The sequence below is a fragment of the Nitrospirillum goiasense genome (assembly GCF_034427435.1).
GTDB lineage: Bacteria > Pseudomonadota > Alphaproteobacteria > Azospirillales > Azospirillaceae > Nitrospirillum.
Genome location: NZ_JAXQNP010000004.1, coordinates 392,844 through 450,514, shown reverse-complemented (window position 1 = coordinate 450,514; position 57,671 = coordinate 392,844). Strand labels below are relative to the sequence as shown.

Genomic DNA, 57,671 nt, shown 5'->3' with positions numbered 1-57,671 from the left:
GCGCGGTTCGGGCGATGACTTCGACAAGCTGGCGGCCATCGTCAACGCCATGCTGGCCAAGATCGAGGGGCTGATCGGCGACATGAAGGTGGCGGGCGACAACATCGCCCATGACCTGCGCACCCCCCTCACCCGGCTGCGCACCCGGCTGGAGGGTGCGTTGCGCCGCGGCGGCGATATTGAGGCCCACCGCGCGGCCATGGAGGACGCCATCGGCGACGCCGACCAGATCCTGGCGACCTTCCGGGCCTTGCTGCGCATCGCGGAGGTGGAGGACGGTCGCCGCCGCGCCGCCTTCGCCACCATCGATCCGGGCCCCCTGGTCCTGGCCGCCGCCGACCTGTATGAGCCGCTGGCGACCGCCAAGGGCCTGGCCTTCACCACCGACATCCGCCCCGCCGCCCCCATCACCGGCGATGCCGACCTGCTGTTCGAGGCGCTGGGCAACCTGCTGGACAACGCGATCAAGTTCACGCCCAGCGGCGGCGCCCTCACCCTGGCCTTGCGGCAAGAGGCGGGGCTGGCGCCGGAGATCACCGTCCGCGACACCGGCCCCGGCATCACCCCGGATCAGCGGGACATGATGTTCCGCCGCTTCACCCGCGGCGACCACGCCCGCCATACGCCGGGCAACGGCCTGGGTCTCAGCCTGGTGGCGGCGGTGGCGCAGCTACACGGCTTCCGCCTGGCGGTGGAAGACGGGCAGCCGGGCTGCGTCATGCGCATCACCTTGGGCGAGGGCCAATTGGGCCAGGGCTAATCGGAGGCCAGCAATTGCCGGGTCAGGCCGTCGCAGTCGACATCGTCGGCCCCGCCGAAGTCGGGCAGTGGAATGGGGATGAGCCGGCCGATGAAGATGCGGGGCGAGCGGATCTTGCCCTTGACCACCACGGGCGCGCGCAGGTCCAGCAGGTCGAACTTCTTGGTGTCGGCCGTGACCTCGGTATCCACCTCCTGCGTTTTCAGCCGCACCTCGCCGTTGACATGGACCACCGACTTGCGGGTGTCCATCAGCGTGCGATCGAAGACCACCTGGCCGTGGTTGAAGGTGAGCCGCCCCAGGGCGCAGCGGATGGGAATCTGGTCATCGCCGGTGATGTACAGCACCAGGGCGTCGGCGATCTGCAAGCCCGCCAGGCTGACCATCAGGGAACTGATGGTGCCGCCGGACATGGTGACCACCACGTCGCCCGTCGCCGTGCCCATGACCTGCGCCAGGGAATGCCCGTTGCCCACCAGGCGCACGCGGCCCCGCAGCTTGCCCTTGGTCGTGTCGAAATAGTCGGACCCGCGGAAGAACGCCTTCAGGTCCACGTCCTGATACGTCAGAGCGGCGCGGGCCTGGGGATCGTCCCCCCGGACGTCCAGCGCCATCTCACCGGCCAGCGTGCCGCCGGCCACCCCCATGCGCAGCGGGTTGACCGTGGCCTGGCCGTCGCGCACCCGGACGCGGAAGGACAGGGTCTGCACCGGCAGATAGTCGGGCGCCACCACCTTCTTGGCGTCCAGGCTGACGTCCATGTTCATGGCTCGCAGCTTTTCCATCTGCAGCGGCACGTCGGGGAACAGCTCCCCCTTGGCCTCCAGCGCGGCCTGGGTCTTTTTTTGGTCGGCGGAGACGTTGCCCTTCGATCCCGGGGTGGCCCCCACCAAGGGGGCCAGGTCGGCGAAGGCCAGGTGGTCGGAGGTGAGATGCGCCGTGAGGAATGACGGTTTGGCATGGTGGTCGATGGCGATGTCGCCCGCCAGGTCGCTGTCACCCGCATGCCAGGCCAAATCCACCACCCTCCACACGCCGGGTTCATGCGTCAGCTTGCCGGCAAGGCGATAGGGTGGCGTGGGCGGTCCGGGAATGCCCAGCAAGGGGAAGATGTCCGCCAGGTCCGGGCCGGACAGCGCCACCCGCACGTTGGAGCCGGTGAACTGGAAGGGGTCCTGCAACGTACCCTGGGCCGTCAGCGTGGTGGCCCCGTAATTGACCGTGAGGTCAACGGGATAGGGCTTATCCGTGTCACGCAGCATCAACACCGACCCACCCACGAAATGCACGGTCAGGGGCTGCTTCCCGATGCTGCCCTTGAGATCCAGGTCCGCCGTCGGTTCCGCCGGCGCCTGGCCGGTCGCGGTCTGCACCGTCCCCTCCAGGGCCAGCTTGCGCTTGGCGTCGCGGTAGCTGACGCGGCCCTCATCGATCTCCAGCCGGCCGACCACCGGCACCTCGCCCCGACTCTCGGGCTTCAACTGGTTCAGGGCACCGGCGGCTATGGGGCTTTCGTCAGAACTCCAATTCCAGTGCTCCTGGTCGTTCTTTTCCAGCGCGACCACGGGCTGGCGCAAGACCAGCGTGGGAAACACCAGGTCGCCCCGCAGCAGCAGAAGGCGCAACGCGATGTCCAGCTCGATCTGTTTGGCCGTGAACAGGTGGGGCGCCTGCCCCCAGTCGGCGTTGGCCACCTGGATATCGTCCAGCAGCACATGGGTCACCCAGCCCCAGCGGACCGACACCTTGCCGATCCGGGTTTCCCGTCCGGAGAAGGCGGTGGCCCGGTTTTCCAACTGGGCCCGCACGTAATCGGAGGTGACGAAGAGATAAACGCCCGTGGCGGCCAGCACCATCAGCACCGCCAGAGCACCCAGGGTCCAACCCGCTATTTTGACCGCCCGTCGCATGGCCACGATCCGTCAAGCGAACACCAGCGGGGCGATGGCGCCCCTCCTCCCATCCCCAGCCAACCGTCCAAATGCCGTCGCGGTTCCACACCACGCTTTTGGGGTGCCTTTGGCGCCGCGCGCTCCTATGGTGGCGGCCAAACAGCCTGCCTGAGGAACGAGTCCATGCTGCTGCACCTGTCCACCTGGTCCGAGGTCGAACGCTTCCTGCAACGCTCCAAGACCATCATCATCCCCATCGGCTCGAATGAGCAGCACGGGCCGACGGGCCTGTTGGGGACGGACTGGCTCTGTCCGGAAATCATCGCCCATGAGGCCCACAAGGGCGGCGCCGACATCCTGGTGGCCCCCACCTTCAACATCGGCATGGCCCAGCATCACCTGGGCTTTCCCGGCACCATCAGCCTGCGCCCCTCCACCTTCATGGCGGCGATTGGCGACTGGGTGCGTTCCCTGGCCGTGCACGGCTTTGAGAAGATCTATTTCCTGAACGGCCACGGCGGCAACGTCGCCACCATAGAGGCCGCGTTCTCCGAACTCTATGCCGAGGCCAGCTTCGCCGAGCGTCGCGCCGGCTTCGCCTGCAAGCTGCGCAACTGGTGGGACCTGCCCGGCGTGAACGCCCTGGCCCAGAAGCAGTTCCCCACGGGCCATGGCAGCCACGCCACCCCGTCGGAGATCGCGGTGACGCAGTGGGCTTATCCCGACGCCATCAAGACCGCCGATTACGCGCCCAAGGTCGCCGGCTCCGGCCCCATCCGCGAGGCGCTGGACTTCCGGGCGCGGCATCCCGATGGCCGCATGGGCTCCGACCCCGCCCTGGCCACCCCGGAAAAGGGTGGGGAGCTGGTGGCGCTGGCCGTGACCGGCCTGGTGGCCGAAGTCGCGGCCTTCGGTAATGAGCCCGCTGTTTAAGAAATAATGGGGGACCCGCGCGGTGATGCGCGGGTCCCCGCCTCACGGCGCCGTATCGTCCAGCCACAGCGCCACCCAGGCCAGGGGCGCGTTCCAGTTGATGGTGACCTCGTTCATGGTGTAGGCGCGATAGTCGTCGGCCCAGCAGGTCTGGGGCGCGCAATTGCCCTTCATGGTCTTGGCCACCGGGTCGTCCATGGCCGACGAATCCGGTCCCCCCGAGAGGACGCCTGACGGCGGCGCCGGATAGCGCGCGTCCGCCTGATGCGCCCAGAAGCGGTGATGGGGGTTTTGCATGGGCCGGGCGCCGAAACCCGTGACGTAGGACCGGTCCAGGGGATTGCGGCCCAGCACATAGTCGGCGGCATCCACCACCGCCGTCCGATAGGCGGCCTTGCCCGTCAGGTCATACGCGACGCCCAACACCATGGCGCGGCTGAGAATGGCGCCGTTGGAACCCCAGGGGTAGGCTGCCGACGCGAAGGGCAGCCGGTAGCCCGTCTTGCCCTCGTCCGTCACATAGCCATCGGCCAGGGCGGTCACCTGCGCCCGCACCCGTTGCCGATCCGCCTCATCCAGGCGGCCCGGCGCCAGGGCCAGGGTCAAGCTGCCCGCCGTGGCCACGGACCCCCAACTGAGATCGCCCGTCCCCTCCGCACCCGTGAAGTACGGCGACGCGCGCAGTACCGCCAGATAGGCGGGCTCCCCCGTCGTGGCGTACAGTTCCGCCGCCGCCCAGTAGACCTCATCCGTGAGATGGGGGTCGCCATAGCCGCCGCTGCCGTCGAAATCCACCTGGGCCAGGATGTCGGGATGGCGTTGCGCCGCGGCGAAGGCGCGGCGGGCGGCGTCCAGGCAGCGCTGGGCGAACGCGGCGTCGATATCCTTCCACACCCGTGCCGCCTGCGCCGCGACGGCGGCCAGGTTCAGGGTGGCCGCGGTGGTGGGATAATAGAGATAGCGGGTGACATGGTCATCCGCCGGCGCGGTGGGCAGGCCCGTCCAATGCGCGTCCGCGATCTTCTGGTGCGCCAGGCCGCCGGCATCGATGCGGGTCAGGAGGTAATGCCCGGCGTTGCCCTTCTGGTTCCCCAGCGGCACCTCCAGGCTCTTGCCCTCCGGCACCTGCATGGCCAGCAGGAATTCCAGCTCGAACCGGGCTTCGTCCAGAAGATCGGGCACGCCGTTGCCCCGCTCCGGCACCGCCAGGGTGCCGTCCGCCACCTCCGCCAAGGCGCGGGCGCGCTTCAGCACCTGGGCGCGCTCATAGGCGTTCACCAGGGTCCAGACGGAGATGCCGCCGTTCACCACGTACTTGCCTTGGTCGCCAGCGTCGTACCAGCCGCCACTGGCGTCCAGGGTATAGTCACAGCCGGGCCAGACCTGGCCCTTGGGGTCGGCCAGGTTGAAGCAGGTGGCCTTGTCCGGCCGATGCCCTGCGGGCCGCGCCAGATCCGGCCGCTCCACCAGCGCCGCCTCGATGGGCACGCCGCTGCGCTGCTGGTAAAAGAAGGACAGGCTGGCCCGCAGCAACCGGCCGTCGGGCGTCTCCGTCAAGGCGAAGGGCCGGCTGGCCTTGTCGCCCACCATCAGCCGGTATCCCTGCCCAGCCTGGCGGACGTCGGAAAAGTCGATCCGATGCACATGCTGGCCGGACGCGGCGTCATCGCCGAATGGCTGGGTCTTGCCCGTCGCCACGACGTGGCCCTGGGCATCGGTCAGGCGCCAATCCAAAGGGGCGGTCGCCGGGTCGGCCAGGATGGCCAGTTTGGGACCGGCGCTGGCCAGCCCTGTCTGGTTCAGGACGATGGGGCTGGGCGCTTCCTGCGCCATGGCCCCGCCGGCCATCATCACCGCTGCACATGCCCCCAAAAGCAGACTTGGGAAAAGCAGACCTGGCCGCATCACCGTCACCCATCCTCGCGGTCGCGTTACCAGGGCCTTGTACGGGGCCGTGCGGGGGAAAGGCAATGGCGGGCTTTGTCGCTAGGCGATTTCCGGCAGCCGATCCAGCAGCTTGTCCAGGGTGATGGGATAGTCGCGCACCCGCACGCCGGTGGCGTTGTAAATGGCGTTGGCGATCGCGGCCCCCACCCCGCAAATGCCCAGTTCGCCCACACCCTTGGCCTTCATGGGGGAGGAGATCGGGTCCACCTCATCCAGGAAGATGACCTCCTGGTGTGGGATGTCGGCATGGGCCGGCACCTCATATCCCGCCAGGTCGTGGTTGACGAAGAAGCCCCGCCGCTTGTCCACCGCCAGCTCCTCCATCAGGGCGGCCCCCGCCCCCATGGTCATGGCGCCGATGACCTGGCTGCGCGCCGACTTGGGATTGAGGATGCGGCCCGCGGCGCACACCGCCAGCATGCGGCGCAGGCGAACCTCTCCCGTCGCGGCGTCCACCCCCACTTCCACGAAATGGCCGGCGAAGGTGGATTGCTGGTAGCGCTTGTGCAGGTCGGCGTACTCGATGCCATCCTCCGCCACCATCTCGCCGCCCTTGGCCGCCTGGGCCAGCGGCACCGCATGTCCGCCCGACGACACATGGCCGTCGGCGAAATGGGGCTCCGCCGCGTTGAAGCCCAGCTTCTGCGCCACGGCCTGGCGCAGCTTCATGCAGGCGGCATAGACGCCCGCCGTCGCGTTGTTGGCGCCCCACTGGCCGCCGGAGCCGCAGGACACCGGGAAACTGCTGTCGCCCAGGCGCACCACCACCCGGTCCAGCGGCACGCCCATGATTTCCGCCGCCGTCTGGGCGATGATGGTATAGGTGCCGGTGCCGATGTCGGTCATGTCGGTTTCCACCGTCACCACGCCTTGGCCATCCAGGCGCACGCGGGCGGCCGACTTGGTGACCAGGTTGTTGCGGAAGCCGGCGGCCACGCCCATGCCCACCAGCCAGCGGCCGTCGCGCACGCTGGCCGGCTTGGCCGGCCGGCGGGACCAGCCGAAACGCTCCGCCCCCTGCTGCAGGCAGGCGATCAACTGGCGTTGCGAGAACGGACGCTCCGGCTTTTCCGGGTCCACCTGCGTGTCGTTCAGGATGCGGAATTGGATGGGGTCCATCCCCAGCTTTTCCGCCATCTCGTCCATGGCGATCTCCAGCGCCATCAGGCCCGGCGCCTCCCCCGGGGCCCGCATGGCGTTGCCCTCCGGCAGGTCCAGCACGGCCAGGCGCATGGCGGTCAGGCGGTTGGCGCCGGCATACAGCAGGCGCGTCTGTTGCACCGCCGTTTCCGGCTTGCCGTCAGGCAAGTCGCCGGACCAGCTTTCGTGGCCGATGGCGATGATCTTGCCATCCTTCCCGGTGCCGATGCGGATGCGCTGGATGGTGGCGGGGCGGTGGGTGGTGTTGTTGGCGATCAAGGGGCGGTGCAAGGCCACCTTCACCGGGCGACCCGCCGCCTTGGCGCCCAGGGCGGCCAGCAGCGCGTCGCTGCGCACGAACAGCTTCCCGCCGAAGCCGCCACCGATGTAAGGCGAGATCAGGCGGATGTTTTCCTCTGGCATGTTAAGGGTTTGCGCAACGTCCTTGACGCCCCACCTTATCATCTGGTTGGAGGTCCACAGCGTCAGCTTGTCCCCGTCCCAGGCGGCGATGCTGGCGTGCGGCTCCATCATCGCGTGGCTTTGACCGGGCGTGGTGTAGGTCGCGTCCAGTTGCACCGGGGCAGCGGCGAAGGCGCCGTGGAAGTCGCCGGCGCCGGTGTCCGGCTCCCCCTTCGCCTCGGTGGCGCCCGCCCGGGCGGCGGCCAGATCATAGGCGCCCGGCTCCGCCTGGTAGTCGACCTGGATCAGGCTGGCGGCGTGGCGCGCCTGCTCGAACGTTTCGGCCACGACCAGGGCCACGGCCTGGTGGTAATGCTGGATGTCGGGACCGCCCAGCAGCTTGGCGGTGTTCCATTTGCCCTTGCCCAGCGGGCCGGCGGTTTCCGCCGTCACGATGGTGATGACGCCGGGGGCGGCCCGGGCGGCGGCCACGTCCATGCGGGTGATGCGGCCCTTGGCGATGGCGGCGCCCAGGACGTGGCCATAGGCTTGGCCGGCCACCACGTCGTGGCGCTCATAGGCATAAGGCGCGGTGCCCGTGGTCTTCAGCGGGCCATCGATGCGGTCGGTGGGCTTGCCCACCACGGTCAGCCGGTCGATGGGATTGGTGCCGGCGGGGGTGTCGAACTTCATGGCTCAGGCCCTCGCCTCTCTCAGCACGGCGGCCAGCGTGCGCTCCGCCAGCTTGATCTTGAAAGCGTTGTCCGGTGTCGGTCGCGCGTCGGCCAGCAGGACAGCGGTCGTCGCCTTGGCACCTTGCTTCAGGTGCGCCTCCGCCGCCTCCACCCGCCAGGGCTTGGGTGCGACGCCGCCCAAGGCCACCCGTCCCCACGCGATCCCGTTATTGGCGCCATCTGGCTGCACGATCGCGGCCACGGACACCAGGGCGAAGGCGTAAGAGGCCCGGTCCCGCACCTTGTGGTAGAGCTGCGTCCCGCCCACCGGCCGGGGCAGCGCCACGGCGGTGATCAGTTCCCCGCGCTCCAGCACGGTTTCCACATGCGGGGTGTCGCCGGGCAGGCGGTGGAGGTCGGCGATGGGGATGGCGCGGCCGGTGCCATCCGGGCGCACCGTTTCCACCGTCGCGTCCAGCACCCGCATGGCCACCGCCATGTCGCTGGGATGGGTGGCGATGCAGGCGTCGCTGGTGCCGATGACGCCCAGCTGCCGCGTGACACCGCCGATGGCGGAACAGCCGCTGCCGGGCTGGCGCTTGTTGCACGGCTGGTTGGGGTCATAGAAATAAGGGCAGCGCGTCCGCTGCAACAGGTTGCCGGCCGTGGTGGCGACATTGCGCAACTGCCCCGACGCACCGGCCACCAGGGCGCGGCTCAGCACCCCGTAGTCGCGCCGCACCCGCCCATCGGCCGCCAGGTCGGTGTTGCGCACCAGGGCGCCGATGCGCAGGCCGCCGTCGGCCGTCTCCTCGATTTTGTCCAGGCCCAGACCGTTCACGTCGATCAGGTGGGCCGGTGTCTCGATCTGCAGCTTCATCAGGTCCAGCAGGTTGGTGCCGCCCGCAATGAAGCGGGCGCCGGGGACGCTGGCCGCCTTGGCCGCGGCATCGGCCGCGGATGCGGCGCGCTCATAGGTGAAGGGCCTCATGCCGGGCCTCCCGCGCTCTGCAGGCCCGCCACCTCGGCCATGGCGTCCAGGATGTTGGAATAGGCGCCGCAGCGGCAGAGGTTGCCGCTCATCCGCTCCCGCATCTCGGTGGCGGTCAGCGGCGGCGCCTTGGTCAGGTCACCGGTGACATGGCTGGGGATGCCGGCCTTGATCTCCTCCAGCACCGCGACGGCGGAACAGATCTGCCCGGGGGTGCAGTAACCGCACTGATACCCGTCGTGTTTCACGAAGGCAGCCTGCATGGGGTGCAGCCGCGCCGGCGTGCCCAACCCTTCCACCGTCGTGACGCTGCCGCCTTCGTGCATGACCGCCAGGGTAAGGCAGGAATTGATGCGCCGCCCATCGACGATGACGGTGCAGGCGCCGCACTGGCCATGGTCGCATCCCTTCTTGGTGCCGGTCAGGCGCAGATGCTCGCGCAAGGCGTCCAGAAGGGTGGTGCGGGTGTCGACCTCCAGCGTCTCGGCCTTGCCGTTCACGGTGAAGGAGACTTTGGCTTTCACAGGATTCATCACAGGCACCGGACCGCTGCTGGTGGCGGCAGCGCCATCGCCGCCGGTGGGTGTAGCCTGGCCGCCACGCGCGGACGTCGTCAAGGCAACGGATGCCACCGCGCCGAGCAACACACCGCGCCGGCTGACATCGGTATGATATCGCGTCCCCATGCCCCCTCCGGCCAAGCTGCCAAACGTCGATGAACCCGCCAGCGCGGGCTTTGGTTCCATCGATACCGGCCTCAGGCGATACCGGCCTCAGGGACCGCCATGCCCACCCGTGGCGCCGAAAACCTGGCCGGTGGAAAAGCTGTCCTCGTTGCTCGCCAGCAGCACATAGAGGCTGGCCAGCTCCGCCGGCTGGCCCGGCCGGCCCAGGGGCGTGTCCGATCCAAAGGACACCAGCTTTTCCGGGGGCTGCCCGCCGCTGGGCTGCAAGGGCGTCCATACCGGGCTGGGCGCCACCGCGTTCACACGGATGCCTTTCTTGGCCAATTGCTTGGCCAGGCCCTTGGTGAAGATCATGATGGCGCCCTTGGTCGCGGCATAGTCCAGGATGTTGGGCGACGGGTCATAGGCGTTGACGGACGCCGTGTTGATGATGGCCGCGCCCCTGTCCAGGTGCGGCAAGGCCGCCTTGGTGATCCAGAACAGGGCGTAGACATTAGTCTTGAACGTGTCGTCGAATTGCTGGGTGCTGATGTCGGTGAGGCTGTCCACCGAATGCTGCCGGGCGGCGTTGTTCACCAGGATGTCCAACCCGCCCAATTCGCGCACGGCATCGGCCACCAGCGTGCGGCAAAAGGCTTCGTCGCGGATATCGCCTGGCAAGGGCACGGCCTTGCGGCCCGCCGCCTGGATCAACTGCACCACCTCCCGCGCGTCCGGCTCTTCCACCGGCAGGTAGCCGAAGGCGACGTCGGCGCCCTCGCGGGCGAAGGCGATGGCGGCGGCGCGGCCAATGCCGCTGTCGCCCCCGGTGATCAGGGCCTTGCGCCCCGCCAGGCGGCCGCTGCCCTTGTAGCTGGCCTCGCCGTGGTCGGGCCTGGGGTTCATGCGGCTGGCCAGGCCCGGCGGTTCCTGCTGTTCCTGCCTGGGGAACGGTGGGGTGGGATAATCCGGTGGCCGGGTGGCGGCGCCGGCCGAGGGAGCTGCGGCAGCCTCGGCCGGGCTGGTGCCTAAGCCCGCCGCCGCACCAGCGGCCAGGCCGCCGATGACGGCACGGCGGGAGGTGCCGTTATCGTCCATTTTCATGATGTCGCCTCCGTGGGGGGATACGCACTGGATGCATGGACCACAACGGACCCGCGGGGGACGGGTTCCCCCTGATCGACGGTTTGGGAACGAGCGGAGATTTGGGCGCTTGTCTCGGGGTTCCAAACTGGAGGCCCGACCCCATGACCAAGCCCCTGCTGACCCCCGGCGACCCTATCGGCATTCCCGTTCCCCTACGTGCCTACATCCGCAAGCCCTCACCGGCGACGATGCAGAACGCGCCCGGCCGCAAGGCGTCCTGGCTGTTGACCTATGAGGCCAAGCCCACCCATGAGATCGACAGCGTCACCGGCTGGGCGGGCGGCGGCGACCCGCAGCAGGACGTCCTGCTGGCCTTCGACACGCTGGAGGAAGCGGTGGCCTACGCCGAGCGCCACAAGCTGCCCTATGACATCAGCGAGCCGGAACCCAGGTCCCGCCCCCTGCCCCGCCCGCAGACCCACCAGATGCGCCAGGTGCTGAGCGGCCCCACCATGGCGCCCGCCCGACAGGAGGACCCGCGCATCCGTGGCCACCAGACGGTGGTGACAACCCCCGGCCCGGTGGTGCCACCCGCCATGGCGGCGGGGCAAGCGGCGCTGATCGACAAGGCCAACGCGCCGCCGCCTTACCAGCCGGACCGGGATGTGGTGGAGGACGCCAGCGCGGACTCCTTCCCCGCCAGCGATCCCCCCTCCTGGACGCCGGTGACCGGGGCGGTGAAGAAGACGACCTGACCGGCTTTATCGGCCTTCCTGCGGCCCCGTCCTTCGGGGATCGCTAAAAAAATCGGCTCCCGTCGTCTTTTTTCCCGACACCTGGGGAATATCCCGCAGCCCCCACCCGTCTGAGGGGACAGGGACTGAGGGGAGCCGATCTATGACGCCGATACGAAACCTGTTTGCCGCCGTGCTGATGCTGGCGGGATTACCCGCGGCCGCGCACGCCGCGGGCGATCCCACGGCCGGGGCCGCCGTGTTCAAGAAATGCGCGGCCTGCCATTCGGCGGAGCAAGGCGTGAACAAGGTGGGGCCCAGCCTGTTTGGCGTGGTCGGCCGCCCGGCCGGCAGCATCGCCGGCTACAGCTACTCCCCCGCCGTGAAGCAGGCGGCGGCCAAGGGGCTGGTGTGGACGGAAGACGCCATCGTCGCCTACCTGGTCAACCCGCACAAATACCTGGGCGACTTCGTCGGCGATCCGTCGGTTTCCAACAAGATGCCCTTCAGCCTGGCCGATGAACCGCAGCGCCAGGACGTGGTCGCCTACCTCAAATCCCTGGCGCCGCAATGATGCGCGCCCTTTTCCTCAGCCTGCTGGTGGCCGTCGCCGTGGCCGGGCCGGGCGCCATGCCCGCCCGCGCGGAAACGCCGGCCCTGGCGCCGGACCAGGCCGCCCTCCGGGCGGAGATGGCCCGCATTCACGCCGGCCATGTCGACGCCGATGCGCTGCAGCGGATCGACAGCGACATCGCCAACCTGCACACCGGCGTCGCGTCCATGGATGCGACCTCGACCAGCGGCATGACCGGCGGCGACCTGCCGCAAGGCCATTACCCCAGCCTGAAGGCGGCGCAATTCACCGCCCCCGCCCCATCTGGCACCCCAGCGGGGGCTGTCGCGGAAACGTCCGCGGCCGGCGCCACCAAATGGACCCGCCTGGCCAGCTACGCGGCGGAAACGCCCAAGCCTGAGGCGGCGAAGCCCGAGCCCGCCGCTGCCCCCGTCGCCGCCAAGGCCGCCGACAAGCCCCAGCGCACCTATGTCGGGCGCGAGACCTGCGAAAGCTGCCACCAGCAGGAGGCGACCAACTGGGCGCACACCATCCACGCCAAGGTCTTCCAGCAGAACCCGCGCACGGAGCTACAGGCGCAGAACTGCGAGGCCTGCCACGGCCCGGGTTCGGCGCATGTGGAGGACCCGTCCGACCTCACCACCATCATCAGCTTTTCCAAGAAAAGCAAAACGCCCATCGCGGAGCAGAACGGCCAGTGCCTGGGCTGCCACGCCGGTGGTCAGCGCATTTTCTGGCATGACAGCGTCCATGACAGCAATCAGCTGGGCTGCGCCGACTGCCACAACCCCATGACCACCTTCGGCGCGCGCGGCCTGACGGCCCGGGAAAGCATCAACGAGACCTGCTTCCAGTGCCACAAGGCCCAGCATGCGGAGTTCGCCCGCCGGTCGCACATGCCCCTGCTGGAAGGCAAGCTGAGCTGCACCGACTGCCACAATCCGCACGGCTCGACCACCGCCCCTCTGCTGAAGGCCGACAGCGTGAACGAGGTTTGCTTCACCTGCCATGCCGACAAGCGCGGGCCCTTCCTGTTCGAACACGCGCCGGTGCGTGAAAGCTGCCTGAACTGCCATTCGCCGCACGGCTCCAACTTCGAAAGCCTGTTGACCGCGCCGCGTCCGGTGCTGTGCCAGCAGTGCCACTCGCAGTTCGGCCACCCGTCCGGCCTGCTGACGGCGGGCAACATGGCGCGCGGGCCGGGGCCCGACCCCCGCCTGATCGCCACAAGCTGCCAGACCTGCCACGTGAACATCCACGGGTCCAACAGTCCCTCCGGCGCACGGTTCGAACGATGAGACAGCGTCAGAAAAAGTCCCCCCAGCGGCTGCCAACGCGCTACCTGGTCACGGCCGCCCTCCTGGAAATGGCCAGCGCCCCCATCGCCGCGACGGTGGCCCGGGCCGACAGCGGCACCACCGGCTATGGCGGGCCGGGCAACGTCCTGAACCCCACCGGCCAGATCATGAACCGGGCCCGGGACGATGACGGCCTGTCGGTCATCGACGACGTGACCCGCACGCCGACGGGCCTGATGTACCCCGTGCCCTTCCGCACGCCGGAGATGACGCAGAGCCAGAGCAACCCCGATTGGTGGACCCTGGGCTGGTTCGAGGCCGGCATCATGGGCACCTTCGGCCAGGACAGCCGGTCAGCCTCGCTGAACCGGTACGGCGACTGGAAGAACGGCTTCACCGTCACCAGCCTGGGGTTCGAGGCGGAGGACCGCAAGACGGCCCTGCATGTCTCCGCCTTCGGCCAGAACGTCGGCCGTACCGACCAGTATTACCAGATCGATGTTGGCCGCTACGGCGTCTATGACCTGCAGGCCTATTTCGACAGCATCCCGCACACGTTCTCCACGGTGGCCAAGTCGCTGTGGGATGGGGCGGGCACCGGCAACCTGACCCTGCGCGGCGGCCTGACGCCGGGGGCGTCCACCCCGGCGCAGGTCAACGCCGTGGCGGCGGCGGTGGGCCCCAGCACCCTGCGCATCCTGCGCGAAAAAGCCGGCAGTTCGCTGACCTACACGGCGGATGAGCATACCGAGCTGTTCCTGAAAATCTCCGACGAGCGGCGCAACGGCACCCAGCCCATCAGCGCCACGTTCGGCATCCCCTTCCAGAACGGCGCCACCCAGCTGATCCAGCCCATCCACTATCAGACGGTGGATGTCACCGGCGGGGTGCGATACCGCGAGGAGAAGTTCCAGGCGAACCTGGCCTATGCCGGTTCGTTCTTCCGCAACGACATCCTGGACCTGACCTGGCAGAATCCGGGCCTGACCTCCAACACCGCCCCCGGCGCCTACATCCCCCAGACCGGACGCCTGACCCTGGCGCCCAACAACGATTATCACACCGTGAAGGGCGACCTGGCGATGCAGCTGTCGCCATCGTCACGCTTCACCGCCAGCCTGTCCTACAGCCTGATGCGCCAGGACGACGCCCTGCAGGCGCCGACCACCGGCAGCGCCGTGATCACCAGCGGCGCCGACACCATCAATCTGAGCCAATGGAACAGCGCCTCGGCCCTCAGCCAGCCGACGGCCAACGCCGCCATCAACATCCTGAACGCGGTGGCTCAATACCACTACACCGTCAATCCCGACCTGGGCCTGACGCTGGAGGTGCGCGACCGGGACGAGTCCAACCGCACCAACTACGTCGCCTTCAACCCCCAGACGGGGCAGTACGGCTACATCGCCATCGATGGCGGCCTGGCACCTTTCGTGCCGACCTTGAGCGGCGTCTACCAGGTGAAGACCCCGGGCAGCCTGGTCCAGATCCGCAACATGCCGTTCGCCAACAATAATCTTCAGGTGACGGCCAAGGCGGCGTACCGCCTGGACACGCATTGGAAACTGGATCTCAGTTACGAGAACGACACCATCGACCATACGGTGCGCGAGATCACGGACGCCCACGACAACATCGCGCGGGCCCAGCTAAGCACCACGGGCTATGAGTGGGGCACCGCCCGCCTGTCGTACGAGTTCGCCCGGCGCATCGGCAGCGATTACCAGTCCAACCCCTACACGCCCTATTACTCCGCTGCCCTGCCCGGCTATATCCCGGCGACGCCGTCGGGCGATCCGGCCTTCGCGCTGGCCGACCTGCGCAAGTTCGACATCGCCAACCGGACGGAGCATGTGCTGCGCGGCCAAGCCAACTACATCCTGTCCCCGCGCAGCGACCTGCAACTGACCGGCAGCCTGAAGGTGGACGACTACGACGCCGCCTATGGCCTGCGGTCCACCCACGCCTTCGACATCACCACCGCCTATACCTACCAGATGTCGGCGGCGACCACCCTGACGGGCTACTTCACCTATCAGAACCAGGATCGCGGCGTCGCCAACATCGCCGCCACGGGGGCCGGCACCAACGGCAGCGCCGGCGGGGCGGGCTATCCCCTGGCCAACGCCTGGACGGAGACGGTGGGGTCGGACAATTACACGGCGGGCCTGAACGCGCACCACAGCTGGGGCGTCGTCTCGGTGAACGCGGACTACACCTTCACCCGCGCCAGCACGGCCCTGGATTACGCCTACGCCGGGACGGGTGCCTTTTTTGGCGTGCTGTCGCCGGCCCAGGCCGGCAACCGCTTCCCCGCCATCACCTACGACAGCCACGCCGTACAGACGGACGTGCGCTGGCAGATGTCGGAGGCGCTGTCCTACCGCCTCTACTATCGCTTCAATTATGAGCGGCTGGTGGACTTCCATTACACCGGGCTGGCGGCCGGCGCGATCAACAACAACACCTATCTGGGCGTCATTCCGGAGAACTATACCGTCCAGACCATCGGTCTGCTGGTCCAATATGTTTTCTAGTGCCCTGCCCCGGACGGCGCCATGGTGACGCCGCTGGAGTTCTTCATTGTTTCCAAGGTGGGCTGGTACCTGGTGGCGCCCAGCCATCTCCTGGTCTGGATGGCGGTCGCCACCGTCTGGCTGGCGGCCCGGCGCCATGCGGCGGCCCTGCTGCCCGCCCTCGCTGGCGCCCTGTCGCTGTTGATCCTGCTGATCCTGCCGGTGGGCGACTGGGCGTTGCGGCCCATCGAGAACCAGTATTCCCGACCGGCCACGGAACCCCAGGCCATAGACGGCATCCTGGTCCTGGGCGAAGGCCTGAATGGCGAGGCGCTGCGCAGCCGGGGCGTGCCCGGTGTGGGGCCCGACGGTGGCACCCTGCTGGCGGCGGCGGCGCTGGCCCGCCGCCATCCGGAAGCGCGGGTGCTCTTCAGCGGCGGGCCCAGCGACATCGGCGGCATCGGGGTGGCGGACGCGGTGGTGGCCCGCCACGTCTTCACCGATCTTGGCCTGGATGACAGCCGGGTCAGTTATGAGGGACGGTCGCGCACGACCCTGGAGAATCTGATGCTCGCCAAGGATATGGCCCAACCTCAGCCGGGGCAGCGCTGGGTGCTGGTGGCGTCGGCATACCATATGCCCCGCGCCATGCTGTCGGCCGCGCGCGCCGGCTGGTCGGTGACACCCTGGCCTTCGACTTACCTGACGGCGGCCGAGGGGCGGCAGCATCACCTGTCGCTGGCCGCCAACCTGGCCCACCTGGATCTGGCGGCGCATGAGGCCCTGGGCCTGCTGGCGTACCGCCTGACCCATGCCACACCGGGGCCGGCTTGACGTCGCCCCTGTGGATCGGGCCTGGCCCCGCGCCGCCCCTCCTGGCGGACCTGGCCACGTCCCAAGGGGCGCGTTGGGGGGACTGCATCGCCTTTCCCGGGCTGGTCAATTCCCACGACCATCTGGCCTTCAACTGCTATCCCCCCACCGGGGCGCCGCCCTATGACGATTTCCTGGGGTGGAGCCGGGACGTGCAGGCGGATCGCGCGCTGGTGCGGCGGGTCGAGGCCATCCCCGCCGCCTTGCGCCGGCAGGTCGGCCTGCTGAAGAACCTGCTCTGGGGCGTGACAGCGGTGGTGGACCATGGCGGCGGCGCGGGGGACGGGCCCATCGGCGTGCTGGCCCCCTATCAGGACCTGCACTCGCCGGAGCTGGCCAGCCCGTGGCACTGGTTGGCCGGCCTGGGGCCGGCGGTCCTGCACATGGCCGAGGGCGTGACGGCGGACAGCCGCCAGCGCGCCCTGGATTTCCTGAAGGAGAACCTGTTCCGGCGGCCGGTGGCCGGCGTGCACGGGGTCAGCCTGGAGGGGGAAGACTTCCGGCGGCTGGCCGCGTTGATATGGTGTCCCGCCAGCAACCTTTTCCTGTTCGGCCGTACGGCCGATGCGGCGGCGGCCCTGCGCCACACCCGGCTGCTGTTTGGCACCGACGCCACGATTTCTGCCCCCGGCACGCTGTGGGACCATCTACGCCAAGCCCGGGGCTGGATACCCGACACGGCGCTGTTCGACGGCCTGACGGGCGCGGCGGCGCGCTTCTGGCGGCACATCGCCCCGAATGACGTGGTCATCGCCCAGCGCCAGGCGGCCGAGCCGTGGGACGCCTTTTTCGCCCTGACGCCGGCGGATATCCTGCTGGTGATCCGGGCCGGCAGGCCGGTGCTGGTGGACGGCGCGTTGAACGCCCCGTCCGGCTATGGCCGCCTGACCGTGGGCGGCCGCGTCAAGCATGTGGATATGGCGGTGGCGGAGATGCTGGCGGCGCTTAGGCCTCAGTTGGACACGGCCGCGCTGCTGGAACGGTTCGGCGCGGTGGCGGAATAGATGGCCAGCGTTTCCACGCCGAAATGCCGCCACAGCACCCGCTCGACCACCAGGCCCGCCTGAGCCAGGCCGTCCAGCATGCCGGAACAGTCGCCGTGGCTGGTCAGCACGAAATAGGCCTTGCCGCCGGGCTTCAGCATGCGGGGCAGGCCGGCGGCCAGGCGGTCGATGACGTCCAGGCTGCGCCAGGAGCGTTCGAAGGTCGTGGCGGGCGTGCCCCGGAATTTCGGCAGGGAGAACAACACCAGGTCGAAGGTGCGGCCGGCCACGGGCGCGAACAGGTCACCCTGCTGGACATCGACCGCCAGATTGTTCAGCAGGGCATTGGCGCGGGCGCACGCCACCGCCTCCGGCACCACGTCCACCGCCGTCACCTGATAGTCGCGCGTGGCGGCGAAGATGCCCAACACGCCACAGCCGGTGCCCACGTCCAGCGCCGTCGCCTTCCCGCCCATCGCCTGGCCCGCTGGTTCCAGCAGGGGGCTGGTGGCGATGAACTCCGCCAGGAAGCGGCCGGTGCGGAAGACCACCGGGTTGAACACGCCGGGCCAGACGGCGAAGGAGCGGCCCCTGATGGTTTCGAACACCGGCCGGCGCAGGCGCCGACGCAGCACGGCGCGCTTGGCCGCCATCCAGGGCGCCCAGAACAGGCGGGTGGCGGGGGCGACGGGCGGGGGCGGCGGGGCCGGCAGGGGATGGGGCATGACGGGGCTCATAGCTTGAGGCTGCAGACGCAACGCCGGCAGGTCGGGTCGCTGTCCATGTCCAGGCCAGCGCGAAAGGCCCGCGCGGCCGGACTGTTCAGGATTTCGGACAAGGTCCCATCGCTGCCAAGCGTGCCGATGGGCTCATGGAAAAAGCAGGGGCGCACGGTGCCGTCAGCTTCCACCACTGTGGAGACCCAGGGCGCGTTGCAGCGCACCGGTGGGGGCGGCGCCAGGCCCAGCGCGGCGCGGTACTGCGCGACGATGCGGCCGAGCCGGGTGGGACTTTCCTGGATGAAGCGGCTGGCGAAGTCAGCGCCATGGCTGGCAGCCAGCGCCTCCAGGACGGTGTCGAGGGCGTCGCACTGGCCCGCATCCAGCCCCACCTCCTCCACGCGCGGCCCTTCCCAGCCCTGCGGGCGGTTGAAGGCGGTGGAGCTGAGATCAGCCCCCAGGAAGGAGATGCTGTCCAGCCCCAGGGCCCTGGCGGCATCGACCGTGGCCGGCAGGTCCAGGAAATTGCCCTGCTGGATCACGCAGCGCGCCGCCACCGGATAGTTGGGCCGCTGCTGGCGCAGCGCGTCGACACCGGCGGCCAGCGACGCATAGGCGTCCTTGATGCCACGGATGCGGTTGTGCGTCGCCTCGGGCCCGTCCAGGGAGACGATGACCTCATCGCACCAGGTCACGATGGCGGGCGCATGCCGTTCCAGCAGCAGGCCACTGCTGAGCAGGGTGATCTTGAGCGGCAGCGTCTTGAGCGCGGCGCATAGGGCCCAGAGGTTGGGATGCAGCAGCGCCTCCCCACCCGACAGCACCACCCAGCGCACGCCCAGGGATTGGAAGTCCGCCACCAGCCGGTCCACCGTCGCCTGGTCCAGGCTGCTGCCGTTGCGGTTGGCCTTCCAGATGTCGCACATGACACAGCGGCAGTTGCAGCGGCTGTGCGGCATCAGGGTGACCACCGGCACCCGCGACAGGCGCCGGCCCCGCCAGGCGCGCGCTATGGCGAAATCGCCCATGGCTCAGAACCCCTGGATTTCGGGGCGCCGGTGGGGAAACAGCTTGTTCAGCAGGCGCAGTTCCACCGGGAAATCATAGAACTGCGCCCGGTAGCGCCAGGACGCCATGGCGCGCAGGGCAACGCGGCCGATGCCGCCCAGGCGGGTGTCCGTGGTGGTGGGGTAGCGGGCGTGGAGCACCCGCTGGAAATTGGCGATCTTGCGGCGGATGCGGTCGTTCATCCAGGGCAGGTCGGACGACAGGTGCTGGGCGAACTTCTCCCACTTCGCCTCCGTCCAGGTCGTGACGTCCTTGGGGTATTCGAAGCCGGCGGCCTCCGCCTCCTGCGACATGGCGCCTTCCACCGGCACCGGGCTGTAGATGTAGATGACGATCTCAGTCGCCGGATTAATATTCTTCAGCATCCGTATGAACTGAATGGTGTTTTCCGCATCATTCTCTGGATCGGGTGGATTGCCGATGATGAAGGACATCTCCGGCACCACGCCAAAGCGGCGCATCTTCTCCGCCACCGCCAGGATGGTGTTGCCATCCTGCTTGCCGCCCTTGTTCATGCGTTCCAGCATCGCGGCGTCGCCGGACTCGGCCCCCATGAACACCATCTTGAGGCCGCTACGGCTCAACTTGGTCCAGGTGTCGTCGCTGAACTTCAGCATGGTGTCGGCGCGGCCGAAGCCCCACCAGCCGATGCCCAGCGGGGTGATGCGCTCCGCGAACTCGGCGCAGCGGGCCTCGTTGACGAAGAAGTTGTTGTCGTAGAATTCCACCGCCGTGGCGCCATGGTCGCGCACCAGCCGTTCCACCACGCCGGCGGCGCGTTCCGCCGTCTGGGCGGAATAGCGGCCGTTCACCTTGTGCACCACCGCGCAGAAATTGCACTGGAAGGGGCAGCCATAGCTGGCGTGGTGGGCCAGGGTGCGCGAGCCCAGGAAGGACGGCCGGGCGTAAACGTCCATGTCCACCCGGTGATAGGGGAAATCCGGCAGGGCGTTGATGTCGGGCATCGGCGGCTTTGGGTTCAGGTGAACCGCACCTTCCGCGTCGCGCCAGCCCAGGCCGGGCAGGCCGGTGACATCCTGCTCCGCCCGGATCTTGCGCACGAAGTCGCTGAAGGCCAGTTCGCAATGGCCGCGGAAAAGATAGTCGACATACGGTTCCCGCATCAGGATCTGGCCGTGCAGGGTGGGGAAATAGCCGCCCCAGACAATGATGAGACGGGGAAATTCGGCTTTCAACGCCTTGCAGATGGGCACGGCGTCGGTCAGCTGCGGCCCCGGCATCACCGTCAGGCACAGGATGTCGGCCCCGGTCTCCAGGATGGCCTGGCGCAGGGCGGCCAGCCCTTGCGGCACCAGGTTGCCATCAATGATGCGGTAGTCCTCCCACCCCTCCAGCATCGCGCCCACGGCCAGCAGCGCCAGGGGCATGACCGGCTTCCGCGAGGGGGAACTGACCGGGTTGTAGAACAGGATCATGGCGCGGGCGCTTCCCTTAGATGTGCCGCAGCAGGGTCAAATGATGATCGGCCAGCCCTGCCAGGCTGGACCAATCGGCCCCGCCCATTTCCCACCGCATCAGGCGGGTCAGGCGGCGCGGATGGCGTTCCAGTCGCGCGAACAGATCGGACGGCGGCAGGAACAGGCCCACCGGATGCACCGACAGAACCTGGAAGGACGGGGCGAAGGCGCGGGCGATGTCCGCCGGCGTCCAGTAGCGGATGGGGATGGTGGTGCCGCCGATGTCGGCGGTGGACCGGCCGGACCAGCGGCGCACCGCCGTGCGCCGCAGCCGCGCGCCGTACCACAGCGTTTCCCAGGCGCAAAAACGCCCCATGACCACCAAGGCCACTACGCCCCCCGGCACCACCGCCCGGTCCAGCGCCTGGGCCAAGGGCGCCAGGTCCTGGGCGCAGTTCAGCGCGCCGAAGTTCGACAGCACCACGTTGTGCGGTCCGCCCAGGTCGCCGGGCGTGTTCAGATCCACGATGCGGGTGTCCACCCGCCCGCCCATGCCGAAACGCGCGGCCTTGCCGGCGGTGACCCGCAACATGGCGGGGGAGCCGTCGGCCGCCGTCACCTGGGCGCCGGCATGGGCCAGCCAGAGCGCGTCCTCCCCCGTGCCACAGCCGAGATCCAGGGCGCGCATACCCTGCCGGACATGGGGGGCCACCCGCCGCCATACCGCATGGCGCAGCCAGCGGCCGGGGATGCTGTGGGCGAAGCCGGCGTCGTAATCGTCGGCGAAGCGGTCGAAAGCCGCCGCCTGGGTCACCGCCGGGGCCAGAACCTCAGCCATGTTCGACCTCATGCCGGGTGGCGTACATGGCGAGGCGGCTGAGCGCGGAGGAAACCCGCGCCTTGACGTGGCGCAACAGATCACGGCGTGGCGCCGCCTCCAGCCGGCCCAGCCGGCTTTCCGCCGCCAACCAGTGCTGGGCGTGGCGGTAGAAACGGCGGGACCGGCGGCCGACCACGGTCAGGGCGCGGTCGCTGCTGTCATGCCAAGCGCCGCCGCCCGCGATGCGGTCGGCCACCTTGTCATAGTAGGGCGTGCCCTTGATGGGATAGCTGATGGTGGTCAGCACGTCGTCGGGGGCGGACAGGCGCAGGTGGCGGGCCGTCTCATCGATGTCCTCCCACGTTTCGCCGTCATAGCCCAGCATGATGAAGGTGCCGGCGCGGATGCCCCGGTTTTGCACCAGGGCGATCATCTCGCGCATGCGGACGGCGTTGGTCCGGCGCTGCATCGCGTCCAGGATGCGCTGCGACCCGCTTTCGGCGCCGATCCAGATGCGATAACAGCCCAGCTCGGCCAGCAGGTCGGCCACCCGCTCGTTCAGCCTGTCCTCACGCGTGATGGTCTCGAACGGGTAGCGCAGGCCCCGGCGCTTCATCTCGGCGGCGAATTGCTCCAGCCATTTTTGATTGATGGTGAACACGTCGTCGGCGAACCACAGCTGGTCCGGCGCGTAGGTGTCGCGGATGAACTCGATCTCATCGGCCACGTTCTGCGGCGACCGGCGGCGGTGGCTGTGGCCGAAGACGGAATGGCTGCACCAATTGCAGGTATAGGGGCAGCCCCGCGCCACGATGAGGGAGACGGACCGGACGCCGTGATGCGTCTTCCAAGTTTGCAGATAGCGTTCCAGGTCGATGGCGCCCCGGTCGGGGAAGGGCTGGGCGTCCAGGTCGGCGATCTGCTTGCGGGCCGGCGTGCGCCGCACGCCGCCATCCTCCCCGCGATAGGCGATGCCGTGGATCTGGTCCAGGACCGTCAGTCCGTGGCGGGCCAGATGGGGGATCAGCTCCGCCAGCGTCAACTCCCCCTCCCCCGACACGACGATGTCGCCGCCGCGGGCCAGATACTCCTCGGCGTAGTTCGCCGGCTCCGGCCCGCCGAAGATGACCGTGGCGCCCGCCGCCTTGGCCGCCGCCGCCAGGCGCAGGGCGTTGCCGCGCGTCATGAGGTTGACGTAGAGGCCCACCACCGGCGGGCGCTTCGCCGCGATGGTGGCCATGGCGGTGGCCATGTCCATGAAGGTGCTGTCCATCACCTCCACCGCGAAGCCCTGGGCCTTGAGGTGGGAGGAGATGTAGAGCAGGCCCAGCGGCGGATAGGGCTTCATCACCGCCCGTTCCGCCGGATCCTCCATCAGGAAATAGCCGTGGGTCAGCAGGATGTCGGTCACGGTGCCGCCCTGCGTGCCGTGGCGGGATTAGGCATGAGGCGCAGCAGGTGCAGCCGCGCCCAGGACAGCGGGATGGCGACACCGCAATAAGCGACGAAGGCCAGGGCGCGCAGGTGACCGCCCCGCGCCGCCCTGCCCGCAACAGCGTCCCGCAGGTGCGCAAGCGTGCGACGCAGCCGAAAATCCCGGTGCACATAGGTGTGCAGGTGCCGGTAAAACGCCGTGGTGTAGGGGCCGCGGTACAGCATGGCCATGTCGGACGACACGTCCCAATGCCGCTTGTCCCGCAGTTGGCTGCGCACCCGGTCGTAAAACACCGTCCCCGGCAGGGGGTAGGACACGGAAATGCCGATCTCATCCGGCCGGGTGGTCCGCAGCATGGCCAGGGTCTGCCCGATCTCCGCCATGCCCTCGCCGGGATAGCCGAACTGCAGGAAATGGCCGACACGGATGCCGGCCGCCTTCAGGCGGGCGGTCGCCTCCGCGATCTCCCCGGTCCAAAGGTCCTTGTCCATGGCGTCCAGGATCTTCTGGCTGCCGGACTCCGCCCCCAGCCAGACGACGTCGCAGCCGGCGCGCCTCAGATCGTCGACCGCCCCCTCGCGCAGCACCAGGTCGGCGCGGCTGAGGCACTTGAAGGGGACCTTGACGCCCAGCGTCTCGATGGCGTCCGCGAATTCCCCCCACCAGCGGGGCTTCAGCCCCATGATGTCGTCCATGAACCAGATGTAGTCGGGGGCCGCCAGGTGGACCAGGCGGGCCAACTCTTCCGCCACCGGCTGGGCGCCGCGCACGGCGTAGCCTTGGCCCCAGATGGGTTTCGCGCACCAATTGCAGGAATAGGGGCAGCCGCGCGACGTGACCAGGTTCAGGGCGAAAAAGCCGTGGTGCTGGTGCCAGATTTGGCGGTACGCCGCCATGTCCACCAGTTCCCACGCGGGCGTGGGCAGGGCGTCCAGGTCCCGCAACACCTCCCGCCGGGGGGTGCGCAGGGTCAGCGCTTGGGTGCCCTCTTCGACCCGCCAAGCCAGGCCCTTGATGGCGGAGAGGTCCGTGACGCCGGCGCGCCACGCGGCCGTCAGCTCGGCCAGGGTCGCCTCCCCCTCACCCACGATGACGGCGCTGGCCCCGGCGTCGAGGTAGAGGTCGGGATGGTCGGCGGCGTCGGCGCTGCAAATGGCGACCTTGGCGCCAGTGGACCGGGCCGCGGCGATCATGTCCAGCGCCGCCAGCCGCATGGCCGACAGGCACATCTTGGACAGGTAATTGAAGTTGTCGTCATAAAGAACGGCGATGTCCGGTCGCACCTGGGCGACGCGCGCCGACCATTCCGCCACGCTGTCGGCGATCATGGCATCGAAGAAGTGCACCTCATGCCCGGCCGCCCGCAGCATGCCGGCGGCATACAGGGTGCCCAGGGGCGGGAACGGTTGATGTTCCGCCCAACGCACCGGGTCCAGGCGCAGGAAATAGACACTGCCGACTAATATGCGAAGCATCCGCCATCCCATCGCGGAGGAAGAATGGAAACGGGCCCCGGCCCGTCCCTCTAACCAAGGACGGAAACCGGGGGCCATTTATTCCCTGGCGGCTTAGCGGGAAATCACCGCCAGCGAGGCGCCGGTGATGGCCAGCTGGCTGGTCACCTGGACGATGTCCATCAGGATGCTGTCCCAGGTGAAGTGGCGCAGCTTGCGCGGCACGACGATAACGGAGCCGGGCGCCAGTTTGGGCGCGGCGGACAGCCAGCCCCCGCCGTTCACCTGCACGGCGGAACCATCGGGCTGCACCACGAAGACATGGTCGTCGTCGGCGATTTCCGTCATGCCGCCGGCCATGGCGATGTAATCGTCCACGCTGCGGTCGTTGCGGAATTGGATGCCGCCAGGCGCCATGACCTCACCCGACACCACCACGGCGCTGGGCTGGCGCGGCACAACCAGCTGGTCGCCCGGTTCCATGACGATGTCCAGTTCCGGATGGGCCGCGATCTCGCGCGGGTCGACATGCACGGACACCCGGCCGCTGGCGGGACCGGTGCCCTGGCGCAGCCGGTTGATCATCTGGGTGACGTAGGCGATCTCCCCATCCGTGACCTGCACCTTGCTGCTGGTGTTGCCGACGATGGACACGATCTGGCGTTCCAGGGCGTCCGCCTCCTTCTGCAAGGTGTCGCGCTGGGATTCCGCCACCGACTGGCGCAGGAAGACCACGCCCGCCGGATAGGCGGCGTCGGTGAAGCCCCCCGCGCGCGCCAGCACGGACGACAGATGCTCACCCCGCAGGATCTCGTAACCACCGGGGAATTTGACCTCACCCGCCAGGGTCACGTCCCCGGTGTCGCGGTCGGAGAAGACCGGGTTGAAGCGCACGCGGTCGAACGGCTTCAGCGCCACTTGCGCGAACTGCGCCACCGGCAGGCCATAGGTGTGCCGCACGGTGCGCGACAGGCCGGAGGCGTTGTCGATTTCCGCCGACGTCACCTCGAAGGCATGCAGATCCACCTTGGGCGTCAGGCCACCCGACGCCTGCACCAGCTTGTCCAGCGTCGCGCCGGGCATGACCAGGAAGTCGCCGGGGCTGTTGACCTCGCCCACCACCGTGACGTGATAGTTGGCCAGCGTGCCCACCAGCAGGCGGCGGGCGTCATCATCCAGGCCCACGAACAGGCGCAGCGGCGGCCGCTTCGGCCGCTGGGCCAACGCCTGGGCGGCCCCCAGTTGGCCGGCGTTCAGCGCGCCGGCGCCGGTGATGGGCAGCGTACCGCTCTGCTCCTCCTCATCGTCCGCGCGGGTGGTGGTGCCGTCCTGGCTGGTGATGACCTCAGGCGGTGCCACGATGCCGGGATTCAGCCGCTCCTCCTCCGACCGGGGCGGGCCCTGGTCCTGGGTGGATTGGGCCTGCTGGCCCATCTGCGCGGCGGCGAAGGCGGCATAGGCGGGGTTGGTGCCCGCCAGGGCTGGCGCGCCCTGGCCCAGTACGCCGCCGGACGGCATGCCCTGCCCGGCCGGCAGCTGCATGCCTTGGATGGCGGCCAGCTGCGCCAGGCGCGGGTCCGCCATGGCGCCAGGCGGCAGCGCGGCCGCCTGCGCCTGCAAGGCCATGGCCGAGGCATCGGGCGGCGGCGGGGCCACCGGATCGGGATGGTCGTTCACCTTGCGCGTCGGGTTGCGCTGCTGCTCACCCGCCTTGCGGGCGATGTAGCGCATCTCCGCCACGTTGGTGACGTAGACGATGTCATTGGATTGCAGGGCCACGTCGGCCTTGCCCTCCAGGACGTCGGAGACGGCGAACGGGATGACCGTGCGCTGCAGGGTCGCCGGATCCAGGCGGATGACCGCGTCGGCCAGCAGATAGGGCAAGGGCCGCCCGACCGTGGGCGTGAACATGTCGCTGGAGGCGAGAAGGCCGCGCAGCGACCGCACCGTTTCCAAGGGATAGCTGCCGTTCAGCGTGGTGGCGCCGCGCAGCTCCACCTTGGCCAGCGAAACGTCGGCGGTGGGCGCCACGAAGACGACGTCGCCGTCCCGCACGGTGGCGGCACCGCCAGCCCCCACCTGGACCATCTCACGCTTGCCATCCTCGCGCGTGCGCAGGATGGAATAGCGGTAGCTGCCCCGCACCTCGGTCCCGCCGGCCATGGCCATCAGCGTGGACAGGGGGGTGGCCTGCTGACCGGCCGGCAGCTCATAGATGGCCGGCCGCTTCACCTGGCCGACGATGGCCACGGCGCTGGTCTGCAAGGGCACGACGATGCGGTCCCCCTCCGCCAGCGGGATATCGTGACCCGAAGCGTCGCCCATCAGCAGGGTGTAGAGGTCCAGGCGGAAGCTGCGGCCGCCGCGCACCACCTGCACGTCACGCAGGGACCCGGTGTTCTTGACCCCGCCCGCCAGGCTGAGCGCGTCCATGGCGGTGGCCAGGCCCGACAGGGTGAACAGGCCCGGCGCGTTGACCTCACCCGCCACCCGCACCGCGATCTGGCGCACCGCGCCCACCGACACCAGCACCTCCGTCCCGGTCAGGGCGCGGCTGGCGGCATCCTCCAAATCCTCGCGGAAGGCGCCGAAGGGGCGGCCCGCCCCGGCGATGGGCGGCAGACCGGGGAAGACCACCCGCCCGTCCCGGTCCACCCGCGTGCGATAGCTGGCGTTCTGCTGGCCGCGCAGAGTCAGGACGATCTCATCCCCTTCCCCCAGGACGTAGCTGTCCTGTAGGGCGCCGCTCTGCCGGACGACCACCGGGCCGCCCCGGCCGAAAACCTCATAGCCGTACTGGCGGATGGGCTGTCCCGCGCGGGCGCTCATCAGCCGTTCGATGGCCGAGGGCGGACCAAAGGCCTGGGCGCCCAGCCCCTGGGGGCCATAGGTGGGTGGATTCTGCACCTGCACGTCCGGTTGCAGCGACGGCACGGTGGACTGGCCGGTCAGGCGCTGCTGCACCGTGCGCAGCAGGTCGCCCGTCAGGTCGTTGCCATTGCCCCCGCCCAGCAATTGCGCCAGGCCCTGAGCCTGTGCCAGGCCCGGCGTCACGCCGGACGCCAGCGCCGCCAGCAGCAGCGCGCGGTGCGCCCATTTGTGGCCAGACCTCATCGTCGCCCCATTCCTTTTCATCATCGTGTCAGGCCTTTACCAGCCAGGGTGTCTTGTGCAGCGCCTGCCGGAACAGCAGGCGGAATAACCAGGTCCAGGACGGGGCCGCCGGCACCAGGGCGCCGGACCAGGCCCAGGCGGCCCGCAGGTCGCCCCGGGTGAGCCAGATCGCGCGCAGCAGCACGCTGGCGCGGATGCGGGGGTGATCGGTCGCGACGCCCGCCGCCTGGCAGGCGCGCTCCATGACCCGCACGTCGCTGGCCAGCCGCCCGCGCGGGTCCATCCCGCTGTGGAAGCGGCCGGGCCGCGCCCGCCAGCGGGAGATTGGCTTATCCAGGTAGGTGACCACGCCGCCGGTCCCGCCGCCCGCCACGCGGGTGAAGACGGCGGTGGCCAACTGGTCGGTGTGGCTCTCATCGCCAGGATCAAAGCGCAGGTGCCCCCGCCCGCCGCCCAGCCAATACAGGTTGGCGCCCAGCGGGCCGTAGAGCATGGCGCCGGTGGCCAGGGACTGGGTCAGGAAATCCCGCGCCGGCAGGCCAGCGGCCCCCCGCCACAGGATGCGGCGGGCCACGCGCTGGGGCCGCAACGCCTCATCCACGATCTCATAGCTGGCGATTCCCAAGCAGGCGCCGGCCGCCACCATGCGGTCGCGCAGTGCGATCAGGCCCCTGCCCTGCACCAGGTCCCCCACCATCAGGAACAGGGCGAAGCCGAAGCCCATCTCCTCCGCCACCTCGATGGCGCGGTTCCAGTTGGCGACCCGGCCCAGGTTGCGGGCGTTGCGGCGGAGCGTGATGGCGGCGCCCTGCGCGTCGCGGGGCGGCAGGGCGTCGGCGCTGCCGTCGGTGGAGGCGTTGTCGCACACCACGATCTCATAACTGTCCGGCGGCAGGCCGGCCACCGCGGCGGATGCCACCGTCTCGGCCAGCAGGGCGCCGCCGTTGTAGCTGGGCACCAGGATGGCGATCTTGGACGCGCGCATCTGTCAGCGGCGCTCCGCGACAGAGGCATCCAAGGCCCGGCCGCGCAGATGCACGACGGCGGCGGCCAGCAAGGCCCCCAGGATGACGCCCAGCGCCAGGAACAGGGGGCGGTTGGGCCAGACCCGCTCCCGCGCGTCGGGCACGGTGGGGGGATCGATGATGCGGAAGGCGAAGTCCGTCTGCCCGGTGGCGTACATATAGTTCTGCAGCGTGCGCTCATACGCGCTGGCCAGGGCGGCGTTCAGGGCGTTGCTGTTGCCCTCCTTCTGGGCGTTGGCCATGGCGCCGCGCAGATAGGCCAGGTTGCGGTTGGCGTCGGCCAGGGCGCGGTCGCGCAGCTGGGCATTGGTCAGGGCGACCAGGTCCCGGGCCCAGCGCACCGCCAGTTCGCGGTCCTTCCAGGTGATGGCCAGGGTGACGATGCCGCTGCGCCGGTCCAACGCGATATCGCGGATGCTGCGGTTGAACAGCTTGAAGCCGCGCCGCAATGTCGGCACCTCGTCCGCCGGCACGGTCCAGCGCTTGGCCTCCGCGTCCCATTTGCTGGCGAACAACACCGGCAACAGGTTCTGCTGGGTGGCGTAGGTGTCGAACAGCTCACGCGAGCCCAGGACGGCCATGGCCTCATCCTCGTTGGAGGAGGACTTGCCCAGCAGGCCGGCGACACCGCCCATGCCCCCCAGTCCCCCCAGCATGCCCGAGGCGCTCCCCAGGTCCAGGTTGCCGAAGCCGGCGCCGCTCTTGGACACCGGCATCACCATGACCTCGACCCGCCAATAGGACGGCAACAGGAAGGCCAGCGCGGTGGCGGTCGCGACGCTGAACAGGAACAGGGTGATGGCCAGGATCCACTGGCGGCGCAGCCGGCCCAGGAACAGGCCCAGGGTATCGCCTCCCTGGCCATCCCCCCCTTGGCCGCGCGGCACCCAGGCCGCGCCGGTGTCTGGTTCGGATGGGGGTACGGTGCGCCCGGCCCACGCCAACTCTGGAGTATCCACGCCCACTATCCACACCCACTATCGTCTGAGACTGGCAGAACGACGGATGGCGGCGGGCCGATATTCCCCAAATCGGCAAAAATATAGTGCTTTCCAGCAGGGGTATCACCGGACCACTCTGCCCCCACTTCGAAGGCTTTCAGCGCATCGGGTGCGACAGTGGGAAGGACGTGGCTGGGACTTGCCGGCGGGCTGGCCGATCAGGCCATCGTCAGCTTTGGCAATTTCGCGCTGAACGTGACGCTGGCCCGCGCGCTGCCGGCGGCGGACTATGGCGCCTATTCCGTTGCGCTGTCCTTCATCCTGGTGCTGAACACGCTGCACCAGGCCCTGGTGACCTACCCCCTGTCGGTGCAGCCAGCACCGGGCGGCCGGCCCTTGCCCGTGGCGTTGATGCTGACGCCGCTGTGCGCCCTGGCCTTCCTTCCCCTGCTGGGCGTGGCCACGGTCAGCATCGGCCATCCGGGCCTGCTGCCCGCCGCCGGGGCGGCGCTGGTCTGCTGGCAGATGCAGGAGGTGGTACGGCGCGGCCTGCTGGCCGATGGCCGGCATGGGGCCCTGATCGCCCTGGACGTCCTGCGCTACCTGGGACCGTTGGCGGCGGTGTGGGCGTTGCGCGCCCACCTGGACATCGGCGGCGTCTTCCTGTTGATCGCCGCCGCGTCCGCCCTGGCCGCCCTGCCGGTGGCGGGGCGCCAAAGGACCGGCTGGGTGGCCACCCTCCGCGACCTGCCAGAGGAAGCCCGGGGTAACTGGCGCCTGGGCGCGCCGGTGCTGGGCGCCAACCTGCTGGCCGCGCTGTCCACGCAATGGTTCCTGTGGCTGCTGGCCTGGCACGACGACGCGCCCGCCGCCGCCGCGCTGGTGGCGCTGGCCAATGTCGCAGCCGTGGCCAGCCCCGTGATCTTCGGCATGGAAAACGTGCTCGTGCCGGAGGTGGCCCGCGCCCGGGACCGGCTGAGTTTTCCGGACCTGCTGCGCCTGGTGGGACGGCGGGGCCTGGTGGCGGCCGGGCTGGTCGGTCCCCTTTTCCTGGCCATCGCCGTGGCGCCCGACCGGGCCGCCCGCATTTTCTACGGACGGGACAGCGCCTATGCCGCCCATCTCGGCGAGTTGCGCCTGCTGACGCTGGCCTATGCCTGCTATTTGGTGGCCACGCTGTGCGGCGCCGCCCTGCGCGGATATCGCGCCAGCGGCGCCGTTTTCCGCATGCAACTCTACCCGGCCCTGTTCGGCCTGACCCTGGGCAGTTGGCTCACCTGGCGGTTCGGCCTGACCGGCGCCTGTGTCGCATCGGTGATGGCCGGCGCGCTGCGCGCCGCCGTCGGCCTCTTCCACTTGCTGCGTTTGCGGCCCTTGACGGCGGCGCCGGCCGCCCTGGCGGCATCATGACCACCGATCCCATCGCCCCCATTGAGCGCCGGCTGTGGCAGGCGCTGCTGCTGTGCGTGCCGGTCTCGGCCACGCCCCTGCTGCCCTTCGGCAACGGCACGCTGGCGCGGCCACTGGCCATCGTGCCAGCGGCCCTGTTGTTGATCCTGGCCGCCTACCGCCTGCTTGTCCTGGGCCAGCGGCCCCGCCTGGCCGCCGATGGCTTCGCCGCCTTGGGCCTGTTCACCCTCTACATCGTCATCAGCGGCTTGGCCGTGGTGATGCTGCAACCGCCCGATGCCTTCAAGGGCCAGACGCCGCTGGACAGTTTCATCCGGGCCCTGCTGACCTGGGGCGTCGGCGTGGCCTTTTACGTCACCGCGCGCCTGCATATCCGCACGGCGGCCGACATCCATATGACCCTGCGCTATCTGTTCATCGGCATGGCCGCGTCCATCGCCTTCGCCGGGGTGCAGGTGGTGGCCATGGCCGAGCATGGGGAGCTGTTGCGCATCGTCCAGGCCATCACCGACCTGATCGCGGTGCGCTATGACGGGCTGGTCACCCGGGCCCAGGGCATGACGTTCGAGCCATCGTGGCTGGCCACCCAGATCATCGTGCTGCTGATCCCGGCCCTGATCGCCCGCGCCATGGCGCGGCAGGAAGGGGTGGGCTTGCCCGCCCTGCCCGGCCACGCCTTGCGCCTGGGCGTCGGCTTCGCGGTCGCCATCGGCGGGCTGTTGTTCTCCGGCTCCCGCTTCGGCCTGGCCGCCATCGTCGCCATGCTGGGGCTCAGCGTCTTTCTCGCCGCCCTGCGTGGGCGCATCCTGGCGGCGGTGACCTTCCTGGGTGTGCTGGCGGCCGGCGGCGGCGCCCTGGCGGCGATGAGCGGGCTGGGCACCGGGGCCGGCGCCAGCTATGTCATGGGGCCCGTCGCCTATCTGACCCAGTCCGCCGACCTCAACACCATCGCGGGCGGCGATCTCGCCACCGGCGTGACGGATGCGCTGGCGCTGGCCGGCCGCTTCGCCGCGGCGGAGGCGTCGGCCCTGACCTGGGTGGACCATCCGGTCTTCGGCGTCTCCCTGGGCAACAACTACCGCTATTTCGGGGAATACGCCCCCGACTGGGCCTTCAGCACCCAGTTGTTCACGCAGGGCGCCAAGGAGGGCATCGGCTGGCTGGACCCCAATTCCCCGGAAAAGGGCAACGCCAAGAACCTGTTCCTGCGTCTGCTGTCGGAAACGGGGGTGGTGGGGTTCGCCCTGTTCGTCATCTTTTTCTGGCGCCAGTTGTTCCGCGGCCCGCCGCATGACGCCTTCCACGGTTATTTCCGCCTGGCCAGCGCCGCGGCGCTGGGCTTCAGCTTCCTCAACCAGGACACCTTCGTCGACGCGGGGCTGTGGATCCCGCTGGCGCTCTGCTGCGCCATGAACCACCTGGGCCCGCAACATTCGGCGCCGGCCAGGGAATAGAGACGGGGTCCCATCCGTCATGGCTACAGGGGCACGCTTCCGCCCCGGACCCAGGTAGACCATGGACACCCTCTTCAGCCCGCCGCCCCCCAGCGCGCCCGCGTTGCGCATCGCCTTCGTGACGACCCGCGACCTGGCGCAACGCAACGGCCGCACCCCGATCATGGGCCATATCCTGGACGCCCTGCGCCGCCGCCATACGGTGGAGGTGCTGAGCCTGCGGTCGGTGCTGCAAGGCGGGGCGGTGGACCGCCTGGGTGCCGCCGGCGCATGGCTGGCCGGACTGGCGACCGGCCGCCCCCGCCCCTGCAATGCCTGTTGTATGCCGGCCCTCGGGAGGTGGAACGGATGGCGGCGCGCATCCGGCGGGGAGCGTTCGATGCCGTCTATCTCGACACCGTACGCTGCCAGACCCTGCTGCGCGCCTTGCGCCGCGCCCTGCCGGATCTGCACATCGTCACCGATTTCGACGACCTGATGTCGCGGCGCATGACCTATCTGCGCCATCACCGCATGCCCTTGCTGACCGGCCATGTCGGCCCGCACTTTCCCCGCTGGGCCCGCCGCCTGGCGGAGGGGCCGCTGGCCCGCATGGTAACCGCCTATGAGGCCGGCACCCTGCCGGCGGCGGAGCGGGAGGTCATGCGGGCGTCCAGCGTCACGGTGCTGCTTTCGCCCGTCGAGCGGCAGATGCTGTGCCGGCAGGCGCCCGTGGATGCCGGGACGCCCCCGGCGGTCCGCGCCATCCCGCCCGGCGTGCCACTGCGGGCCCAGCCCTGGGCACTGCCCCCGGGACCGGGCGTGCGGCAGACGGTCCCCGAGTTGCGCTTTGTCTTCATCGGCAGCGACCGGCAACTGCAAAACCGCACGGCCATTGATTTCCTGCTGGCGGAATGGCGACGGCTGGCGCCGGCAACGCCGCTGCACATCCATGGCCGCCAGACACGGCCGCTGCCCGACGTGCCTGGCGTGCACTGGCACGGCTATGCCGATGACCTGGCCCAGGTTTACCGGCCCGGCAGCATCGCCCTGGTGCCGGCGCTGGTGGCGGGCGGCATCAAGACCAAGGTGGCGGAGGCGTGGGCCTGGGGCTGCCCGGTCCTGGGCAACCGTACCGCCATGGAGGGACTGCGCCCCCCGGCTATCCGCTGACGGTGCCGGAGGACCAGTGGGCCCCTTATCTGACCCAGCCGGAGGCCTATGCCGACCTGTGGGCGGAAGCGGCGCTCAAGGGGGCGGCCTTCGTCGCCCGCGCGCTCTCCCCCGACGGGTTCGAGCGCGCCTGGGAAATGACCTTGCGCCCCAAGGCGGCAGCGGCGACGGCAGCGCCCGGCATGACTTGGGCCGACGCGGAACAGGCATCTGGATAGGAGGCGGGGGCCCGATGCTGAATGAGGAACCTCAAGGCCATCACGCGCCGCCCAGCGCGGCGGGGCCGGCGCATGGGGCGCGGAAGATGGAAGTCATGACCCTCGCGCGCACGATGAACACGCTGGAAACGGCGATCTATTCCACCATCGCCTACCGCGACATTTTCAATTTCCCGGTGACGGTGCCGGAAATCCATCGCTACCTGCACGGCGTCCGCTGCACGCCGGGCGATGTCCAGGCCGCGCTGGAGGGTCCCGCCTTGCGCCGCCATCTGGACAGCGACGGCACCTATCACGCCTTGCGCGGCCGGCCTGACCTGTTCGCCATACGACGGACGCGGCGGGATCTGTCGCGGCGCCAGTGGCCCACCGCGCGGCGCTACGCCCGCTTCCTGGCCAGCCTGCCCAACGTGCGCATGGTGGCGATGACGGGATCGCTGGCCGCCGGCAATTTCCCACCAGACGGCGATATCGATTTCCTGCTGGTGACCGACGCCGGCACGATGTGGCGCACCCGCGCCCTCTGCCGCCTTCTGGCGGCGCTGGACGCCAAGCTGGCGCGGGGTCTGTTCTGCCCCAACACCTTCCTGTCCATGGCCGCCCTGCCCCTGGCACGCCGCAGCCTCTATGATGCGCAGGAACTGTGCCAGATGATCCCGCTGCATGGCATGGAGACCTATGAGGCTGTGCGCGATGCCAACGCATGGACGGCCAAATGGCTGCCCAACGCCGTCGGCGCGCCCCCCGTCGGCGCGCCCCCCGTCGACGCGCCGGCGGGCTGCCACGATTGCCCCCCCTATGCCAACGGGCTGAAACGTGCCGGCGAATGGTTGCTGGACAGCCCCCTGGGTCGGGGGTTGGAGGCGCTGGAGGCCCGGCGCAAGATCCACCGTTTCAACGAAACCGACCGGCTGAAGGGCGCCTGGACACGGTCCACGCGGGAATCCCACAGCATGTGGGATGAGATGCGCCTGCGCATCGAAGCCGCGTGGCAGGCGCGCCTGGATGAACTTTCCAGCCGCTAGAACCGGCTGCGTCAAACCAGACGCAGCCGGTTCACGCCCAAAGGTAAGTCCTCCTTTGGGCGATCTGCTCCAGCTACAGCGGCTGGGAGGGAAGCTGCTTGGCCGCGTAATCAAGCGCATCCCGCGTGATGTCAGCCGGGGTTTTCGCCCCGATCAGCGTCATGGTGACTTTCATGTCGGCAGCGAACAGATCCAGAAGGTGCGACACCGCCCGCTGCCCGCCGGCGGCCAGGGCATAGACGTAAGCTCGGCCAAGCAAGACGCCCTTAGCGCCCAGCGCCAGCATGCGCACGACATCCACCCCAGACCGGACGCCGGAATTGACCAGAACGGTCAGGTCATCCCCAATGGCGTCGACCACGCCGGGCAGCGCGTGCGCGGTCGGGATGGCGCCGTCAAGCTGGCGGCCGCCATGGTTGGACACGATCACCCCATCGGCGCCGAGCCGCTTGGCGTCGCGCGCGTCCTCGGGATCCAACAGCCCCTTGATGATCAGCTTCCCCTTCCAACTATCGCGGATCCATTCCAGGTCATGCCAGGCGATGGTCGGATCGAAGTTGTTGCCGATGAAGCCCATATAGTCGGTCATCGTCATCCGGCGGCCAGTGTAAGCCTCGATATTGCCGAAGGAGAGCGGCCGGCCGGAAAGCCCGACGTCCAGCGCCCAGTGCGGGTGCGTCACAGCCTGTAGGTACTGCCTGACGGTGGCGGCCGGGCCGGACATGCCGGAATGACGGTCGCGGTAGCGGGAGCCGGGCACCGGCATATCGACCGTGAAGACCAACGTTTTCATGCCTGCCGCCCAGGCCCGCTCCAGGGCGTTGTTCATGAAGCCCCGATCCTTCAGGACATAGAGCTGGGACCACAGGTCGCCCTGGGCACCGCGGGCCACCTCCTCGATCGCGCAAACGGAAACGGTGGAAAGGGTGTAGGGGATACCAGCCGCCGTGGCGGCGCGGGCGGCCTGCACCTCGCCCCGCCTGGCGTACATGCCGGTGGCGCCCACGGGCCCCAAGGCGATGGGCATGGCCCAAGGGCTGCCCAGGATGTTTGTTTCCAGGGTCGGCGCGCCGACACCCTGAAGCACGCGCTGGCGCAGCGCGATCGTCTGCAGCGCCCCGGCGTTGCTTCTCATCGTGCTTTCGGTGACGGCGCCACCATCGATGTAGTCGAACAGGAAACGCGGCAGACGGCGACGCGCCGCTTCACGATAGTCGGACGGGGCGGAGATGATCATATCGCTCTTCCAGGGGGCGCCAGGCGGCGGGGATGGATAGCGATAGAGGTAGGACCGAAAGCGGCATTAGAAAAATGGAACGTTTGACTGGATTCCAGTCCGATTTGGAATATCAGCCGGACGGCTGGCGCGCCATCTCCAGCCAGGCCCGCGCCGCATGGGGCAAATATCCCCCCTGTCGCCAGATCATGGTCAGCCGCCATTCCGTCTCCGGCTCGGTCAGCAGCAGGGCCCGGATGCGGGTATGGGGCCTATGCTCGGCCAGCACGCGGGGCAGAAAGGCCACCCCCAGCCCCGCCGCCGCCAACTCCATGAGGAAATCCACCTGGCTGCTGCGCGCGGCGACAACCGGCTCGACGCCCCGGCGGCGGCAGGCGTTCCCGATCAGCCGGTTGATCGCGAAGCCCTCGGCGAACAGGATGAAAGGCACATCCTTGAGGGCGGCGATGTCCGTCGAACTCGCCTGCGCCAAGGGGTGATCCGCGGCCAGCACCGCGACCAACGGCTCCCGCCTCACATCCTGCCATGCGAGGTCATCCGTGTCCGGTCGCAGGCTGGCGGCGAGGTCCAGATCGCCGGACCGGACGCGTTCCATCAGTTCGTCCCCGCCATGCTCGATCAGGCGGACATCGATGCCGGGATAAAGACGCCGGTAGCGCGCCAGCAAGGGGGCGAAGATGCTGCTGCTGGCGACCGGCGGCAGGCCGAGGCGCAGGGTGCCCCGCGTCAACCCGCGCAGCTCATCCAGCTCCGACAGCAAATCAGCCCGATCGGCCAGCAGCCGGACGGCACGCGGGTAGACGGCCTCCCCCAGGTCAGTGAGCCGGACACCATGACCCAGCCGCTCCAGAAGCGGCGCGCCGATCTCCTCCTCCAACTGCTTCACCGCCTTGCTGACGGTCGACTGGGTGGCGAAGACGGTTTTGGCGGCATTCGAAAACCCGCCCTGGCGGACGACCTCGACGAAGACGCGCAGGTTGCGCAGCTCCATGACCCACCATTCTCATTGGGAAAGTATTTTACAAAGATAGTCCTCTTACGACTACCGTTGTCCAGCCTCAATCGTCCGTATCGGCGCGGACGGGTGATCGGCGACGACGCGTCCGTCGGCGAACTCCAGGATGCGGTCGCACCGCGCCAGGCTCTCCCGCCGGTGGGCGATCAGCACGATGGTGGGCCGCCACGGCAAGGATGCCAGGCTGGCCAGCAAAACTTGCTCCCCCGCGATGTCGATGGCGCTGGTGCTTTCATCCAGCACCAGCAGCGGCGGCCGGCGCATCAAGGCGCGGGCCAGCGCCAAACGCTGGCGCTCCCCGCCCGACAGCAGGCCGCCCTCCGCCCCGACGACGGTGTCCAGGCCCTGCGGCAGCCTGTCGACCAAGGCGGTGGCACCGGCCAAGGCCAGGGCGGAGCGCATATCCGCCTCCGTGGCCATGGGATGCGCCCACGACAGGTTGGCGCGGATGCTGTCATGGAACAGGAAGGTTTCCTGGGGGGCGTAGGCGATGGCCGCCGCCCAGCGCCGCCGAAAGCCCCCCTCCAACGGGCGGTCGCCCACGATGATGGTGCCGGTGTCCGGAACCGTCAGCCCGACGATCAGATCGGCGAAGGTGGTCTTGCCGGCCCCGGAGGCGCCCACGACGCCAACGAAGCTGCCGGCCTCCAAGGTGAAATCCAGGCCGGACACGCCCCGCCCGCTGCCAGGATGGCGGTAGCCGACCTGATGGAAACGGATGGGCTGGGGACCCAGCCCAAACGTGGCCTCCTCCGCCCCGTCGGTGTCGACCACCGCGTCCTGCGCCAATTCCGCTCCCAGCGCCCGCACCTTTTCATAAGAGGGCAGGAAGTTGGCGAACTGCTGCGCGCCCTGTTGCAATTGCCCGGCCGGCGCGCTCATCCGCGCCAGCAGCAGGACGAAAACGATGAGGACGGCCGGTGGCACATTCAACGCCCAGACACCCACGACGATGGCGGCGGCGCCCGCCAGGGACGCCAGCGTGGTGAAGGCCAGCTGCGACTTGCTCTGTTCCTTGACCAGGGTGATCTGCTGGTCCATGAGGCGGTGCAGCGTATCGTTGAATTCAGCGGCGAAGCGATGCTGAAGGTTCTGGCTGAGGGCCAGCTTGAGCCCGCCCAGGAACTGGGCGCCGCTGGTGGTCAGGTGCAGATTGGCGTCGGCGACGTCGCGCGCCAGCCGCCGGGACCGGATCAATTGCGGCATGAGCGCCACGCCCGCCCCCACCAGCAAAACACCCGTGACCGCCGCCAAGGCAGGGGAAAACAGGCAGGCCAGCGCCCACTGCACCAGCAGCATGAACAGGGACGCGGCCCCCTGCAGCATGAAATGGACGCAGGCGCCGGTCAGGATGATGTCGCTGCCCAGCAGATGGTTGACCCTGGCCTGGGACAATGTCGCAAGCCGCGTCCAGGGGGCCGCGATGAGGCGGGCCACCAAACGGCTGCGCTGCGCCTCGACGAACCCGACGCGCAGCCTGGCCAGCAGGACGTCGCGATGCCACAGCACCACCGCCCGAAGGACGACAAGCACGGCGAAGCAGGCGAGCACAGGCAGCAGGCGGACCAGCGGGCCGGCACCGCCGGCGGGCCAGGGCAAGTGCGCGGCCAGCGCCATCGCCCAGCCGGCACGCGGGTCATCAATCACCAGGCCCAGCAACGGCACCAGCAGGACCAGGCCCACGCCCTCCACCCCAGCGCCCAGGACGATCAGGGCCGCGACCCGCAGGCCATCACCCCGGGCATAGGCGCGGAAATCCTGAAAGAAGTCCCGGGAGGAACGGAGCAGGTCCCACCCCGCGCGGTCTTGGTTCATGACGATGAGACGTCCTTGCTGGCCAGTTTTTAGCAGTGGGGCGACGCGAACCGATTTTAAAACGTGCGCTCCAGCCCCAGGGCCACGAAATCCCGGTCGGCCAGCAGTTGCCGGCTGGCCGCACCGATGTAATGAGTCAGGGTCAAGTTCGCTTTCCACACACTGCGATAGATGGCGCCGACGCCGACCGTGATATCGCCAGCCCCTGCGTTCTGGGCGTAGTAGCTGAGGCTGTGGCCGGTGATGTTGTATCCGCCCCCCATGGGCAAGGTCAGGTCCAGGTTGGGAAGAACCTGGAAGTAGTGCGGCTCGAACAGCACCCGCACCTTGGTCGCGGGGTGCTTCCACTGGGTGCCGTCATCGTCGCCATACGCATTCAGCACCCCGTCCACCACCGCCTCGGCGTTCACCTCCGCGCTGTCCCATAGACTGGCGCCCCACAGGGTGGAGCGGCCCAGCGCCGTCGTCAGGGATACCTGGCCATGCAGCGTGTCCCCCCGCACGAACGCCGCGTATTGCGACGTCACCGGCCCGCTTCCCGTCAGTGTGGGGAGCAACAGGGGCATGTTGCGGCGGGCGGAAACCTCACCCGTGACCGTGCTGTCGCCGACCATCGCCGCGAAACTGGCGCCATAGAGCTGAATGCCGCCGGGATAGACCAGACGGTAATACCCTTCCGCCCCCGGAACCGGGGTGTCGCTGTCCGGGGCCAGCTCATACTGCGGCTCCATCGCGTTGTATCGCAGGGCGTACAGACCATAGTCCACACCGTTCAGGGTGGCGTGCAGGGCGACACCGAACCGCCCGCCGGTCGGCACGCGGTCATCCTGGCGGGCGGCAAAGCGCAGACCGTCGATGTAAAGCCGGTCGGCCCCGGCACCCATGTAATCCATATAGCTGAAATAGCTGCCGCTGGCCGCCTGACGGGCGGGCCGCCATTCGAACTGGTCATAAAACGACAGGGCGATGTCGGGCCGCGGCTGCAGTGTCACCACCGCCTGGGCCACCGGTCGATAGATGTCGCTGCTATAGGCGCTGGGCCCGCCGACGGGGCGGGTGTAGTCGGCGGGCGCCATGGCGGCGGCGATGGAATTAGGGTCGTAGAACAGGCTCTCCCCCCATGCCAGGGCCTGCCGGCCAACCCGCAGCGACACGGGCATGTCGGCAATGGTCACGGCGCCACGGGCGAAGGCCTCGCGCAATTCCAAATGTTGACCCTGCAGGTCGCGGACGGCGCGGGCGAAATGGCCCGGCGGGGCGGAGGAGGCATTGATGGCGCCTGGATCCCCATCATCCGTGCGGCCCTGGTAGACGGTGTCATACCAGGCGGCGGCGCTGGCATGCAGCCCCCACTCGCCCCATCCCAGATCCAGGGCCGACACCAGGTCCAACCGGTTGGAGACGACGCCGGGCGCGAAGTTGCGGTCGCCGTCATCCCAATTCAGGTTGGTCAGCAGGGCGTCCTGCCGGGGGCTGATCCGGTTGGCCAGGGTATAGCGCACCGTGTTGTCCCAACGCAGGTCCGTTCCCCCGCCCGAATATAATTCGGCGCCCGAAGCGGCCGACGCCCACAGGCCGAACGCGGTGAGGCAGCATCTGCGAAGGGGCTCGGAAAAGCGGAATGCCATTGGCTTTTTTCCCGGTCCATCAAGGGCTTGGGGGGATGATTTTAGCATAGATGCAAGAAAACGGGCTGTGGCCACATGCCGCTTGTGTCCAAGGGGGGCGGCAGGCCATGATCCCGACGGTCCGTCCCATCGGGGCGATGCCCCCGACCCAACCCGCCCCGTACGCGAGCCCATGCGATTTACCGCCGTCCTGTCCGCCGCGTTGTTGGCCACCGTGGCGTTGACCTGCCTTCCCACCCGACCGTATGCCCAAGTGACCGAGCAAGAGGCCGCGCAGTTGAAGTCGCGCCTGACGCCGGTGGGGGCGGAGCGCGCCGGCAATGCCGACGGCAGCATTCCGGCCTGGACGGGCGGACTGGTAACAGCGGGATCGGCCGCGTCGCTGACGGGTCCGCGGCCCGACCCCTTCGCCGGCGAAAAGCCGCTGTTCTCCATCACGTCCAAGAATTTCAGGGAGTATGCCGACCGCCTGCCCGAGGGGGCCAAGCACCTGTTCGAGCGTGATCCCGACTATCGCATGGACATCTATCCCAGCCACCGCACCGCGGCCGCGCCGGATTGGGTCTATGACAACATTTATCGCAACGCCACGCGGGCCCGGCCGGCCCCGGAAGGAATTGCCTATGGTGTTGAGGGGGCCGCGGGCGGCATCCCCTTTCCCCTGCCCAAGGACGGGTTCCAGGCCATGTGGAACCACCTTCTGGCCTTTTGGGGACCAGCGCGGGAGGTGACGGTCAGCACCTATGTGGTGCCGGCGGACGGGGTGGCGGAAAAGGCCAGCGGCTACAAGGAAATCGCCGATTTTCCCTATTACTACCGTGATGCCACGCCCGACAGTTATGGCGGCTATTACTTCAAGACGCTGCACATGGCGGTGGCGCCCGCGTCCCGGGTGGGCGAAGGCTACCTCAACTGGCAGCCCATCAACATCAAGCGGCATGACTTCGCCGCCTGGCGGCTGCTTCCGGGGGAACATCGCGTGCGCAAGGCGCCGGCCATTTCCTACGATGTCCCGAACACCGACGCCGCCGGCTATATGAGCGAGGACGAGTACTACATCTTCTTCGGCGGCCTGGACCACTATGACTTCAAGCTGGTGGGCAAGGCCGACATGTTCGTGCCCTACAACAACAACCGCCTGTACGCCAAGCCGGTGGCGGAGGTGCTGGGCCGTAACCACCCCAACCCCGACACGCTGCGCTATGAGCTGCACCGCGTCTGGGTGGTCGACGGCACCCTGGCCGCAGGCGCGCATGACGTGGTCCCGCATCGGCGGCTCTACCTCGACGAAGATACTTGGATGGCGGTTTACGGGGATTCCTGGGACGAGCAAGGCAAGCTGTGGAAATTCGGCCAGGCCACCATGTACCTCATGCCCGACGTGCCGGCGGTGGTGATCGGCAGCCAGTTCATCCATGACTTCGAACTGGGTGGCTACGCCTACACCTTCGCCTTCAATGGCGAGGCGGCGCCCTACACCGTGACCGCCCCGCATCCCGCCACCCTGTTCAGCCCCGAAAGCCTGTCTGCCCGCTCCGTGCGCTAGGCCGTCAGGCCGACATAGGCCATGCTGGCCAGCTTCTGCATGACCGCGGCCGACATCTCGCCGGCCATGACCATGCTCAACTGGTCATCCTGCCAGACGCAGACACGCAGATTGTCGCGCTTGAACTGGTCGAAGCGGACCGTGCCGTCCGAATGGCGCAGATAAATGGTGAACAGCCGGTCGGCGGTGTCGCGGTAGGCCACGGTCGCGGCACCGTCCGCGACCTTCACGCCGGACAGACGATACCCAGCCCGGCTCAGGTCCGGCACCTTGATGTTGAGGTCGACGATGCGACTGAGGGCCGCGTTGTAAGGGCTGAGGTCGCTGGGCACCGACGCCGGAACATCCCGCGCCGCCAGCGCCATTTGCACCACATCACCGGCCGGCCGGCCGGCCAGATAAGCGCCACCGCCCACCAGCAACAGCACGACGGCCGCCACGGCCCCCAGACGGCGCCAGTCAGCCCAGGGACGGTACACCGGCGCCTGGGCGGCGGACTGGGCCAAGTCGATCAGGTGCTGGGGCACCGGACGCTCGATCAACGGGCTGTACAGGCGTTTCATCATGGCCTTGTCGGCCTCATAGGCGGCCAGGCGGTCCGCCAGGGCGGGATCCGCGAGGATCGCGGCCTCCACAACGCGGGCGCGGTCTTCCGGCAACTCGCCATCCAGAAAGGCGTGCAGGTCGACCTCCGCGATGGGAGGATGGTTGGGGGTATGGTCGCTCACTTTCGGTCTTTCGATCCTGGGGGCAGCGGGCTTGGGGACAGCGGGATGATTTCCGCGCCCTCGCCTTGCATTACACTCCGTAACCGCTCCCGAGCCCGCGCGAGGCGCGACATCACGGTCCCCACCGGAATGTCGAGCTCCTCCGCGATCTCGCGATAGTTCAGTTCCTCAACACTGGACAGCAGCAGGATTTCCCGATGCTCCGGCGTCAGCCGGCTGACCGCCTTGACGAAGTCCCTCGCGGCGCCGACGTCGGTCGGCGGGGCGCTCAGTTCCACGTGGTCGGCCAGTTCGGTTATGTCCTGTTCCTCCCCCCGGCTGTTTCCACGGCGAAGCTCGTCGGTATAAAGGTTCCGCAAGATGCGCCGCAGCCAACCGGAAATGCGGGGTAACTCCCGCAGCTGCGCCGACTGGCGCAGTGCCCGTTCCACACAATCCTGGACCAGATCATCCGCCAGCGCGGCATTGCCCACCAGCGCCAAGGCATACCGCCTTAAAGCTGGAAGTTGCATGACCAGGGCATTCGCGAACTGTTGGGGTCGGGTCACGGCCTAGGGTTCTCCGACACGGAATCGATGAACCATGGGGTGGGCCCGTGCCTGTGCCGCATCAGCTTACGTCCGTCCACGCTGGCATCCCAAGGGCCAATTCCCTGGTGGATGCGCCGTCCTCTCCTTCCTAAGACGAATGGTCTTAAGCGTTTATTCCCCCGCCGACGCATTATCCTTAAGAATAGGATTTTTTCAGAGCTGACGGCGGCCCTTAGCAGGCCTTGCGCCGGCTCAACACCACCAGGGGGGTGAGCGCCAGGATTTTCAGGTCCAGGGCCAGGCTGGCGTGGTCGACATACCAGGCGTCCAGGTCAACGCGGGCCTGCATGTCCGCGACCTGTGGCGTGGCCCCGCGCGCGCCATTCACCTGGGCCCAGCCGGTGATGCCTGGGCGCACGTTATGGCGATACAGGTAATTGGGGATGCGGGCGCGATAATAGTCGTCATGGGCGGCGGCATGCGGGCGCGGGCCCACCAGCGACATCTCCCCCGACAGGACGTTCAGCAACTGGGGCAACTCATCCAGGCTGCTGACCCGCAGCATGCCACCCACGCGGGTCACACGCGGATCGCGCTCCCGCGCCTGGACCACGTCGGCGCCGTCTTCCAGCACGTGCATGGTGCGGAACTTGATGATGTGGAAAGGCTGGCCCGCCAGGCCGATCCGCTGCTGCCGGAACAGGATGGGGCCCCGGCTATCCAGGCGGATCAGCAGCGCGATCACGGCCAGCAGCGGCAGGCAGGCGAGCAGCAGCGACAGGCTGAGCACCAGATCCAGGAGGCGCTTGACCGTCAGGCGGGGCCGGATGCGGGGCGGCGGCGCGTCCTGGACCGCGCCCCTCCGCGAGGCTTCGGCCATCCGCAGCGGCTGCGGTGCCGTCATGGTCACGCGGCGACCCCGGCACTGGCAGGCCCGGTGCTGGCAGGCCCGGCACTGGCCAGGGTCAGGGCGCGGGCGGCGTGACGCAGCGCCTCCCCCAGGTCCGCTTGCGGCAGTTGGCCGCCCAAATGCAGGACGGCGACGCCGTGCAGGGTGGACCACAGCAGGCGTCCCAGGGTCGCAGGCTCGGCGCAGGTAAGGCCCGCTTCCGCCAATCCCTGGGCGTGGGCGGTGAAGGCCGCCTCCACCCGGGCTTCCTGGCGGCGCACGTCGGCCATGCCCGGCGACCGGGCCGGTGCCGGCCCGAACATCAGGCCATAGCGCGCCGGTTCGGCGAGGGCGAAGGCGCCGTAGGCGGCGGCCAGGGCCGCCACGCGCCGCTCCAGCGGTCCCTCGCCCAGCGCCCCATCCAGGTCGTCCGCCAGGCAGGCGAAGCCGTGCGCCCGCACGCAGGCCAAAATGGCCTCCTTGTTTTCAAAATAGCGATAGGGGGTCATGACGCTGACGCCCAGGCGCGCCGCCAAATCCCGCATCTTGAACCCGTCCAGGCCCCGGTCGGCGAACAGCCCGGCGGCGACCTCCCGCACGCGATCGCGCGGGGGCGTGGTTTTGGCACAGGCGACGATGGACGGCATGGGCACCTCCGGCAGGCTGACGCGGGACCGGCATGCGCACCACTGGTCCCTCATCCCCATGACGGATGGACGGGGCGGAATTATTCCCTGCGGCCCTCCATTTTCGCAGCCGTCCTTTTTTATGGTCACAGCGCGATGCGCACCGCCGCCTCCACGGCCGGCAGGAAGCCGTGATCCGGCCGGGCCTGGTCATCCTGGACACTGGCGCGCAGGTCCAGCGTGAAGCGACGGAACGGCAGGCTGAGGCGCCCCTCCAGGATGTTCACCTTGACGGGCACCGGGCTGACGATATTGGCGCCGGCCGACTGCGCCGTGCCGATGACGGCGTGGTGCAGGGTCATCTCGTAGGTCCAGCCGTCGGCGTCACTCCAACTGCCCTGCAACGAGAGGAGGCGGGAGTCGTCGTCCAGGCTGAAACCGATGGTGCGCCCCCGGTAGCGCATGCCGTCGGGATAGCCGCCATTGGTGTAGGAAAATCCGTAGATGCGGCTGGCGAAGCTGAAGATGTTGGTGGTGGAAATGCTGTCGGCATATTCCGCCGTGATCCGGAAAGGCCGGCCAGCCACCGGCACGAAAGCCGTGGCGCCGAACAAATGGCTGGTGCCGGAATGGGTGACGGGCGACGTGTCCTCGTTCATCAGCTGAACATAGACCTGGGCCGGCACACCCCACAGGTCGCGGCTGTACTTGATGTCCACCACGCCTTCGTCGTTGGTCTTGTTGACGTCGGTGGGGGAGTTGTTCAGCTGAAAGTATTCGGCGGGATCGCACGGGTGCCCCTGGCCACAAATCTCCCCGGTGCGGGCCAGACCGATCTCCAGCCCCGGCGCGGGATTGACCGTGACGCGCAGCGCGTCGAACACCGTGTTCTTCTGCAGCCGCGGCCCGTCCAGCAGGCCCAGGAAGAACTCCGCCTGCCACGGCCCCAGCCACTCCAGCACCGGCCAGGTGGAGGCTGAAGTGTCCAGGCGCTGAATGCCCAGCTGCGGCATGGGCCGGGCGTTGTTGGACAGGGTCAGCGCGGAGATCCAACCGGGTCCCCACCAATGGGTCAGCCAGCCGCCGTAGACCAGGGCGTCACCGGCCTTGACCGCGACATAGCTGTCGTCCAGCACCAGCTTGGTGGCGCCGCTGTGAAAGTCCTGGGTGAGGCTGCCGACCGCCAAACGGGCGGCCACGGTATCGGAACTGTAGGACAGCGCCACCTGCGTCTGCCCCTGCCCCCGGCCCAAACTATCGAAGCCGCGTACCAGGGCTGGTGCGTTGGTCAGGTCCAGGCTGGCGCTGGTGCTGAGGCCCGGCCGGTTCTCACGCGTGGCCCGGCCCAGGACGCGCAAGGCCGCCGCCTGCACCGCGTCCGGCTGGGCATCCAGGTCAGCCGCCCGCAAGGCCGGCACCAGGGCCGTCCACGGAAGGGGCCAAGGCGTGGTGACACCGTCAAGGAGGCCGGCCGTCGCCAGCACCTCGATATCGCCCCGCAGTTGGCTATCGCCCACCTCACCCCAGGGGGAGGCGGCGGCCCATCCTGTCGTGCCCATCAAGAAAAACAGCGCGCCGGCCAGCCGCCGGCCCATCGCCCCGGTCCGCATCCTGCAATCCATGTGGCCAAACCCGGCCCGCCATCAGGGCCGGGCGCAGCTTAAAGCCAAGGGAAAATGGGCGGATAGGTCGTAACTTCGTAAATGCCGGAGGGGATCAGCTTTCCGCCTTTTCCTTCACCACCGCCCGGCGGCTGGACGCGCCCCGGCGCTTGGGCTCCACCGGGGGAGCGGCATCGGCGGCGGCCTCCTGGGGCGCGGCCGCGAGCTGCGCATGCTCCTGCCGCAGGGAGGCGATGACCCCGGGCCAATCCCCCAGGGACTGCTGACGATGGATGCGGTGGTGGGGATACCAGGGCGACGTGGTGTCGCCGATGCCCCACCGCCAATCGACGGAGTGGGCCAGCAGCAGCGACACCGGCTTGCCCATCGCACCGGCCAAGTGGCCCACGCCGGTATCGACGGCGACCACATGGTCAAGGTTGGCGATGATGGCAGCCGTGTCGATGAAATCCTTCAGTTGCGGGCTGAGATCGTGCAGGCGGCCCTTGAACGCCAGGGCGTCGCCGGAACGCGGGCCCACCTGCAGCGAAAACCACTCGGCATCGGGAATGGCGTCCAGCACGGCCCCCAGGTGCGCCAGGGGCAAGGAGCGGCGCGCATCCTCCGAATGCTGCGGCCGGCCGGCCCAAACCACACCGATACGGCGCTTGCCGCTGGGTGGCGGCAGCAGGTCGCGGCCACGCGCCACCTGCTGCTCCGGCAGGACCAGCCAACCGGGCATCAGCGGCAGGTCCGGCAGGCGCAGCGACAGCATGTGGGGCAGGCTCAGAAGCGGGATGTGGTAATCGAACGTTTCATCGACCCCGAACCGGTGCGGGTTGTCGGGCCGCGACACGACACGGATGCCAAGCCGCTCCATGGCGATGGCCAGAATGCCGACCAGGGGGGAGGACACCTCTAGCACCACCTCCGCCGGGGCGTGGCGGTCCATCAGGATGCGCGCCAGGGGGGCGAATTGCAGGATGTCGCCAAAGCCCTGCTCCCCCCAAACATAGATGCGCTTGCCCGCCAGATCTTCCCCACGCCACTGCGACGCGGCCAGGATGCGCCGGGGCTCGGGGAACTGGTCCCACACCCAGCGCCACTCATAATCCGCCCAGCCGGTGGCGAAGTCGCCGCGGGCCAGGCAGGCCAAGGAATGGTTCCAGCGGGCCAGCGCGTTGCCGGGCGCCAGCTTCAGCGCGACATCCAGCGCCATGACCGTGGCATCGATGAAGCCGGCGGTGCGAAGGGCCTTGTCCAGGGTCTGCAGGACTTCCTCCAGACGCTCCAGCCGGCCGTCGGGCATCCCCTCCGGCAGGGTGGCCAGGGCGGCCGTCAACTCCGGCAGGCGATCACCGATCTCGTCGATCAGCGTCTTGCCCAGATCCCGCGCCTCCGGCAGGACGCGGCCGAACAGGATGACGCCCACGATCAGCGGCACGATGGCCTCGCGCGACTGCCCCAGCCAAGCCAAGCCCGTGCCCATGTTGACCCAGGCGGAGTAATTCAGCGGCGAAAGCGCCAGGATGCGGCGATAGAGGGGAATGGCATCGGCATGCTGGCCCCGGCTCTGCAGCATCACGGCCAGGTTCAGCATGGCGCTGGCGGCGCGGGGAAGATCGCCCATGCGCTCGAACACCGTGCCCAGGAGCAGTAATACAGCGTCTCCGCCGGTTCGATCTTCAGGGCATGCTCAAACAGCCCGGCGGCCCGCAGGTTGTCGCCCTCATAGGCGGCCATGACGCCCAGCTGGTGCAGGCTGGGGGCGGTGAGTTCCGGGCGCTCCGTCAGTTGCAGGAACACCTGGCGGGCCTCCGCCGTCCGCCCCGTCGACTGCAACTGCAGGCCCTGGGCGAAGGCGGGGACGCGACGCCCGATCTCCCTCAGCACGTCGCCGCTGCGTTCCACCACGGGAATGGAAAACTCGCCGTTATTGCTTCCGGTCATCCTGCTTCGTGCCTTGAATGGGGGCCGATGTCATTTGCAACTGATTATAGACACCACCGTCGGTTCCAGAGGAAGAAACCGCATAGGTCTGCGCCGCCGCCTGGCCGCCGCCGCTGCTTCCACCGCCCTCCCCGCCGCGCGACGAGGTGTTGGAGGAAACAGCGCTGCCGGACGATGATGAGGAGCCGCTGTCACTGGACGACGTCGTGCTCGTCCCGGACGTGCTTGAGGACGTTCCCGACGTGCTCTGCGATGCGGTGCTGCCGCTGCTGGTGGTGGTGGACGGTGTCGCCGCCGTGGTGGTCGCGACGCCGGTGGTACCAACGGTGGTGGTGCCGACGGTGGTCGTGCTGGTCAGCGACGCCGTGCTTCCCAAGCCGGAGGTTGTGGCCACGACCGACGTCACCGCCGCAAGGCTGGCGGTCGGCACCACGGCCGAAACCACCTGCCGCTGCAAGGTGCTGGTGGTCAGCACAGCGGACGCCGTGACGCTCAGCACCCCGGTCTGGTAGCGGATGTCATAGTTGCCGAGCCCTGTGCCGACGGCGGCGCTGGGGGTGACGGTATAGGTGCCGGGCGCGGCCGATGCCGCCGCACCCGGGCTGCTCAACGTCACCTGCGTCACGCTATCGCTGTTCAGCAATCCGCTGATGCCATAGCCCGCCAAAATCAGCTCCAGGCCCGCCGTCTTGGTCGCGTCGTTGGCCGTGATGGTCAGCGCCGCGGGGTTCACCGTCAGCGTGCCGGCGGCATAGCTCACCGCGTAATTGCTGAGCCCTGTCCCCGTCGCACCGCTGGCGGCGATGGTGTAGCTGCCCACCGACGCCGCCGTGCCGGCCCCGCTGCTGGCCAAGGTCACGCCGGTGACGCTGTCGCCGTTGACCAAGCCGCTGCTGCTGTAGCCGGTCAGGTTGGCGCTGGTGCCGTAGGTCTTGCTCGCCCCGCTGGCCGTGATGGTCAGCGCCGCCGGGTTCACCGTCAGCGTGCCCGCGGCGTAGCTCACCGAGTAGTTGCTCAGCCCCGTGCCCGTGGCGCCGTTGGCCACAACGAGGTAGCTGCCCACCGATGCCGCCGTGCCGCTGCCGGTGCTGGCCAAGGTCACGCCCGTAACGCTGTCGCCGTTGACCAGGCCACTGCTGCTGTAGCCGGTCAGGTTGGCGCTGGTGCCGTAGGTCTTGCTCGCCCCGCTGGCCGTGATCGTCAGCGCCGCCGGGTTCACCGTCAGCGTGCCGGCGGCGTAGCTCACCGAGTAGTTGCTGAGACCCGTGCCCGTGGCGCCATTGGCCACAACCAGGTAGCTGCCCACCGACGCCGCCGTGCCGCTGCCGCTACTGGCCAAGGTCACGCCCGTGACGCTGTCGCCGTTGACCAGGCCGCTGCTGCTGTAGCCCGTCAGGCTGGCGCTGGTGCCGTAGGTCTTGGTGGCGCCGCTGGCCGTGATGGTCAGGCTGGCGGGGTTCACCGTCAGCGTGCCGGCGGCGTAGCTCACCGAGTAGTTGCTCAGCCCCGTGCCCGTGGCGCCGTTGGCCAAAACCAGGTAGCTGCCCACCGACGCCGCCGTGCCGCTGCCGCTGCTGGCCAGGGTCACGCCCGTGACGCTGTCGCCGTTGACCAGGCCACTGCTGCTGTAGCCGGTCAGGTTGGCGCTGCTGCCGTAGGTCTTGCTCGCCCCGCTGGCCGTGATGGTCAGCGCCGCCGGGTTCACCGTCAACGTGCCGGCGGCGTAGCTCACCGAGTAGTTGCTCAGCCCCGTGCCCGTGGCGCCGTTGGCCAAAACCAGGTAGCTGCCAACCGACGCCGCCGTGCCGCTACCGCTGCTGGCCAAGGTCACGCCCGTGACGCTGTCGCCGTTGACCAGGCCGCTGCTGCTGTAGCCGGTCAGGTTGGCGCTGCTGCCGTAGGTCTTGCTCGCCCCGCTGGCCGTGATGGTCAGCGCCGCCGGGTTCACCGTCAACGTGCCGGCGGCGTAGCTCACCGAGTAGTTGCTCAGCCCCGTGCCCGTGGCGCCGTTGGCCAAAACCAGGTAGCTGCCAACCGACGCCGCCGTGCCGCTGCCGCTGCTGGCCAAGGTCACGCCCGTGACGCTGTCGCCATTGACCAAGCCGCTGCTGCTGTAGCCCGTCAGGTTGGCGCTGGTGCCGTAGGTCTTGCTCGCCCCGCTGGCCGTGATGGTCAGGCTGGCGGGGTTCACCGTCAGCGCGCCGGCGGCGTAGCTCACCGAGTAGTTGCTCAGCCCCGTGCCCGTGGCGCCGTTGGCCAAAACCAGGTAGCTACCCACCGACGCCGCCGTGCCGGCCCCGCTGCTGGCCAGGGTCACGCCCGTGACGCTGTCGCCGTTGACCAAGCCGCTGCTGCTGTAGCCCGTCAGGTTGGCGCTGGTGCCGTAGGTCTTGCTCACCCCGCTGGCCGTGATCGTCAGCGCCGCCGGGTTCACCGTCAGCGTGCCGGCGGCATAGCTCACCGAGTAGTTGCTCAGGCCCGTGCCCGTGGCGCCATTGGCCACAACCAGGTAGCTGCCCACCGACGCCGCCGTGCCGGCCCCGCTGCTGGCCAAGGTCACGCCCGTGACGCTGTCGCCATTGACCAAGCCGCTGCTGCTGTAGCCCGTCAGGTTGGCGCTGGTGCCGTAGGTCTTGCTCGCCCCGCTGGCCGTGATGGTCAGCGCCGCCGGGTTCACCGTCAGCGTGCCGGCGGCGTAGCTCACCGAGTAGTTGCTCAGCCCCGTGCCCGTGGCCCCATTGGCCACAACCAGGTAGCTGCCCACCGATGCCGCCGTGCCGGCCCCGCTGCTGGCCAGGGTCACGCCCGTGACGCTGTCGCCGTTGACCAAGCCGCTGCTGCTGTAACCCGTCAGGTTGGCGCTGGTGCCGTAGGTCTTGCTCACCCCGCTGGCCGTGATCGTCAGCGCCGCCGGGTTCACCGTCAGCGTGCCGGCGGCATAGCTCACCGAGTAGTTGCTCAGGCCCGTGCCCGTGGCGCCATTGGCCACAACCAGGTAGCTGCCCACCGACGCCGCCGTGCCGGCCCCGCTGCTGGCCAAGGTCACGCCCGTGACGCTGTCGCCATTGACCAAGCCGCTGCTGCTGTAGCCCGTCAGGTTGGCGCTGCTGCCGTAGGTCTTGCTCGCCCCGCTGGCCGTGATGGTCAGGCTGGCTGGGTTCACCGTCAACGTGCCGGCGGCATAGCTCACCGAGTAATTGCTCAGCCCCGTGCCCGTCGCGCCATTGGCCACAACCAGGTAGCTGCCCACCGATGCCGCCGTGCCGGCCCCGCTACTGGCCAGAGTCACGCCCGTGACGCTGTCGCCGTTGACCAAGCCGCTGCTGCTGTAGCCGGTCAGGTTGGCGCTGCTGCCGTAGGTCTTGCTCGCCCCGCTGGCCGTGATGGTCAGCGCCGCCGGGTTCACCGTCAGCGTGCCATCGGCGTAGGTCACCGAGTAGTTGCTGATCCCGGTGCCTGTCGCACCGCTGGCGGTGATGGTGTAGCTGCCCACTGACACCGCCGTGCCAGAGCCGCTGGACGCCAAGGTCACCGCACTGATGCTATCGCCGTTCACCAGGCCGGAACTGCTGTACCCCGTCAGGCTGGCGCTGGTCCCGTAGGTCTTGGTCGCCCCGCTGGCCGTGATGGTCAGCCTGGCGGGGTTCACCGTCAGCGTGCCGTCGGCATAGCTCACCGAATAATTGCTGAGGCCCGTCCCAGTCGCGCCGCTGGCATTGATCGTGTAGCTGCCCGCCGAGGCGGCGGTGCCGCTGCCGGAACTGGCCAGGGTCACGCCGCTGATGCTGTCACCATTCACCAACCCGTTGCTGCTGTAGCCGGTCAGGCTGGCGCTGCTCCCGTAGGTCTTGGTCGCACCGCTGGCTGTGATGGTCAGCGCCGCCCGGTTCACCGTCAGCGTGCCATCGGCGTAGCTCACCGAGTAGTTGCTCAGGCCCGTGCCGGTAGCCCCGCTGGCCGCGATGCTGTAGCTGCCCACCGACGCCGCGGTGCCAGAGCCGGAGCTGGCCAGCGTCACCGCGCTGATGCTGTCGCCATTCACCAGGCCGCTGCTGCTGTAGCCGGTCAGGTTGGCGCTGGTGCCGTAGGTCTTGGTGGCACCGCTGGCCGTGATCGTCAGCGCCGCCGGGTTCACCGTCAGTGTTCCGTCTGCGTAGGTCACCGAGTAGTTGCTGATCCCGGTCCCCATCGCCCCGCTGGCCACGACGCTGTAGCTGCCCACCGACGCCGCCGTGCCAGAGCCGCTGGACGCCAAGGTCACGCCGCTGATGCTGTCGCCATTCAGCAGCCCACTGCTGCTATAGCCCGTCAGGCTGGCGCCGGTCCCGTAGGTCTTGGTCGCCCCGCTGGCCGTGATCGTCAGCGCCGCCGGGTTCACCGTCAGCGTGCCGGCGGCGTAGCTCACCGAGTAATTGCTGAGGCCCGTGCCTGTCGCCCCGCTGGCGGTGATGCTGTAGCTGCCCACCGATACCGCTGTCCCGCTGCCAGAGCTGGACAGCGTCACGGCACTGATGCTGTCGCCATTCACCAGGCCGCTGCTGCTGTAGCCGGTCAGGCTGACGCTGGCCCCGTAGGTCTTGGTGGCGCCGCTGGCCGTGATGGTCAGCGCCGCCGGGTTCACCGTCAGCGTGCCAGCGGCGTAGCTCACCGAGTAGTTGCTGAGACCCGTGCCCGTCGCCCCACTGGCGGTGATGGTGTAGCTGCCCACCGATACCGCCGTGCCGGAGCCGCTGGAGGCCAAGGTCACCGCGCTGATGCTATCGCCATTCACCAGGCCGGAACTGCTGTAGCCCGTCAGGCTGGCGCTGGTGCCGTAGGTCTTGGTGGCACCGCTGGCCGTGATGGTCAGGCTGGCGGGGTTCACCGTCAGCGTCCCGTCGGCATAGCTCACCGAGTAGTTGCTGATCCCGGTCCCCATCGCACCGCTGGCGGTGATACTGTAGCTGCCCACCGACGCCGCCGTACCGCTGCCGCTGGACGCCAAGGTCACGCCGCTGATGCTGTCGCCGTTCAACAGGCCAGAACTGCTGTACCCCGTCAGGCTGGCACTCGTCCCGTAGGTCTTGGTCGCCCCGCTGGCCGTGATGGTCAGCGCCGCTGGGTTCACCGTCAGCGTGCCATCGGCATAGCTCACCGAATAATTGCTGAGGCCGCTGCCCGTCGCCCCGCTGGCGGTGATGCTGTAGCTGCCCGCCGCCGCCGCCGTACCGCTGCCAGAGCTGGCCAGCGTTACGCCGCTGATGCTGTCGCCGTTGACCAGACCGGAATTGCTGTAGCCGGTCAGGCTGACGCTGGTGCCATAAGTCTTGGTCGCACCGCTGGCCGTGATCGTCAACGCCGCCGGATTCACCGTCAGCGTGCCGGCAGCGTAGCTCACCGAGTAGTTGCTGAGGCCCGTCCCGGTCGCGCCGCTGGCCGTGATGGTGTAACTGCCCACCGACACCGCCGTCCCGCTGCCGGTGCTGGCCAGGGTCACGCCCGTGACGCTGTCGCCGTTGACCAGGCCGCTGCTGCTATACCCCGTCAGGCTGATGCTGGTGCCGTAGGTCTTGGTGGCACCGGTAGCCGTGATGGTCAGCGCCGCCGGATTCACCGTCAGCGTGCCGCCAACATAGCTCACCGAGTAGTTGCTCAGGCCCGTGCCGGTAGCCCCGCTGGCCGCGATGCTGTAGCTGCCCACCGACGCCGCGGTGCCAGAGCCGGAGCTGGCCAGCGTCACCGCGCTGATGCTGTCGCCATTCACCAGGCCGCTGCTGCTGTAGCCGGTCAGGTTGGCGCTGGTGCCGTAGGTCTTGGTGGCACCGCTGGCCGTGATCGTCAGCGCCGCCGGGTTCACCGTCAGTGTTCCGTCTGCGTAGGTCACCGAGTAGTTGCTGATCCCGGTCCCCATCGCCCCGCTGGCCACGACGCTGTAGCTGCCCACCGACGCCGCCGTGCCAGAGCCGCTGGACGCCAAGGTCACGCCGCTGATGCTGTCGCCATTCAGCAGCCCACTGCTGCTATAGCCCGTCAGGCTGGCGCCGGTCCCGTAGGTCTTGGTCGCCCCGCTGGCCGTGATCGTCAGCGCCGCCGGGTTCACCGTCAGCGTGCCGGCGGCGTAGCTCACCGAGTAATTGCTGAGGCCCGTGCCTGTCGCCCCGCTGGCGGTGATGCTGTAGCTGCCCACCGATACCGCCGTCCCGCTGCCGGAACTGGACAGCGTCACGGCACTGATGCTGTCGCCATTCACCAGGCCGCTGCTGCTGTAGCCGGTCAGGCTGGCGCTGGCCCCGTAGGTCTTGGTGGCACCGCTGGCCGTGATGGTCAGCGCCGCCGGGTTCACCGTCAGCGTGCCATCGGCATAGCTCACCGAGTAGTTGCTGAGGCCCGTGCCGGTCGCCCCACTGGCCGTGATGGTGTAAGTGCCCACCGACACCGCCGTGCCAGAGCCGGAGCTGGCCAGCGTCACCGCGCTGATGCTGTCGCCGTTCAGCAGGCCGGAACTGCTGTACCCCGTCAGGCTGGCGCCGGTGCCGTAGGTCTTGGTCGCACCGCTGGCCGTGATGGTCAGCGCCGCCGGGTTCACCGTCAGCGTGCCATCGGCATAACTTACCGAGTAGTTGCTGAGGCCCGTGCCGGTCGCACCGCTGGCCGCGATGCTGTAGCTGCCCACCGACGCCGCCGTGCCGCTGCCGGAGCTGGCCAGCGTCACCGCGCTGATGCTGTCGCCATTCACCAGGCCGCTGCTGCTGTAGCCCGTCAGGCTGGCACTCGTCCCATAGGTCTTGGTGGCGCCGCTGGCCGTGATGGTCAGGGCGGCCGGGTTCACCGTCAGCGTGCCGTCGGCGTAGCTCACCGAGTAATTGCTGAGGCCGGTGCCCGTCGCACCGGTGGCGGTGATGGTGTAGCTGCCCACCGACGCCGCCGTGCCAGAGCCGGAGCTGGCCAGCGTCACCGCGCTGATGCTGTCGCCATTCACCAGGCCGCTGCTGCTGTAGCCCGTCAGGCTGGCGCTGGCCCCGTAGGTCTTGGTCGCCCCGCTGGCCGTGATGGTCAGGGCGGCCGGATTCACCGTCAGCGTGCCATCGGCGTAGCTCACCGAGTAGTTGCTGAGGCCAGTGCCGGTCGCACCGCTGGCCGTGATGCTGTAGCTGCCCACCGACGCCGCCGTGCCGCTGCCGGAGCTGGCCAGCGTCACCGCGCTGATGCTGTCGCCATTCACCAGGCCGCTGCTGCTGTAGCCCGTCAGGCTGGCGCTGGTGCCATAGGTTTTGGTGGCACCGCTCGCCGTGATGGTCAGCGCCGCCGGGTTCACCGTCAGCGTGCCATCGGCATAGCTTACCGAGTAATTGCTGAGGCCAGTGCCGGTAGCCCCGCTGGCCGTGATGGTGTAACTGCCCGCCGACGCCGCTGTGCCGCTGCCGGAACTGGCCAGCGTCACCGCGCTGACGCTGTCGCCATTCACCAGACCGGAACTGCTGTACCCCGTCAGGCTGGCGCTGGTGCCATAGGTTTTGGTGGCGCCGCTGGCGGTGATGGTCAGGGCGGCCGGGTTCACCGTCAGCGTACCACCGGCATAGCTCACCGAGTAGTTGCTGAGCCCCGTGCCGGTAGCACCGCTGGCCGTGATGGTGTAACTGCCCGCCGACGCCGCTGTGCCGCTGCCGGAACTGGACAGTGTCACCGCGCTGATGCTGTCGCCATTCACCAGGCCGCTGCTGCTGAAGCCGGTCAGGTTGGCGCTGGCACCATAAGTCTTGGTCGCACCGCTGGCCGTGATGGTCAGGGCGGCCGGGTTCACCGTCAGCGTGCCATCGGCATAGCTCACCGAGTAATTGCTGAGGCCCGTCCCCGTCGCCCCACTGGCCGTGACAGTGTAACTGCCCGCCGACGCCGCTGTGCCGCTGCCGGAACTGGCCAGCGTCACCGCGCTGACGCTGTCGCCATTCACCAGGCCGCTGCTGCTGTAGCCCGTCAGGCTGGCGCTGGTGCCGTAGGTCTTGGTGGCGCCGCTCGCCGTGATCGTCAGGCTGGCCGGATTCACCGTCAGCGTCCCGTCGGCGTAGCTCACCGAATAATTGCTGAGGCCGGTGCCCGTCGCCCCGCTGGCGGTGATGGTGTAACTGCCCACCGACGCCACCGTCCCGCTGCCGGAACTGGACAGCGTCACGGCACTGATACTGTCGCCATTCACCAGCCCGGCGCTGCTGTAGCCCGTCAGGCTGGCACTCGTCCCATAGGTCTTGGTGGCGCCGCTGGCGGTGATGGTCAGCGCCGCCGGGTTCACCGTCAGCGTGCCGTCGGCGTAGCTCACCGAGTAGTTGCTGAGGCCGGAGCCTGTCGCCCCGCTGGCGGTGATGGTGTAGCTGCCCACCGACACCGCCGTGCCGCTGCCAGAGCTGGACAGCGTCACGCCGCTGATGCTGTCGCCATTCACCAGGCCACTGCTGCTGTACCCCGTCAGGCTGGCGCCGGTCCCGTAAGTCTTGGTGGTATCACTGGCCGTGATGGTCAGGGTGGCCGGGTTCACCGTCAGCGTGCCATCGGCGTAGGTGACCGAGTAGTTGCTGAGTCCCGTGCCCGTCGCCCCACTGGCAGTGATGGTGTAGCTGCCCACCGACGCCGCCGTGCCGCTGCCCGTACTGGCCAGTGTCACCGCGCTGATGCTGTCGCCATTCACCAACCCGTTGCTGCTGTAGCCGGTCAGGCTGGCGCTGGCCCCGTAGGTCTTGGTCGCCCCGCTGGCTGTGATGGTCAGCGCCGCCGGGTTCACCGTCAGCGTGCCATCGGCATAGGTCACCGAGTAGTTGCTGAGCCCTGTGCCGGTCGCCCCGCTGGCCGCGATGCTGTAGCTGCCCACCGACGCCGCGGTGCCAGAGCCGGAGCTGGCCAGCGTCACCGCGCTGATGCTGTCGCCATTCACCAGGCCGCTGCTGCTGTAGCCGGTCAGGCTGGCGCTGATCCCGTAGGTCTTGGTGGCGCCGCTGGCCGTGATGGTCAGGGCGGCCGGGTTCACCGTCAGCGTGCCGTCGGCGTAGCTCACCGAGTAGTTGCTGAGGCCAGTGCCGGTCGCACCGCTGGCGGTGATGGTGTAGCTACCCACCGACACCGCCGTTCCGCTGCCGGAACTGGACAGGGTCACGGCACTGATGCTGTCGCCATTCACCAGGCCACTGCTGCTGTACCCCGTCAGGCTGGCGCCGGTCCCGTAAGTCTTGGTGGTATCACTGGCCGTGATGGTCAGGGTGGCCGGGTTCACCGTCAGCGTGCCATCGGCGTAGGTGACCGAGTAGTTGCTGAGTCCCGTGCCCGTCGCCCCACTGGCAGTGATGGTGTAGCTGCCCACCGACACCGCCGTGCCGGAGCCGCTGGACGCCAAGGTCACCGCGCTGATGCTATCGCCATT

41 protein-coding genes (2 of these 41 cut by a window edge) are annotated in these 57,671 nt (G+C 68.8%); 14 read left to right on the top strand and 27 right to left on the bottom strand.

Going from position 1 to position 57,671, the window contains the following annotated elements:
• A protein-coding gene (locus ULB03_RS23830; RefSeq protein WP_322485572.1) for a sensor histidine kinase crosses the window boundary here: on the top strand, positions 1 to 760 show its 3' portion. It extends 638 nt beyond the left edge of the window; the window shows 760 of its 1,398 coding nt (coding positions 639–1,398); its start codon lies off the left edge, out of view; the stop codon is at positions 758 to 760.
• Here the strand turns inward: ULB03_RS23830 and ULB03_RS23825 are convergent.
• Complete coding sequence (locus ULB03_RS23825) at positions 757 to 2,670, bottom strand: AsmA family protein (RefSeq protein ID WP_322485571.1); 1,914 nt, start codon at positions 2,668 to 2,670, stop codon at positions 757 to 759. The genes ULB03_RS23830 and ULB03_RS23825 overlap by 4 nt on opposite strands.
• Before the next feature lie 165 nt (positions 2,671 to 2,835).
• Between ULB03_RS23825 and ULB03_RS23820 the strand changes: the two genes are divergently transcribed.
• The gene (locus ULB03_RS23820) at positions 2,836 to 3,585 is read left to right on the top strand and encodes a creatininase family protein (RefSeq protein WP_322485570.1); all 750 of its coding nucleotides are present in this window, start codon (positions 2,836 to 2,838) and stop codon (positions 3,583 to 3,585) included.
• A gap of 42 nt (positions 3,586 to 3,627) precedes the next feature.
• On the opposite strand, the gene ULB03_RS23815 is transcribed toward ULB03_RS23820, so the two are convergent.
• From ULB03_RS23815 to ULB03_RS23795, 5 genes are all read right to left on the bottom strand, one after another.
• On the bottom strand, positions 3,628 to 5,418 hold the full coding sequence (locus ULB03_RS23815) for a glycoside hydrolase family 9 protein (RefSeq protein WP_322485569.1): 1,791 nt from the start codon (positions 5,416 to 5,418) through the stop codon (positions 3,628 to 3,630).
• A 153-nt stretch (positions 5,419 to 5,571) separates the two neighbouring features.
• The gene (gene paoC, locus ULB03_RS23810) at positions 5,572 to 7,767 is read right to left on the bottom strand and encodes an aldehyde oxidoreductase molybdenum-binding subunit PaoC (protein WP_322485568.1); all 2,196 of its coding nucleotides are present in this window, start codon (positions 7,765 to 7,767) and stop codon (positions 5,572 to 5,574) included.
• 3 nt (positions 7,768 to 7,770) lie between these two features.
• Positions 7,771 to 8,739: an FAD binding domain-containing protein gene (locus ULB03_RS23805; RefSeq protein ID WP_322485567.1), complete on the bottom strand. Its 969-nt coding sequence runs from the start codon at positions 8,737 to 8,739 to the stop codon at positions 7,771 to 7,773.
• The gene (gene paoA / locus ULB03_RS23800; protein WP_322485566.1) at positions 8,736 to 9,425 is read right to left on the bottom strand and encodes an aldehyde dehydrogenase iron-sulfur subunit PaoA; all 690 of its coding nucleotides are present in this window, start codon (positions 9,423 to 9,425) and stop codon (positions 8,736 to 8,738) included. The genes ULB03_RS23805 and paoA overlap by 4 nt, the downstream gene beginning before the upstream one ends.
• A gap of 87 nt (positions 9,426 to 9,512) precedes the next feature.
• Entirely contained in the window at positions 9,513 to 10,508 is a 996-nt protein-coding gene (locus ULB03_RS23795; protein WP_322485565.1) for an SDR family oxidoreductase, read from the bottom strand.
• Between the two features lie 143 nt (positions 10,509 to 10,651).
• Between ULB03_RS23795 and ULB03_RS23790 the strand changes: the two genes are divergently transcribed.
• From ULB03_RS23790 to ULB03_RS23765, 6 genes are all read left to right on the top strand, one after another.
• The gene (locus ULB03_RS23790) at positions 10,652 to 11,245 is read left to right on the top strand and encodes an NADH dehydrogenase ubiquinone Fe-S protein 4 (protein WP_322485564.1); all 594 of its coding nucleotides are present in this window, start codon (positions 10,652 to 10,654) and stop codon (positions 11,243 to 11,245) included.
• 142 nt (positions 11,246 to 11,387) lie between these two features.
• Complete coding sequence (locus ULB03_RS23785) at positions 11,388 to 11,798, top strand: c-type cytochrome (protein WP_322485563.1); 411 nt, start codon at positions 11,388 to 11,390, stop codon at positions 11,796 to 11,798.
• On the top strand, positions 11,795 to 13,096 hold the full coding sequence (locus ULB03_RS23780) for a DmsE family decaheme c-type cytochrome (RefSeq protein WP_322485562.1): 1,302 nt from the start codon (positions 11,795 to 11,797) through the stop codon (positions 13,094 to 13,096). The genes ULB03_RS23785 and ULB03_RS23780 overlap by 4 nt, the downstream gene beginning before the upstream one ends.
• On the top strand, positions 13,093 to 15,633 hold the full coding sequence (locus ULB03_RS23775) for an MtrB/PioB family outer membrane beta-barrel protein (protein WP_322485561.1): 2,541 nt from the start codon (positions 13,093 to 13,095) through the stop codon (positions 15,631 to 15,633). The genes ULB03_RS23780 and ULB03_RS23775 overlap by 4 nt, the downstream gene beginning before the upstream one ends.
• Positions 15,634 to 15,654: 21 nt before the next feature.
• Positions 15,655 to 16,446 carry a YdcF family protein gene (locus ULB03_RS23770; protein WP_322485560.1) on the top strand — a complete coding sequence of 264 codons (792 nt, stop codon included), beginning with the start codon at positions 15,655 to 15,657 and terminating at the stop codon, positions 16,444 to 16,446.
• A complete protein-coding gene (locus ULB03_RS23765; protein ID WP_322485559.1) occupies positions 16,443 to 17,489 on the top strand; it encodes an amidohydrolase family protein in 1,047 nt (348 codons plus the stop codon). The genes ULB03_RS23770 and ULB03_RS23765 overlap by 4 nt, the downstream gene beginning before the upstream one ends.
• Here the strand turns inward: ULB03_RS23765 and ULB03_RS23760 are convergent.
• From ULB03_RS23760 to ULB03_RS23720, 9 genes are all read right to left on the bottom strand, one after another.
• Positions 17,438 to 18,193 (bottom strand): methyltransferase, encoded by a 756-nt coding sequence (locus ULB03_RS23760; RefSeq protein WP_322485558.1) that lies wholly within the window; start codon positions 18,191 to 18,193, stop codon positions 17,438 to 17,440. The two genes, ULB03_RS23765 and ULB03_RS23760, sit on opposite strands and share 52 nt — an antisense overlap.
• An 8-nt stretch (positions 18,194 to 18,201) precedes the next feature.
• A complete protein-coding gene (locus ULB03_RS23755; protein WP_322485557.1) occupies positions 18,202 to 19,215 on the bottom strand; it encodes a radical SAM protein in 1,014 nt (337 codons plus the stop codon).
• A 3-nt stretch (positions 19,216 to 19,218) separates the two neighbouring features.
• Positions 19,219 to 20,691 (bottom strand): B12-binding domain-containing radical SAM protein, encoded by a 1,473-nt coding sequence (locus ULB03_RS23750; RefSeq protein WP_322485556.1) that lies wholly within the window; start codon positions 20,689 to 20,691, stop codon positions 19,219 to 19,221.
• Positions 20,692 to 20,707: 16 nt separating this feature from the next.
• Positions 20,708 to 21,511 carry a class I SAM-dependent DNA methyltransferase gene (locus ULB03_RS23745; RefSeq protein ID WP_322485555.1) on the bottom strand — a complete coding sequence of 268 codons (804 nt, stop codon included), beginning with the start codon at positions 21,509 to 21,511 and terminating at the stop codon, positions 20,708 to 20,710.
• Entirely contained in the window at positions 21,504 to 22,904 is a 1,401-nt protein-coding gene (locus tag ULB03_RS23740; RefSeq protein ID WP_322485554.1) for a B12-binding domain-containing radical SAM protein, read from the bottom strand. Before ULB03_RS23740 ends, ULB03_RS23745 begins: the two co-directional genes overlap by 8 nt.
• Complete coding sequence (locus ULB03_RS23735; RefSeq protein ID WP_322485553.1) at positions 22,901 to 24,403, bottom strand: B12-binding domain-containing radical SAM protein; 1,503 nt, start codon at positions 24,401 to 24,403, stop codon at positions 22,901 to 22,903. Before ULB03_RS23735 ends, ULB03_RS23740 begins: the two co-directional genes overlap by 4 nt.
• A gap of 93 nt (positions 24,404 to 24,496) precedes the next feature.
• On the bottom strand, positions 24,497 to 27,496 hold the full coding sequence (locus ULB03_RS23730; protein ID WP_322485552.1) for an SLBB domain-containing protein: 3,000 nt from the start codon (positions 27,494 to 27,496) through the stop codon (positions 24,497 to 24,499).
• 28 nt (positions 27,497 to 27,524) lie between these two features.
• The gene (locus ULB03_RS23725) at positions 27,525 to 28,481 is read right to left on the bottom strand and encodes a glycosyltransferase family 2 protein (RefSeq protein WP_322485551.1); all 957 of its coding nucleotides are present in this window, start codon (positions 28,479 to 28,481) and stop codon (positions 27,525 to 27,527) included.
• A 3-nt stretch (positions 28,482 to 28,484) separates the two neighbouring features.
• A complete protein-coding gene (locus tag ULB03_RS23720) occupies positions 28,485 to 29,480 on the bottom strand; it encodes a GumC domain-containing protein (RefSeq protein ID WP_322485550.1) in 996 nt (331 codons plus the stop codon).
• A 159-nt stretch (positions 29,481 to 29,639) separates the two neighbouring features.
• Between ULB03_RS23720 and ULB03_RS23715 the strand changes: the two genes are divergently transcribed.
• The 5 genes from ULB03_RS23715 (at position 29,640) to ULB03_RS23695 (ending at position 34,721) form a co-directional block, all read left to right on the top strand.
• A complete protein-coding gene (locus ULB03_RS23715; protein WP_322485549.1) occupies positions 29,640 to 30,872 on the top strand; it encodes a lipopolysaccharide biosynthesis protein in 1,233 nt (410 codons plus the stop codon).
• Positions 30,869 to 32,326, top strand: a complete 1,458-nt coding sequence (locus ULB03_RS23710) for an O-antigen ligase family protein (protein ID WP_322485548.1) — start codon at positions 30,869 to 30,871, stop codon at positions 32,324 to 32,326. The genes ULB03_RS23715 and ULB03_RS23710 overlap by 4 nt, the downstream gene beginning before the upstream one ends.
• Positions 32,327 to 32,596: 270 nt before the next feature.
• Positions 32,597 to 33,478: a glycosyltransferase gene (locus ULB03_RS23705; protein WP_322485547.1), complete on the top strand. Its 882-nt coding sequence runs from the start codon at positions 32,597 to 32,599 to the stop codon at positions 33,476 to 33,478.
• Positions 33,479 to 33,480: 2 nt separating this feature from the next.
• A complete protein-coding gene (locus tag ULB03_RS23700) occupies positions 33,481 to 33,696 on the top strand; it encodes a hypothetical protein (RefSeq protein WP_322485546.1) in 216 nt (71 codons plus the stop codon).
• A 95-nt stretch (positions 33,697 to 33,791) separates the two neighbouring features.
• Positions 33,792 to 34,721, top strand: a complete 930-nt coding sequence (locus ULB03_RS23695; protein ID WP_322485545.1) for a nucleotidyltransferase domain-containing protein — start codon at positions 33,792 to 33,794, stop codon at positions 34,719 to 34,721.
• Between the two features lie 73 nt (positions 34,722 to 34,794).
• On the opposite strand, the gene lldD is transcribed toward ULB03_RS23695, so the two are convergent.
• The 4 genes from lldD to ULB03_RS23675 form a co-directional block, all read right to left on the bottom strand.
• Positions 34,795 to 35,958, bottom strand: a complete 1,164-nt coding sequence (gene lldD / locus ULB03_RS23690; protein ID WP_322485544.1) for an FMN-dependent L-lactate dehydrogenase LldD — start codon at positions 35,956 to 35,958, stop codon at positions 34,795 to 34,797.
• Between the two features lie 112 nt (positions 35,959 to 36,070).
• Complete coding sequence (locus ULB03_RS23685; protein WP_322485543.1) at positions 36,071 to 36,949, bottom strand: LysR family transcriptional regulator; 879 nt, start codon at positions 36,947 to 36,949, stop codon at positions 36,071 to 36,073.
• A gap of 51 nt (positions 36,950 to 37,000) precedes the next feature.
• The gene (locus tag ULB03_RS23680; RefSeq protein WP_322485542.1) at positions 37,001 to 38,788 is read right to left on the bottom strand and encodes an ABC transporter ATP-binding protein; all 1,788 of its coding nucleotides are present in this window, start codon (positions 38,786 to 38,788) and stop codon (positions 37,001 to 37,003) included.
• A gap of 56 nt (positions 38,789 to 38,844) precedes the next feature.
• The gene (locus tag ULB03_RS23675; protein WP_322485541.1) at positions 38,845 to 40,416 is read right to left on the bottom strand and encodes a DUF1302 domain-containing protein; all 1,572 of its coding nucleotides are present in this window, start codon (positions 40,414 to 40,416) and stop codon (positions 38,845 to 38,847) included.
• A 172-nt stretch (positions 40,417 to 40,588) separates the two neighbouring features.
• On the opposite strand from ULB03_RS23675, the gene ULB03_RS23670 reads away from it, so the two are divergent.
• On the top strand, positions 40,589 to 41,962 hold the full coding sequence (locus tag ULB03_RS23670; RefSeq protein WP_322485540.1) for a DUF1329 domain-containing protein: 1,374 nt from the start codon (positions 40,589 to 40,591) through the stop codon (positions 41,960 to 41,962).
• Here the strand turns inward: ULB03_RS23670 and ULB03_RS23665 are convergent.
• From ULB03_RS23665 to ULB03_RS23630, 8 genes are all read right to left on the bottom strand, one after another.
• Positions 41,959 to 42,690, bottom strand: coding sequence for an anti-sigma factor family protein (locus tag ULB03_RS23665; RefSeq protein WP_322485539.1), 732 nt, complete (start codon positions 42,688 to 42,690; stop codon positions 41,959 to 41,961). The two genes, ULB03_RS23670 and ULB03_RS23665, sit on opposite strands and share 4 nt — an antisense overlap.
• A complete protein-coding gene (locus tag ULB03_RS23660) occupies positions 42,687 to 43,202 on the bottom strand; it encodes an RNA polymerase sigma factor (protein WP_322486233.1) in 516 nt (171 codons plus the stop codon). The genes ULB03_RS23665 and ULB03_RS23660 overlap by 4 nt, the downstream gene beginning before the upstream one ends.
• A gap of 250 nt (positions 43,203 to 43,452) precedes the next feature.
• Entirely contained in the window at positions 43,453 to 44,124 is a 672-nt protein-coding gene (locus ULB03_RS23655) for an exopolysaccharide biosynthesis polyprenyl glycosylphosphotransferase (protein ID WP_322486232.1), read from the bottom strand.
• A 2-nt stretch (positions 44,125 to 44,126) separates the two neighbouring features.
• Entirely contained in the window at positions 44,127 to 44,756 is a 630-nt protein-coding gene (locus ULB03_RS23650) for a TetR/AcrR family transcriptional regulator (protein ID WP_322485538.1), read from the bottom strand.
• Positions 44,757 to 44,881: 125 nt separating this feature from the next.
• Positions 44,882 to 46,345 (bottom strand): capsule assembly Wzi family protein, encoded by a 1,464-nt coding sequence (locus ULB03_RS23645; protein ID WP_322485537.1) that lies wholly within the window; start codon positions 46,343 to 46,345, stop codon positions 44,882 to 44,884.
• 106 nt (positions 46,346 to 46,451) lie between these two features.
• The gene (locus ULB03_RS23640; protein WP_322485536.1) at positions 46,452 to 47,966 is read right to left on the bottom strand and encodes a glycosyltransferase family 9 protein; all 1,515 of its coding nucleotides are present in this window, start codon (positions 47,964 to 47,966) and stop codon (positions 46,452 to 46,454) included.
• Positions 47,930 to 48,286, bottom strand: a complete 357-nt coding sequence (locus ULB03_RS23635; RefSeq protein WP_322485535.1) for a hypothetical protein — start codon at positions 48,284 to 48,286, stop codon at positions 47,930 to 47,932. The genes ULB03_RS23640 and ULB03_RS23635 overlap by 37 nt, the downstream gene beginning before the upstream one ends.
• On the bottom strand, positions 48,270 to 57,671 hold the 3' portion of the coding sequence (locus tag ULB03_RS23630) for an MBG domain-containing protein (protein WP_322485534.1). Its footprint extends 7,986 nt past the window's final position; only the last 9,402 of its 17,388 coding nucleotides appear in the window; its start codon lies off the right edge, out of view; it ends in the stop codon at positions 48,270 to 48,272. The genes ULB03_RS23635 and ULB03_RS23630 overlap by 17 nt, the downstream gene beginning before the upstream one ends.

Bases quoted from the DNA above. Each gene is read 5' to 3' on its own strand.
- ULB03_RS23825 (WP_322485571.1), bottom strand. From the start codon at position 2,670: ATGCGACGGGCGGTCAAAATAGCGGGTTGGACCCTGGGTGCTCTGGCG.
- ULB03_RS23820 (WP_322485570.1), top strand. From the start codon at position 2,836: ATGCTGCTGCACCTGTCCACCTGGTCCGAGGTCGAACGCTTCCTGCAA.
- ULB03_RS23815 (WP_322485569.1), bottom strand. From the start codon at position 5,418: ATGGCGCAGGAAGCGCCCAGCCCCATCGTCCTGAACCAGACAGGGCTG.
- paoC (WP_322485568.1), bottom strand. From the start codon at position 7,767: ATGAAGTTCGACACCCCCGCCGGCACCAATCCCATCGACCGGCTGACC.
- ULB03_RS23805 (WP_322485567.1), bottom strand. From the start codon at position 8,739: ATGAGGCCCTTCACCTATGAGCGCGCCGCATCCGCGGCCGATGCCGCG.
- paoA (WP_322485566.1), bottom strand. From the start codon at position 9,425: ATGGGGACGCGATATCATACCGATGTCAGCCGGCGCGGTGTGTTGCTC.
- ULB03_RS23795 (WP_322485565.1), bottom strand. From the start codon at position 10,508: ATGAAAATGGACGATAACGGCACCTCCCGCCGTGCCGTCATCGGCGGC.
- ULB03_RS23790 (WP_322485564.1), top strand. From the start codon at position 10,652: ATGACCAAGCCCCTGCTGACCCCCGGCGACCCTATCGGCATTCCCGTT.
- ULB03_RS23785 (WP_322485563.1), top strand. From the start codon at position 11,388: ATGACGCCGATACGAAACCTGTTTGCCGCCGTGCTGATGCTGGCGGGA.
- ULB03_RS23780 (WP_322485562.1), top strand. From the start codon at position 11,795: ATGATGCGCGCCCTTTTCCTCAGCCTGCTGGTGGCCGTCGCCGTGGCC.
- ULB03_RS23775 (WP_322485561.1), top strand. From the start codon at position 13,093: ATGAGACAGCGTCAGAAAAAGTCCCCCCAGCGGCTGCCAACGCGCTAC.
- ULB03_RS23770 (WP_322485560.1), top strand. From the start codon at position 15,655: ATGGTGACGCCGCTGGAGTTCTTCATTGTTTCCAAGGTGGGCTGGTAC.
- ULB03_RS23760 (WP_322485558.1), bottom strand. From the start codon at position 18,193: ATGCCCCATCCCCTGCCGGCCCCGCCGCCCCCGCCCGTCGCCCCCGCC.
- ULB03_RS23755 (WP_322485557.1), bottom strand. From the start codon at position 19,215: ATGGGCGATTTCGCCATAGCGCGCGCCTGGCGGGGCCGGCGCCTGTCG.
- ULB03_RS23750 (WP_322485556.1), bottom strand. From the start codon at position 20,691: ATGATCCTGTTCTACAACCCGGTCAGTTCCCCCTCGCGGAAGCCGGTC.
- ULB03_RS23745 (WP_322485555.1), bottom strand. From the start codon at position 21,511: ATGGCTGAGGTTCTGGCCCCGGCGGTGACCCAGGCGGCGGCTTTCGAC.
- ULB03_RS23735 (WP_322485553.1), bottom strand. From the start codon at position 24,403: ATGCTTCGCATATTAGTCGGCAGTGTCTATTTCCTGCGCCTGGACCCG.
- ULB03_RS23730 (WP_322485552.1), bottom strand. From the start codon at position 27,496: ATGAGGTCTGGCCACAAATGGGCGCACCGCGCGCTGCTGCTGGCGGCG.
- ULB03_RS23725 (WP_322485551.1), bottom strand. From the start codon at position 28,481: ATGCGCGCGTCCAAGATCGCCATCCTGGTGCCCAGCTACAACGGCGGC.
- ULB03_RS23710 (WP_322485548.1), top strand. From the start codon at position 30,869: ATGACCACCGATCCCATCGCCCCCATTGAGCGCCGGCTGTGGCAGGCG.
- ULB03_RS23705 (WP_322485547.1), top strand. From the start codon at position 32,597: ATGGCTGGCCGGACTGGCGACCGGCCGCCCCCGCCCCTGCAATGCCTG.
- ULB03_RS23695 (WP_322485545.1), top strand. From the start codon at position 33,792: ATGACCCTCGCGCGCACGATGAACACGCTGGAAACGGCGATCTATTCC.
- lldD (WP_322485544.1), bottom strand. From the start codon at position 35,958: ATGATCATCTCCGCCCCGTCCGACTATCGTGAAGCGGCGCGTCGCCGT.
- ULB03_RS23685 (WP_322485543.1), bottom strand. From the start codon at position 36,949: ATGGAGCTGCGCAACCTGCGCGTCTTCGTCGAGGTCGTCCGCCAGGGC.
- ULB03_RS23680 (WP_322485542.1), bottom strand. From the start codon at position 38,788: ATGAACCAAGACCGCGCGGGGTGGGACCTGCTCCGTTCCTCCCGGGAC.
- ULB03_RS23675 (WP_322485541.1), bottom strand. From the start codon at position 40,416: ATGGCATTCCGCTTTTCCGAGCCCCTTCGCAGATGCTGCCTCACCGCG.
- ULB03_RS23670 (WP_322485540.1), top strand. From the start codon at position 40,589: ATGCGATTTACCGCCGTCCTGTCCGCCGCGTTGTTGGCCACCGTGGCG.
- ULB03_RS23660 (WP_322486233.1), bottom strand. From the start codon at position 43,202: ATGCAACTTCCAGCTTTAAGGCGGTATGCCTTGGCGCTGGTGGGCAAT.
- ULB03_RS23655 (WP_322486232.1), bottom strand. From the start codon at position 44,124: ATGACGGCACCGCAGCCGCTGCGGATGGCCGAAGCCTCGCGGAGGGGC.
- ULB03_RS23650 (WP_322485538.1), bottom strand. From the start codon at position 44,756: ATGCCGTCCATCGTCGCCTGTGCCAAAACCACGCCCCCGCGCGATCGC.
- ULB03_RS23645 (WP_322485537.1), bottom strand. From the start codon at position 46,345: ATGCGGACCGGGGCGATGGGCCGGCGGCTGGCCGGCGCGCTGTTTTTC.
- ULB03_RS23640 (WP_322485536.1), bottom strand. From the start codon at position 47,966: ATGGGCGATCTTCCCCGCGCCGCCAGCGCCATGCTGAACCTGGCCGTG.
- ULB03_RS23635 (WP_322485535.1), bottom strand. From the start codon at position 48,286: ATGACCGGAAGCAATAACGGCGAGTTTTCCATTCCCGTGGTGGAACGC.